We start from the raw sequence: 54976 nt of genomic DNA, 5'->3' as shown, positions 1-54976 counted from the left end.
GTCCTTGGCATGGTGCACTTCGACATTGTAGTCGCCGTGGCGCAGCGCGATCTTGACCAGACCGGCGTCGCCGGCATCGTCTTCAACCAGCAGTACGTCGAATTTTGACTTTTGAATACTCATCACCCGAACACTTCTACTGGCGTTTGGCAGATTATCGCTCAATCAGGCTGGTGCGACAAGGATATAGGCGAAGGTATTACTGCACTGATTCCAAAGAAGGTGTTTCGGCACCCTGGCAAGCCCCCGCATGCTTCGTTATGGTAGGGCATGCCGCGCCTCTATCCACCCGCTCCGCTTGCCGCCGCCATCGCCGCCGTCGTGCGCGACGGCCGCGTGCTGCTGGTCCAGCGCGCCCGCGAGCCCGAGCCGCGCCGGTGGGGCTTTCCCGGCGGCGCGGTGGAGCTGGGCGAGACCGTGACCGGCGCGGCCCTGCGCGAGCTGGCCGAGGAGACCGGGGTGGCGGCGGCGGCGCTGGGCGTGTTCGACGCCTTCGACGTCATCGAGCGGGACGCGGACGGCAGGGTGCGCACCCATTTCGTGGTCGCCGCGGTGGCCTGCCGCTGGCTGGCCGGCGACGGGATCGCCGCCAGCGACGCCTGCGCCCTGGGTTGGTTCGACCTGGACGGCATCGCCGCCCTGCACGTCCATCCCCACCTGCCGCGCCTGGCCGCCCGGGTGCTGGGCGCCACCTGATCCGGCGGCGGGAACGCCCGTCACCCATCGCTGTTTGCGGCCATGTCGGCAACCGGCGGGATGGCGGCCATGGGCTGGTGGGCGGAGTTGGGCGACCGGGCGGCGGGAGCCGCCGTGCTGGCCCGCATCGGTGCCGGCCTGGCCGCCTGCCGGCTGCGCCCCGGCCCCCGCTTCGCCGACCGCCTGGCGGCGCTGCCCACCACCGGGCTGCCGCTGTCGCGCCCGGTGCGGGTGTGGTGGGATGCCCATGCCATTCCCTTCATCGACGCCGAGACCGATTCGGACGCCGCCTTCGCCCTGGGGCTGGTCCACGCCCATCTGCGCCTGACCCAGATCGAGGTGTTCCGCCGCGTCGCCACCGGCCGCACCGCCGAGATGCTGGGTCCGGCGGCGGTGGAGCTGGACCACGGGCTGCGCCTGCTGGATTTCGGCCGCGCCGTGCCGGCGGTGCTGGAGCGCATGCCGGCCGCCACCCGCGCGTGGCTGGACTGCTTCGCCGCCGGCCTTGGCCATTACGCCGCCCACGGGCGGCCGCTGCCGCCGGACCTCGCCTGGCTGGGCATCAGACCGGAGCCGTGGAGCGCCGCCGACGTGCTGACGGTGGGCCGGCTGGCCGGCGCCGACGTCAACTGGATGGTGCTGTTCAACCTGGTCCGGCTGCGCCGGCGGCCCGACTGGCCGGCGCTGTGGCACGCCGTCACCGCCGAGGCCGGCGCCGTCTTCCCGCCCCTGGCCGGGACCGACCCGCTGTCCGTGGCGGCCACCCGGCTGACCCGCTCGGGCAGCAATGCCCTGGCGGTGGCGGCGCACCGTTCGGCCTCGGGCGCGGCGCTGATGGCGGCCGACCCGCATCTGTCGCTGATGCTGCCCGGCCTGTGGCTGGCCGGGGCGGTGCGCTCGCCCTCGTTCCACATGGCCGGGCTGATGCTGCCCGGCCTGCCCTTCGTCGCCATCGGCCGCAACCGCCGCATCGCCTGGAGCGGCACCGCGCTGCAGGCGGCCTCGTCCGAGCTGTTCGACGCCCACGCCTTGCCGGCAATCGCCCGCCGCCAGTCGGTGGCGGTGCGCGGCCGCAGGCGGCGCCGCGAGGTGGTGCTGCGCGACACCGCGCTGGGGCCGCTGATCTCGGATGCCGCGCCGCTGGCCGGATGCCCGCCGCTGGCGCTGGCCTGGGTCGGGCACCGCCCCGCCGACGAGCTGTCCGCCTGGCTGGATATCGCCCGGGCCGGGGACTGGACGGAATTCGCCGCCGCCGCCGCCGGCCTGGCAGTGCCCGGGCAGACCCTGGTCTACGCCGATGGCGACGGCCATGTGGGCAAGCTGGCGGCCGCCCATCTGCCGCGCCGCCCGCCCACCCCGCCGGCCGACGCGGTGCTGCCGCCCGAGGCGGCGGCGGCGTGGGACGACCTCGCCACCGCCGCCGAGCTGCCGCGCCTGTTCGACCCGCCCGGCGGCATCGTGGTGTCGGCCAACGAGCAGCCGCGCCGGAGCGCCGTGCGGGTGGGGCTGTTCTTCGCGGCCCATCACCGCCGCCTGCGCCTCGAGCGCCTGGCCCGCCGGCGCGGCCGGCTCGGCCTCGAGGATCTGGCCGGCTTCCAGCAGGATGTGGGCTCCGACGCCGCGCCGGGCCTGCGCGACTGGCTGCTGGCGCGGCTGCCGCCGGACGGCGCCGCCGCCGCCGCCCTGGCCGGCTGGGACGGGCAGTACGGCGAGGCCAGCCTGGGCGCCGCCGCCTTCGAGGCCATCCTGGCCCGGCTGCACCGCTTCGCCCACGGCGAATTCGGCGAGTCCGCCTACTGGGCCAGCTGGGACCCCGAGCGCCTGCTGCACCGTCGCCTCGCCGCCAGCGACGCCCGCGACCTCGCCGCCGCCATCGCCGAGGCCGGGCGCGAGGCCGGCAAGGCCCTGAAGCCGTGGGGCGAGCTGCACCGGCTGCGCCTGGCCCATTTCACCGCCGCGCTGCCCCTGTGCGGCCGGCTGGGGCGCTTCACCGACCTGCCCAGCGGCGGCGGCAACGAGACGGTGATGAAGACCGCCCACGGGCTTGCGGACGGCCGCCACGCCGTCCGCTTCGGCGCCAATGCCCGCTTCCTCGCCGATTTGTCCGACCCCGACCGCAATTCCGTGGTGCTGCTGGGCGGCCAGGACGGCTGGCCGGGGTCCGCCTGCTTCCTCGACCAGCTGCCGTTGTGGCGGGCCGGCGCCTCCGTCCCGCTGCCGCTGCGGCCCGAGACGGCGGCGGCGGCGGCCGTGCATCTCAGTCTCCTGAGGCCCTAGCATGGACATCACCCCGCTGCTCAGGGCCTACGCCAATATCCGCCTCGCCGCGCTGGCCCGCCTCGACCCGGCCGAGGTCCAGGCGCGCACCCTGCTGGCCCTGGTCCGCCGCGCCCGTCACACCCGCTTCGGCCGCGACCACGGCTTCGAGCGCATCCGCTCGGTGGCCGAGTATCAGGCCATGGTGCCGCTGCGCCGCCACGCCGAGTTCTGGCGCGACTACTGGCAGGCCCCCTTCCCCCGCCTGGAGGACGTCACCTGGCCCGGGACCATTCCCTTACTGGCGCAGACCTCGGGCACCGCCTCGGGCAGCTCGAAATCGGTGCCGGTCTCGGCCGCCATGCTGGCCGCCAACCGCCGCGCCGCACTGGACGTGCTGGTCCACCACCTGGCGCGGCGGCCGCGATCCCGGGTGCTGGCCGGACCGACCTTCATGCTGGGCGGCTCCACCGCACTGGAGACCCTGGCCCCCGGCATCCGTCGCGGCGACCTGTCGGCCATTGCCGCCTGCACGGTGCCGGCCTGGGCGCGGCCGTGGTCGTTCCCGCCGCCGGAGCTGGCGCTGGACACCGACTGGGAGCGCAAGATCGCCCGCCTCGCCAAGGCGGTGCCGGCCGGACGGGTGCGGGCGGTGGCAGGCACGCCGGGCTGGCTGCTGGCCTTCCTCGAGCGGCTGGGGGGCAGCTTCGCCGCCATGTTCCCGCGGCTGGAGATGGTGGTGCATGGCGGCGTCGGCTTCGCCCCCTACCGCGCCCGCTTCGGCGCCCTGATGGCGGGCGGCGGGGCCGAGACCGCCGAGGTCTATCCCGCCTCGGAAGGTTTCGTCGCCCTGGCCGATGGCGGCGACGGCGAGGGCTTGCGGATGCAGATCGACAACGGCCTGTTCTTCGAGCTGGTGCCGGCGGCGGAGGTCGGGTCCCCCGCCCCCACCCGCCACTGGCTCGCCACCGCCCAGCCCGGCATCGACTACGCCCTGGTGCTCACCACCTGCGCCGGCCTGTGGAGCTATGTGCTGGGCGACACGGTGCGGCTGACCGGCCTCAAGCCGCCGCGTCTGCTGGTCAGCGGGCGGCTGGGCATCATGCTCAACGCGGTCGGCGAGCATCTGTCGGGCCAACAGCTGGACGACGCCGTCGCCGCCGCCGGCGGCCAGGTCTCGGATTATGCGGTGGGGGTGCGCTTCGCCGAAACCGGGGTGCCCCGTCACGTCTTCGTGGTGGAATTCCCCGGCCCGATCCCCGTGGATTTCAGCACCCGCCTGGACGCGGCGCTGGCCGCCGGCAGCCTGGACTACCGCGAGCGCCGGGCCGGTTCGGTGGCGCTGGCGGCACCCGAGCTGGTGCCGGTGCCGCCCGGCTTCTTCGCCGCCTGGATGAAGCGGCGCGGCCGCCTGGGCGGCCAGAACAAGGTGCCTCGCATCGCCGATGGGGCGATGCTGGAGGAATTGCTGGCTACAGCCCCAACTCCGCCACCGCCGCCAGCAGGCGCCGGTTCGCCGCCTCGTTGACGCCGAGGTCGGGCTGGGGCGGCGGGCGCGGCTGGTCGAGGCGGGCGAGCAGCCGCTTGCCCCAGCCGTCGAAGCGCGGCGGCGCGTATTCGCCACAGACGTCGATGCCGACGATGGCGTGGCTGCCGGCCAGCACCCGCAGGCAGGCCAGGATGTGGTCCAGGCGCATCTCGCCCTGGTCCCAGTTGGTCACCGCCTCGTCGGCGTGCAGCACGTCCTTGTCGATGGTGACGTAGACCCGTTCCGTGGGCAGGCGGTCGGCGAGGGTGGCGACGAAGCCGTCCCAGCCGCCCTCGCCCAGATTGGCCCAGTCCACCGGCCCGCCGCCCAGCCGCCGCGACCGGCCCATGCGCCAGGGATGGAGTTCGTAGCGGCCTTGCCCGAGCAGGCCGAGATTGGCCCCCTTCAGCTGCGGCCAGCCGGCCGGGGCGCAGGGGCCGACCGTCACCACCTTGGCCACCGCGTCCAGTTCCAGCGCCCGGTTGACCCACGAGCCGCAATGATACGCCGGCGGCCAGCGGCCCCAATCGGGGTGGTTGTCGAAATGCAGCACCGACAGCGGCCGCCCGGCGTGGCGGGCGATGAGCGGCACCGACAGGTGGTGGTAGTCGCCCGAGCCCATGAAGGTGACGTCGGCGCCGCGCCCCGGCGGCGGGCCCTCCTCGGCCAGCCGGCGGGCCAGGGCGACCATGTCGGCGCGCCCGGTCCACAGCCGCAGCGCCTGGGCCTCGGGCTTCAGGTTGACCACCTGCGCCGCCCCCTCCTCGGCCAGCCGCGCCAGGGTGGGCTGCGCCATCAGCGAGCCGTCGAGATGCAGGATGCGAAGCTTCATGGACCCGTGTCCTAGCCGCCCCCGGCCGGCGGCGGCAAAGCCGAAAAGGGGTAGCCCGGCCTGGGTAGGCCGCCTGCGTGCCTGGCCGCTCCATTCGGACCTCACCCTGAGGAGCGCCCCGGCAGGGGTGCGTCTCGAAGGGCGAGGTCCGCCGCACGGTGTCCTTGGCCCGCCCCACCCTTCGAGACGCCTGCTGGCGCAGGCTCCTCAGGATGAGGCTACTGCGTGGTGCCGGCGGGCGGTTGGGGGTAGACTTGCGCCCCATGGACCCGCAAGCCGAGACCCTGGCCTTCCTCGGACGTGCCGCTACCCATGGCGGAGCACGGCCGCAGCGCGTCGATACCCACATCTCGGCGGTGTTCCTGGCCGGCGACCGGGCCTGGAAGCTGAAACGGGCGGTGCGGCTGCCGTTCCTCGACTTCTCGACGGTGGAGCAGCGCCACGCCGCCTGCGCGGCCGAGCTGGCGGTCAACGCCGCCGCCGCGCCGGACCTCTATCTCGGGGTGGTGCCGGTGACCCGGGGCGAGGATGGCCACCTTGCCATCGGCGGCGCCGGCACGGTGGTGGACTGGCTGGTCGAGATGCGCCGCTTCGACCAGCGCACCCTGTTCAGCCGGCTGGCGGCGGGGCAGGGCCTGGACCGCCACCGCATCCATGCCCTGACCGAGGCGGTGTGGCGCTTCCACCGCGCCGCGGCCGTGCGCCCCGACAAGGGCGGCGTCGCCGGGTTGACCTGGACCATCGACACCAACGCCGCCACCATGGCCGGCCTGCCCGACTTCATCCCGCCCGCCCGCGCCCGCGACCTGGCCGAGGCGTCGCGCACCGCCCTCGCCCGCCTGGCGCCGCTGCTCGAGGCCCGCCGCGCCGAGGGCCGGGTGCGGCGCTGCCACGGCGACCTGCACCTGGGGAACATCTGCCTGTTCCAGGGGCGGCCGACCCTGTTCGACGCCATCGAGTTCTCCGAGGACATCGGCTGCATCGACGTCTTCTACGACCTCGCCTTCCTGCTGATGGACCTGGACCGGCGCGGCCGGCGGGGGCTGGCCAGCACCGCCATGAACCACTACCTCGACCTGTCGGGCGATTACGGCGCGGTGGCGCTGCTGCCGCTGTTCCTGAGCTTGCGTGCCGCCATCCGCGCCCATGTCGCCGCCACCACCGCCGCCGCCGCGACCGCTGCCCCGCGCCGCGACGAGCTGGCGGCCGAGGCGACGCGCTATCTCGACTCCGCCTTCGCCTATCTGAGCCCGCCGCCGCCCCGGCTGCTGGCGGTGGGCGGCCTGTCGGGCAGCGGCAAGTCGCGCATGGGCCGCGAGCTGGCGCCCTTCCTGGCGGTGCCGGGAGCAATCGTGGTGCGCTCGGACGCCTTGCGCAAGCAGCTGATGGGGGCCGATCTGCTGGCGCCGCTGGGACCCGAGGGCTATACGCCCGAAATCACCGAGCGCACCTATCAGGCCCTTTACGACACCTGCCGGCAGGTGCTGGCGGCCGGACACGCGGCGGTGGCCGACGCCGTCTTCGCCCGCCCCGACCAGCGCGAGGCCATCGAGCGGGTGGCGCGCCAGTCCGGCCTGCCATTCGACGGGCTGTGGCTGGAAACCCCGCCCCACCTCGCCGCCCGGCGCATCAAGGGCCGCCGCGCCAACGCCTCGGACGCCACCGTGGCGGTGCTGAAGCGCCAATTGGACTACGACCTCGGACCCATCGCCTGGACCCGCATCAATACCGGCGGCTCGAAGGCCAAGGCGCTGGCCGACGGGCGGGCTGCCATCGGCGTTTGAGGGGGTGTTCCGCGCCGCACCAAGGGTGCATAATTCCCCGCAGGACCCAAGACGGGAGGCCGCGATGACCGCATTCAGGACCATCCTCGTCCCCTTCGCCGATCCGGGCTGTGCCGGCGCCCTGGAAGCCACCTTCCGCCTGTTTCCCGCCGCCCACGCCACCGCGCTGCACGTCCGGATCGACCCCACTGCGGCGGTGCCGCTGGTCGGCGAGGGCATGTCGGGCGCCATGGTCGAGGAGATGCTGAACGCCGCCGAACGCCAGGCGGCGGAGCGGGCCCAGGCGGCACGGGCCGCCTTCGACCAGGTCCGAGCCCGCTTCGGGGTGACGCTGCAGGCGGCGCCGCCGGCCGCCGGCCCCACCGCCGACTGGCTGGAGGTCGCGGGCCGCGAGGAGGAGGCGGTGGCGTGGCGCGGCCGCCTGCACGATCTGGTGGTGACCGGCTGCCCGCGCGAGGGCGCCGAAACGCCCTCGCTGCTGACCCTGAACGCGGCGCTGCTGGAGAGTGGCCGGCCGCTGCTGCTGGCCCCGACCACCCCGCCGGCCGGCCCGGCCAGCCGCATCGCCGTGGCCTGGAACGGCAGCGCCGAGGCCGGCCGCGCCATCGCCGCCGCCCTGCCGCTGCTGGCCACTGCTTCCGCCGTGACGGTGCTGACCATCACCGAGGACGACCGCACCCGCGGCGTACCCGCCGCCGAGCTGGAGACCTATCTGGCCTGGCACGGCGTGGCGGCGCAGTTCCGCACCGTCACCGCCGGGGCCCAGGCCGGCCAGGTGCTGCTGGACGAATGCCGAGGCGCCGACCTGCTGGTGATGGGGGCCTACACCCACTCGCGCCTGCGCCAGATGATCCTGGGCGGCGTCACCCGCCACGTGCTGCAGCACGCCGAACTGCCGGTGCTGATGAGCCACTGAAGAACACCTCCCCTCCCCTTTCATGGGAAGGGGTCGGGGGTGGGGTTGGCAGCCTCCTGGCCAGCCGGCGCCAGCCCCCCCACCCCAACCCTCCCCCGCAAGGGGGGGAGGGAGAATTCACGGATTACTCCACCGGCACGAACTCGCCCTTCACCACCTCGACCAGGTGGAAGGATTTGAGGCCCAGGCCCATGTGGTCGGTGGGCGACATGGTGACGGCGCCGGCGGTGCCGATGAAGCCGCTGGTGCGTTCGATCTCGTCGCGCACCCGGACCTTGTCGGTGGAGCCGGCGCGCTTGACCGCTTCCAGGTAGAGGTGCAGGGCGTCGTGGGCGTGTCCGGCCAGCATGCTGACGTCCTGACCGGTGCGGGCCTCGAAGGCGGCCTTGAAGGCCTGCACCACCGGGGCCTGCGGGTCGTCCTTGTGCAGGCGGTCGGCGATGACCAGGGCGCTGGCCGGCAGGCGGGTGCCGTCGGCGGCGGCGCCGACCAGGCGCAGGAACTCCTTCGAGGCGATGCCGTGGGACTGGTAGACCGGGAGCTGCAGACCGAGCTGGCGGATGTTGCGGGTGACCACCGCCGGCCCCATGCCGGTGCCGAACACGAACAGCGCCTGCGCCCCCTTGGCGGCGCGGATGCGGGTGAGCTGGGGGGTGACGTCGGGGTCCTTGGGGCCGTAGCTCTCGTCGGCGACGATCTCGATGCCGTAGGCCGGGGCCAGGGCCAGGCTCTGGTCGCGGCCCGACTTGCCGAAGCCGACATTCTCGGACAGCAGGGCCAGCCGGGTGAGGCCGCGCCGCTTGAGGTCGAGGAAGACCTTCTCGGCCGCCATGCGGTCGGTGGGCGGCACCTTGAAGCTCCACTTGCGCACCGGCTCGACGATGCCGACGCCGCCGCCCATGGAGATGTATGGCATGGACGCCTTCTCCATCAGGCCCAGCACCGCCAGGCTGGTGGGGGTGCCCGAGCCGCCCAGCACCACATCGACGCGGTCGTTCTCGATCAGCCGCTTGACGCTGGTCACCGCCTTTTCCGGGTCGGAGCCGTCGTCGTAGCTGACCAGGTCCAGCCGGCGCCCGAGCACGCCGCCGGCGGCATTGATGGCCTCGATCTCCATCTCGAGGGCCTTCTTCTCGGGATCGCCCATCAGCGACATCACGCCGGTGACCGACAGGAAGGCGCCGATGCGGATCGGCTCGGCGGCACCGGCCGACAGCGGCATCAGCACCACGGCCACGAGGGCGGACAGAAGGCGGCGGAACCCGGCAGGACACATGCTCTTGGCCTCGGCAAGGACGGACGGAGGCGCATTGTAGCCTCCGTCCGGCAGCTTTCGAAGCCGAACTTTGCCGCCGGCCGCGCCCCCCGTCAGACGATGAAGGCGCTGACGAACATCATCGGCACGCCGATGATGGACACGCCGAGCACGGCGGCGCAGCAGTCGAGGGCGAGGGACTTCAGGATCTGGATGGTGTTCATTCCGGCGTCCTTTCCGCTGTATGGATGACGCCTAAGGAATAGCGCAGGACGCCGCGGCGGCGGCGTGACAAGGATTGGCCGCAGAGTGGCGTCAATGTGTCAGCAGCGAGCGGACCCGGCCCAGCATCGACAGGGCGGCGCAGGCGCAGTCGGCGTGCCCGCCGCAGCCGCCGCGCTCGGCGCATTTCAGCATGGCGGACACGATGGCGTGACCGCACGCCCATTCGCCGCGGGTCAGGTGGTGGCGGACCTGTTCGATACGGGGAGTCAGGCACTGTGAGGTGACGGGGTGCGTACTCATCCGGGTCTGCCGTCGGGGTAAGGGTTGCGCCATCGCTGCCGCCTCCGCCGCTGTCGGCCCGTCGCCGGGCCTGACCCCATATTGGCACCCCTCGCGGCTTGTATGCCTGCGATTACTTAAAATTATTTGTGACGGGATTGCGCCCGGTTGTGACGGATTGTGACGGATCGGCCTCTCCGACGATCCGCACCAGCCCCGCCACCCCGACCATGATGGCCAGCGCCAGCCCCGGCAGGACAAGGGAAATATCGTTGAAAATCAGCCACATGAGCGTCAACGTGTAGGCCAGCACGGCGCCCAGGACGACCGCCTCGCGGGTCAGCAGCAGGGCCGCGACCAGCGCTACGCCGGCCAGGAGCAGCAAGATCACTTCGATGGTCATCGCCCGATCTCCGCTTTGCCGATGGCCTCCACGTAATAACCGTAAAGTCCATCTGCCTAATTATCCTCCCGCAGGGGACCTGGACGCAAGGCGGCGTACGGATAGGCGCCGGCGCCCTTTCTACCCCAAGGTATGCGAAGCTGTGCGCAACAGATGCCGCTGGCACCATCGCCCCCGGTTGTGCTTCATTACTTCGTCATATACGGCCGTGGGAAAGGGCTTGGGATGGTTCTCGAGGATATCGGCGGCGTCGCGTGCGGGAGCGCCCCGGCGCCGGAGCCGGTCCTGCCCAGTGTCGCCGGGACCGTCTTCTTCCTCGGCGACCCGATGGAGACGCTGGACCAGAAATGGGATTCCAGCCTGCATCTGATGCGCGCCCATGGCGAGCGTGGCGACGCCACCCGCTGGGCCACCATCGAGGACGTGATGATCCGCGGCCGCACCCTGGTTCTGGCCGGCGAGGCGGTGGGGCCGCACGATCTGGTCTGGCTGCGCCTCGATCCCTCCACCGACATCCGCTACTACGAAACCCTGCGGGCGCTGTGCCATGTGGACGCGCGCATCGTCAACCCGCCGGCGGCGGTGCTGACGGTGCACGACAAGCGCTCGGCCCTGGACCTGTGCCCGCGCCCGACCTGGAGCCTGTTCTCGGCCGGCCAGCTGGACGGCGCGGTGGCCGCCATGCGCGCCATGGGCGTCGGCACCGTGGTGCTGAAGCCGCCCTCGCTGTTCGCCAGCAAGGGCGTGCGCTTCCTGCCGGCGGAGGATTCCAGGGCGCTGCGCGCCGGCTTCGACGATCTGGTCGGGCTGTTCGGCTACGTCATCGCCGAACCCTATCTCGGCCCCGGCGACGGCCGCCCCCCGCTGGACACAAGGGTGCTGATGACCGACCGCCGGGTGATCGGCGTCATCGAGCGGCTGATCCCGCCCGGCGGCGGCCTGCACGACGTCACCGCGGCGCGCCCCTTCTCGCCCGCCCAGGCCCGCCTGGTCGAGGCCGCCAAGGGCTACATGCGCCGCCACGGCATCGTGCTGGCCGGGCTGGACTTCCTGGGCGACACCCTGACCGAGATCAACGTCTCGTGCCCGGGCGCCATCCCCGAGGTCAACCTGTTCTGCCACATCCGGGCGGAAGCGGAGATCGTCGCGGAGATACGGTAGCGTTACATCTCCTGAGAGGCCGTCCCGCCACCTTGCCCGCCCGCAACGGATGTGTTTGTATGCTTGCCGCCGCAATGGGGGAAAGCCGCGACATGCCACCGTTCCGAAAGCTTGCCCTGGTCGCCTGCACCACCGCCGCGCTGGCGGGATGCGTCGATGCCAATTCGATCGCCAAGCAGCTGGGGCAGCCGCCCAAGGCCGCCGTCGACATCCGCTCCATGCAGACCCGCCGGTTCGACTCCCTCGACGAGCGGGCGATGCTCACCGCCGCCACCGAGGTGCTGCAGGACCTCGGCTTCACCATCAGCGAATCCTCGGCCCCGGTGGGCGTGCTGACCGGCGCCAAGCAGCGCGACGCCGAGGAGGCGGGCCAGGTGGCGCTCCAGGTCGGATTGATGATCCTGGCGGCGCTGGCGGGCTCGTCGCACAATCCGATGTGGGACAAGGAACAGAGCATCCAGGTCACCCTGGTGGTGACGCCGGTGACCAACTCGAAGCAGCTGGAGGCGCGGGTGTCGTTCGACCGCAAGATCTGGAACAACACCGGCGCCCTGTGGCGCGCCGAACTGCTGCTGGAGCCGGAGATGTACCAGCAGTTCTTCGACAAGCTGTCGCAATCGGTGTTCCTGGAGGCCAACAAGATATGACCGCCCGCCGTCTCCAGCGCTTCGCCGCCGCCCTTCTGCTGGCCCTTTCGGTGGCCGCGTGCCAGGGCCACAACCCCAACCAGATCACGCTGAGCCAGAAGAGCGCGGTGGAACTGCGCGCGATGCAGAGCCGGGCGTTCGAGATGAACGACGAGAAGAGCGCCATGCGCACCGTGGTGGCGACGCTGCAGGACCTGGGCTACATCATCGACAAGGTCGAGCCGGCGGCCGGCACGGTGTCGGCCACCAAGCTGGCCTTCCTGCGCCTGTCGGCGACGGTCAACCGCCGCAGCCCGACCCGCACCGTGGTGCGGGCCAACGCCCTGGTCAAGCAGCCCGGCATGAACACGCAGGTGGACGACCCCGAGTTCTATCAGAAATACTTCTTCGAGCCGCTGTCGAAGGCGATGTTCCTCGAAGCCCTGCGCGTGGAGGATACCGACGACGTGCCGGCCGCCGCCATGCCGGTGGAGTCCGAAGCCCCGAAGAAGCCCGAACCCCCAGCTTCGAAGAAGCCCGAACCCGCGTCCGCCAAGCCCTGACCCCCATCCCGAAGGAACGACCATGCGCAAGCCCTTCCGTCCCCTCGCCGTCGCCCTGTTCGCCCTCGCCCTCGCCGGCTGCCAGTCGGCGGCCCAGCACATGGGCGACGTCCGCGCCGCCCAGGACAGCGGCGACAAGCTGACGGTGGGCAAGGTCCAGCGCGAGATCCGGGTCGGCATGACCAGCGCCGAGGTGGTCGAGGTGCTGGGCTCGCCCAACATGGTGACCACCGACGAGAAGCGGCGCGAGAACTGGGTCTACGACAAGATCTCCACCGAGACCGCCTATTCCACCAGCTCGGGCGGGGTCAACGCCCTGGTGCTGGGCGGCGCCCTGATCGGCAGCGGACTTGCCGGCGGCGGCGGCGGCGCCAACGTTTCCCGCGGTGCCGGCGCCCAGAGCACCAGCCAGCGCACGCTCACCATCATCATCAAGTACGACGAGGCCAGCCGGGTCCGCGATTTCTCGTACCGCTCCAGCAGCTTCTGACCCCAAAGGAGGGGGCGCCCCATGAAGCGGATCGCGGTGAGTCTGGCGGTCGCCGCCGCCTTGGCCGCCTGCCAGCAGCCTGATCTCAGAAATCAGCAGAAGGCGGCGCTGACCCTGTCGGCGGAAAGCCTGGCGCAACGCCAGATGCAGTCGCGCCGCTACGATACCAGGGACGAGACCATGATCCTGGCCGCCGCCGCCGGCGTGCTGCAGGATCTCGGCTTCAACATCGACGAATCCTCGCCGGCGACCGGATTGATCGTCGCCTCCAAGGACCGCGACGCCATCGAAGCCGGTCAGGCCACCGGCGCCGTCCTGCTGACCATGCTGATCGCCGCCTCGGGCGGCAAGGGCTCGGTCGCCTTCGACACCCAGCAGAAGATCCGCATCTCGGTGGTGACCAAGCAGGTTCCCGATGGCATCCTGGTGCGCACCACCTTCCAGCGGGTGGTGTGGAACAGCGCGGGACAGGTCAGCCGCACCGAATCCCTGGGCGACGCCGCCATGTACCAGCAATTCTACGACAAGCTGTCGCAATCGGTGTTCCTGGAGGGCCACGCCATATGAACCGCTCCGCCCTCCTCGCCGCCCTGTGCTGCCTGCTTCCCCTGGCCGCCTGCCAGACCGATTCGCGCCAGCAGGTGCTGGCCACCGACAAGAGCCAGGTGGCGCTCCGGGCGGTGCAGACCCGGGCTTTCGACACCACCGACCGCAACCTCACCATCCGCACGGTGATCGCCACCCTGCAGGATCTCGGCTTCGTGGTCGATAAGGCGGACGAGGTGCTGGGCACGGTCAGCGGCACCAAGATGTCGGGCTACACCATGCGCATGACGGTGACCGTTCGCGCCCGAGGCACGACTCAGATGGCGGTGCGGGCCAGCGCGCAGTACAACATCACCGCCGTATCCGACGCCGAACCCTACCAGCAGTTCTTCGCTGCGCTGGAGAAGGCGATGTTCCTTACCGCCAACGAGGTCGACTGAACCCGCCATGCACCGCCGTTCCCTGCTTGCCGGCCTGTCCGCCGCCGGCGCCATCGCCGCCCTGCCCGCCTCGGCCCAGTTCAGCCTGGACAGCCTGGTCAAGGGGGCGGTCGGCGTCGCCGGCACCTATCTGGCCGGCGAGGGCGACGAGATCAAGCTGGGCCAGACCTACTACCCGGATTACCTGAAGCAGTCGGGCGGCGCCGTCGCCGACCGCAACGCCCAGGAGGCCCTGCGCGCTTTCGCCGCGCCGCTGCTGGCGGCGGCCGAGCGCAAGTCGCTGCCGTGGGAGATCACCCTGGTCGACAGCCCGCAGGTCAACGCCTGGGCGCTGCCCGGCGGCAAGCTGGCGATCAATTCGGCGCTGGTGCGCCACGCCGCCAGCCCGGACGAGCTGGCCTCGGTGATCGCCCACGAGATCGGCCATGCCGATCGCGGCCACGGCCTGTCGCAGATTCGCAACCAGGCTCTGCTGACCACCATCGGCGGGCTGGGCAAGGAGGCGCTGGCGGCCTGGCTGGGCGGCGGCGGCGCGCTGGCCGGGGCGGCGCTGTCGGCGCTGGAGGGGCCGCTCTACACCCTGGTCCTGACCGGCTATTCGCGCGCCAACGAGTTCGAGGCGGACGCCCACATTCTGTCCCTGTTCGAGCGCACCGGCTACGATCCGGCCAAGGCCGACGATTTCTTCCGCACCCTGATGCGGCTGCACCCCGAAGGCTCGGCCACCACCTCGCTGTTCTCGACCCATCCGGGGACCAGCGAACGCATCGGCCGCATCGAGGAAGCGGCAGCCCGCCTGGCCCGCCCGTCCAGGGGTGCCCAGCCGCCCGGCTGGGCGGCGCTGAAGCAGGCCTTCCCCAATCCGGCGGGCTGAGGAGCCTATTCCCCCGCCGCGATGTCCTCGAGGCGGTCGCGATCGACGGTGAAGCTGTTGCCCGCCACCTCGGTGACCACGCCCATGCGCTTGAAATCGGCGACGGTGCGGCTGGCGGTCTCGGTGGTCACCGACAGGATGGCGCCCACGTCCTCGCGTCCCAGCAGGCGGCAGCGGCCGTCCCCGGACACCTGCAGCAGGTGCAGGAACAGCCGCGCCACCCTTTGGCGGGCGGTGCCGGTGTTGAGGTCGGTCAGCCATTCGTCGGCCAGGCGCAGGCTGTCGCTCCACTTGTTCATGAGCTGGCGGTGCAGCCTGGGCGTCTCGCGGTTGAGGCGTTCCACCACCTCGCGCGGCAGGCGGCAGACCAGCGCCTCCTGCAGCACCACGGCGGTATGCTCGTAGGGATGTCCGGCCAGCACCTCGAGGCCGGCCACCGAACCGGGCCGCAGCAGCCGCACGATGCGCTGGTTGCCGTCGGCCAGGTACTGCACCAGCTTGACCAGGCCCGAGCGGATGGTGAAGGCGGCGGTGCCGGCATCGCCTTCCTGGTACAGGGTGCCGCCGGTCTCGACCCGCAATTCCTCGATGGGCAGGTGGATGAGGTCGAAATCGGCCTCCTGAAGATCGGCGAACAGGACCAGATGGCGGATGCCGCAATCGCGGCATTCGGCCCGCCCCAACCATGCCGCCTCGATCTGTCCCTTGCGCATGATTTACCTTAGAGCCTTGACGCCGATGGTGACAAGCGCTTGGCCGCCTGGACCAGCCGCTCCAGCCCGTCGAGGAAGCGCGAGCGGTCCTCGCGGCGATATCCCGAGGGGCCGCCGGTGATCTCGCCGGTCTCGCGCAGGCCCTTCATCAGGTCGCGCATGGCCACCTGCATGCCGATATTGGCCTCGTCGAAGGGCCGGCCGCGCGGATCGATGGGCAGCGCCCCCTTGGCCAGGCAGCGCGCCGCCAGGGGGATGTCGGCGGTGACCACCACGTCGCCGGCTCCGGCGCGCTCGGCGATGACGTCGTCGGCGGCGTCCGCCCCCTGCCCCACCACCATCTGCTCGACCAGGTAATGGTCTATGCGGTGCCAGGTGTTGGACACGATCAGCACCGGCACCTGGTGCCGGGCCGCCACCTTCAGCGCCTCGTCCTTGACCGGGCAGGCGTCGCCGTCGATGAGGATGCGAATCATCAATCCTTGATGGCGCATTGCAGGCCGCCATGCAAGGGATACCGCGCTTCAGTGACAAATATCACTGATTCCGCGTGACACGTGGGCTACAAATTCGGCGGGACAGGAGGACCAGCCGCGCCATGACCGTCATCGACCCCGACCATATCCCCGAATTCCCCCATACCCAGGGCGAAGTTCCGTTCTACCGCGAGAAGGGCCAGGCCCATCCGCGCGCCGTGAAGGGACTGTTCCGCGACCTCAAATGGTGGGCGATGGCGCTCACCCTGGCATGGTGGCACCTGGCGCCGTTCCTGCGCTGGGATCGCGGCCCGGGCGCCCCGGACCAGGCCATCCTGGTGGACATGGCGGGACGGCGGGCCTATTTCTTCGACATCGAGATCTGGCCGCAGGAGGTCTACTACCTCACCGGCATCCTGGCCTTCGCCGCCATCACCCTGTTCCTGATGAGCGCCCTGGCCGGCCGCGTGTGGTGCGGCTTCCTGTGCTGGCAGACGGTCTACACCGACCTGTTCCAGAACGTCGAGCGCTGGGTCCTGGGCGACCGCACCAGCCGCCTCCGCCACGGCCGCGAGGCCATGAGCGCCGGCAAGGCGATCAAGCAGGGCGTGGTCTACGCCACCTGGTTCGTCATCTCGGCGGCCTGCGGCATCGGCTTCGTGCTGTGGTTCGGCGACGCCTTCGAGATGCTGCGCGACATCTTCACCGGCCAGGCCGGCGGCGCCACCTATCTCATCATCCTGGTGATCGGCGGCTTCTGCTTCCTGCTGGCCGGCTTCGCCCGCGAGCGGGTGTGCGTCTACATGTGCCCCTATTCCCGCTTCCAGGCGGCCATGTTCGACGAGCATTCGCTGATCGTCTCGTACGAAGGCTGGCGCGGCGAGCCGCGTGCCCCGGCACCGAAAAGCGGCGACTTCTCGGGGCGCGGCCATTGCGTCGATTGCAAGATGTGCATCGCCTCGTGCCCGACCGGCATCGACATCCGCTTCGGCAACCAGCTGGCCTGCATCGGCTGCGGCCTGTGCATCGACGCCTGCGACAAGGTGATGGAGCGCTTCGGCCTGCCCAAGGGCCTGATCAGCTACGATTCGGCCGCCAATCTGGAGGCCCGCACCAAGGGCGCCGCCGAGCCCGGCTTCCGCCTGCTGCGCGCCCGCACCCTGGTCTACGGCGCCGTCCTGGCGATCATCGGCGCGGTGATGCTGACCGCGCTGCTGAACCGCGCCACCACCGAGGTGAACGTGCTGCACGAGCGCGCGCCGCTGTTCGTCCAGCTCTCGGACGGCACCGTGCGCAACGGCTACACCTACAAGATCCTCAACATGGTGCGCGAGGACCGCAGCTACACCCTGACCCTCGAGGGCCTGCCGGGCGCCACCCTGGAGATGGTGGGCGGCCCCGCCGGGGTGACCGCCATCGACCTTCCGGTCGAGGGCGACCAGGTCGGCACCTTCCGCCTGTTCGTCAATTCGCCCGAATCGGCGCTCAAGAGCCGCAGCACCGACGTCACCTTCGTGCTGACCGAGAAGGGCGGCCACGGCAACCTGCTGCGCAACCACAGCCTGTTCGCCGGCCCGGGCAATTAAGGGGTATCGCATGCGCCGCTAACCCGGCGCTAACCCCGCCCTGGCGACCATGCCTCCCTCGGATCCCCGTGGGAGGCATCGGCTGTGCAGGTGGAGGTGACCGGCTTCGCCGTCCCGGAAGAAGCCGAAGTACGGGATTTTCTCGCTCGCTTCGCCGATGGCGGCTTCCGCCTCGATGATCTCGAGCGGGTGGCCAAGGCGGTGCTGCCCGGCTATTGCGGCCTGGTCACCCCGCGCGCCGTGGCCGGCCGCCGCCGGCTGGTGACGGTGCTGGAGCTGGAGGGCCTGCAGCCCTTCACCCTGGCCCACGAGCTGGCCCATGTCAGCGACATCGCGGTGCGCCAGGGCGAGACCCGCATGCACATCGCCGCCAGGCGCTCCAAGGCCTGGCACCTGGCCCACCGCATGACCAGCGAATACTACGCCAACCGCGTCGCCTGCCGCTTCTGCGCCGACGACGAGGCGGTGTTCCCCGCCTTCCAGAACGACCGCATCGGCCTGATCGCGGCGGCCCGCCAAAGCGACTGGGCGCATCTGCTGATCAACTACGCGCTGTTGCTCGGCATCTTCCACGGATTGGGGCGCGAGGACGTCGAGCCGTTGGACTTCCTGCCCGCCGGCACCTCGCTGCCGCCGCGAATCCTGTCCGCCATCCACGCCTTCCGCGCCGACGCCCCTGCCTTCTGGGCCGATTACGGCGGCCGCTGAAGCGGTTGCCGCAGGCGCGAAAAAGGCGGAAACTGGCCATCCGTCAAACCCCGGAAAAGAAGGAACGGACGATGGCCACCATCACCCTCAAGGGCAACCCCATCAACACCAACGGCAGCCTGCCGGCGATCGGCGCCAAGGCGCCCGACTTCAAGCTGACCGGCACCGACCTCGGCGACCGCGCCCTGGCCGATTTCGCCGGCAAGACCGTGGTGCTGTCCATCTTCCCCAGCGTCGATACCCCCACCTGCGCCGCCTCGGTGCGCCGCTTCAACGCCGAGCTGGACAAGCTGCCGGGAGTGGCGGTGCTGTGCGCCTCGGCCGACCTGCCCTTCGCCCTGGGGCGCTTCTGCGGTGCCGAGGGCCTGGCCGCCGTCACCCCGGTCAGCGACATGCGCGACAAGGGCTTCGGCGAGCGCTACGGCATCAAGATCGTCGATGGCCCGCTGGCCGGCCTGCTGGCCCGCGCCGTGGTGGTGATCGGCGCCGACGGCACGGTGCGCCACACCGAGCTGGTCAACGAGATCGCCGACGAGCCCGATTACGCCGCCGCCATCAAGGCGGCCAAGGGCTGATCATGCACCTGCCCGCCATCCGGGACTTCGCGGCCGAGGCGCACGACCCCGGCCGCTATGCCCGGCTGGCGGGAGAATGGTGGATCGCCGCCGCCGACGTGGTCGCCAGCACCCGCCTGGCCGAGGCGGGGCGCGACCGCGACGTCAATTTCGTCGCCGGCGCGGTGGTGGCGGCGCTGTCCGCCGCCGCCGCGCTGCCCGATCAGCCCGCCGCCTGCCAGTTCGGCGGTGACGGCGCCATCGCCGCGGTGCCGCCGCAACGCCTCGACCAGGTCAGGCAGGCCATGTCTGCCCTCGCCCACTGGTCGGACACCGAGATGCAGGTGCCGCTGCGGGTCGGGCTGGTGCCGGTGGCGGCGCTGGAAGCCGAGGGCCACCAGGTGCTGGTGGCGCTGCACGATTTCGGCAATTGCAACGTTTTCGGCCAGTTCCTGGGCAGCGGTGCGGGCGTGGCGGAAAGCTGGATCAAGGCGGGCGGGCGCTGGCACGTCGCCCCGGCGCCCGGCCCCATTCCCGGGCTGGAGGGGCTGTCCTGCCGCTGGCGGCCGGTGCCGGCCCGGCGCGGCGCGATCATGTGCCTCATCGTCGATCCCTTGCGCCCGGGCGCCGAGGGCATGGCGGTGCTGGCCCGGCTGCAGGGCGAGTTGAACCGCATCGTCGCCTTCGGCACGGCGGCGCCGCTGGGCGACGGCGGCGATCTCGCGCCGGTGGTGGTGCCCTCGGCCGGCGCCCTGGCGGCCGAGGCCCGCACCGCGTCCGGCGGGCATCGCGCCCTGAAGGTGCTGCGGGCGCTGGCGGGTTCGGCCATCCTGGGCCTGGTCCACCGCCTCGGCGGCAAGGTGGCGGGCGTCGATACCGACGCCTACCGGCGGGGCGTGGCGCAGCGTTCGGATTATTGCAAGCAGGCCGGCGGGCCGCGCTTCGTGCTCGACGTCACCGACGCCGAGGCCGCGGCCATCGTCACCCTGCTGGACGCGGCCGAACGGGCGGGCGACATCCGCTACGGCCTGTCCAGGGCCACGGCCACCACGCTGACCTGCATGGTGGGCGACTTCGCCGCCGACCGCCACGTCCACTTCGTCGATGGCGACGGGCTGGGCTTCTGGCGCGCCTCGGTGATGCTCAAGGCGAAGCGGAGCGATCCGCCGCCGGCAGGGTGAAGCGGAACACCGATCCGGCGCCCGACGGCGCGGTGTCCATCCAGATGCTGCCGCCGTGCATCTCGACCACCTTCTTGACCACCGCCAGGCCGATGCCGGTGCCGTCGATGCCGGGCTTCTGGCCGGCCCGCTGGAAGAAGTCGAAGATGCGCGCCCGGTATTCCATGGGCACGCCGATGCCGTTGTCCTCGACCGCGATGCACCAGCGCTCGCCGTCCCGTTCCGCCCACACCCGGACCAGCGGCGCACGCTCGGGCGAGCGATACTTGACGGCGTTGGCGATGAGGTTGTCGAACACCCGGGTGAGATCGCCCGCGCGCCCCATCACCGTGGGCATCGGCCCGACCTCCAGCGTGGCCCCGGCTTCCTCGATGGCCAGCGCCAGGTCGAGGCGGACCGAGGCGAGCACGTCGTCGAGGGCGACCGGCTCGGGCGGCGCCGGATCGCGGCCGACCCGCGAATAGGCCAGCAGGTCGCGGATCATCGCCGCCATGCGCCGCCCGCCCTCGACGGCGAAGCCGAGGAATTCCTTGCCCTCGTCGTCCAGGGTCCCGGCCAGCTTCTCCTCGAGCAGGCCGAGATACGACACCACCGCCCGGTTGGGGGCCTGCAGATCGTGGGAGATGACCGAGGCGAAGCGATCCAGCTCGCCATTGGATTTCTCGAGCCGGGCGGTCTGCTCCTCCAGCTCGGCCGTGCGTATTGCCAGCTCGCTGGCCATGCGGCGGGCCACCAGCCGCATGCCGCCCCACAACAGGAGCTCGACCAGCAGGAACCCGAACACGCCGAGGCCGAGATTGACCCATTGCGAGCGGCGGAAGGCGTTCACCGCCTCGGTGTCGTCGGTCCACAGCACCACCGACCCCACCGGCGGCGTGCCGGGGTGGGCTTCGGCGGTGTAGTCGAACAGCGGGAACCGGGTCACGGCATAGACCCGCTCGCCCAGAGAGACCGCGTCGGTGGCCGCCTTGCCCCGGATGGAGCCGAAGACCGGGTCGCGCAGGATGGCGTAGATGTCGTCGCGCGAGGTCGCCTCGACGAAGCAGTCGCAGGCGCCGGGCTCGCCCGGGAAGTACTTGTCGACGTATTCCTGCCACATGTTGCTGTCCACGTGCTCGTGGCGCAGCAACACGGCGATGCCGGCGCCGAGCTGGCGGTCCAGCGCCGAGACGATGGGCTGGAACGAGCTTCCCACCTCGACCGCGCCGAAATGGCCGCCGCCGTCCTCGGGCAGCGCCACCACCGGCACCACGCCGCGCAGGCCGGTATAGATGCGTCCGGTCTCCAGCCCGGTGCGGGCCTTCCCGTCATTGTTGGTGTCGACGATGATGTGGCGGACATCGTCCATGCGGTCGCCGAACTTTCCGGCGGCGTGGACGCGCAGGAAGCTGAGCGACCCGGGGGCGAGGTGGAAGTGCAGCTGGCGCACCCCGAACTCGGCCTGCATCTGCTCCCAGCGTTCGCGCACCAGTTCGAGCAGGGCCTGTCGGGCCACCGCCGCGCCCTCGCCGCCCGGCCCGCCTCCCTCGGCCTCCACCGCCCGCTTGCCTTCGTGGAAGGTGCGCTGTACCCGCGGATCGGTGCTGACGAAACGGGCCAGTTGCAGCATGTTGGCGTAGGTCATGGTCATCGCCACGGCGAAGCCGGAGCGCAGCTTCTCGCCCTCCTGCTGCATGGCGCGAGCCAGCGCGTCGCGGCCGGCCACGTAATTGGTCGCCAGGAAGGCGAGGTCGCTCAGCAGAACCACCAGGGTCAGCCCGATGAACAACCGGAAAAAAGTGGGAGAGCGCATGCGGGCTGCCATATAGAACCAATGACCTAATACTTTAGCATGTTACGGGTTGATGTCGATCCCCGTTCAACCGCCCATGCCGGGCCGGCCGATTGACACCCCGGCGGGGGCGTGACAGGGTGCGCGGGACCAGTCTCGACGGGAGAAACGCCATGTCCGCCATGCTTCAGGGGGTCCTGCTGTTCATCGGCGCCAGCGTCGTCATCTACGGCTGCATCATGGCGCTGGGGTCGGGCAAGACCGGTGACGAGGGCGCGCATGGCGGCCACGGCGGCCACGGCCATCACTGATCGTTTTCCCTGCGGCGCGGCAGGGTGAACAGGAAGGTGCTGCCCTGCCCCGGATCGGAGCGCACCCAGATGCGCCCGCCGTGGTGATGGACGATCTTGCGGCACAAGGCCAACCCGATGCCGGTGCCGTCATAGCGGTCGCGGGCGTGCAGGCGCTGGAAGATCATGAAGATGCGTTCACCGTATTGAGCCTCGATGCCGATGCCGTTGTCGGCCACGGCGAACAGCCAGTCGTCGCCCTCGGCCTCGACGGTGACGGCGATCTCGGGCGTGCGCTGGTCGTGACGGTACTTCAGGGCGTTGGCGATCAGGTTCTGGAACAGCCGCACCAGTTCGTTGCGTGAGCCCCACACCTCGGGCAGCCGCTCGGGAAGGGTGATGGTGGCGGCGCATTCACGCACGCTGACCGCCAGATTCTCCAGCGCTTCGGCCACCACCTCGTGCAGCCGCACCACCGCCGCCGGATCGCCCATGCGTCCGACCCGGGACAGCTGCAGCAGGTCCAGGATCATGCCGTCCATGCGCTGGGCGCCGTCACGGGCGAAGGCGATGAACTCGCGGGCGTCGGCGTCCAGCTTGTCGCCGTAGCGGCGGTCCAGCAGGTCCACATAGGCACTGACCATGCGCAGCGGCTCGCGCAGGTCGTGGCTGGCGACGTAGGCGTACTGCTCGAGCTCGCGGTTCGAGGAATCCAGGTCGCCCACCAGGCGGGTCAGGCGGTCGCGCGTCGCCACCCACTCGGTGATGTCGCGCCCCACCGCCTGGAATTCGGCGATGCCGCCGGCGGGATCGTGGACGGCGCAGCCTTCCCAGGCGAACCAGCGCACGCCGCCCGGCACGGCGACGCGGTTCTCCACATGGGCGCGGTACTCGGGTGGTTGCGCGGCGCCGGCGAAGGCGGCGGCGGTAGCCTCGGAATCCTCGGGCAGGATGTAGTCCATCCACGGCACGCCGACCAGGTCCGCCGCCGGCACCCCCAGGGTCCGTCCGACCACCTCGTTGACGAAGGTGGCCCGACCCTCCAGGTCGTAGCGCACCACCATGTCGGTCTGGGATTCGACCACGCCGCGATAGCGCGCCTCGCTGGCGTGCAGGGCGTCGGCGGCGCGGCGCTCCTCGGTGACGTCGCGGCCCAGCAGCAGCAGGAACGGCTCGCCGCCCGAGACGAAGCGCGAGAAGGTGATCTCGGCGCAGACCGGCTTGCCGAAAATGGAGGGGCCGTCCACCGGCACCACCTGCCGCCCGCCGCCCGCCAGCGCGCGCTCGGCCGCCACCAGCATGCCGAGCCGGGCCCAGGATTCCAGCTCGCGGAAGTTCTGCCGGTGCAGCGCGGGCAACTCGCCGCCGACCAGATCGGCCAGGGCCTGGTTGGCGAGCACGCAGGCGCCGTCGGACCGGTACACCCCCAGCGGCGACGGCATCACCGCGACGACGGCGGCGCTGATGGCGGTACAGTCGATTGCAGCGCCCCGCGGCTGCTGATCCATTGCCTGTCCCCCGGACGGCCCACCCCCAATACCGGAGATAGAATAACCGGTTCGGGCGCGCGATACCAGTCGCCCGGAACGTGCAAATAACAGACAGATATGGAGGCGCGCTACACGTCCAGGTCGCGGACGAACCGGGCGTGTTTCTGGATATAGTGGAAGCGCAGTTCCGCCTTGCGCCCCATCAGGGTCTCGACCAGGTTGGCGGCGTCGCGGGCCTCCTCGTGGTCCTCCTCGGTGCGGCCCGAGGGCAGGGTGACCCGGATCAGCGTGCGCCGGGCCGGGTCCATGGTGGTTTCCTTGAGCTGGGCCGGCGGCATTTCGCCCAGGCCCTTGAAGCGGCTGATCTCGACGTTCTTCTTGCCGGCGAACAGGGTGCTCATCAGCTCGGCCTTGTGGGCGTCGTCGCGGGCGTAGATCACCGTCTGGCCGTGGGCCAGGCGGTAGAGCGGCGGCATCGCCAGGAACAGGTGGCCGTCGCGGATGAGGTCGGGCATCTCCTGATAGAAGAAGGTCATCAGCAGGCTGGCGATGTGGGCGCCGTCCACGTCGGCGTCGGTCATGATGATGATGCGCTCGTAGCGCAGCTTCTCGCGCTCGTAGCCGTCGCGCACGCCGCAGCCCAGCGCCTCCATCAGATCCTTCAGTTCCTGGTTCTGGCGCATCTTATCGACGCTGGCCGAGGCGACGTTGAGGATCTTGCCGCGAAGCGGCAGGATGGCCTGGGTCTCGCGGTTGCGCCCCGACTTGGCCGAGCCGCCGGCCGAATCGCCCTCCACCAGGAACAGCTCGGTGCCGACATTGACCTGGCGGGTGCAGTCGGCCAGCTTGCCGGGCAGGCGCAGCCGCTTGGTCGGGCTCTTGCGGCTGGTCTCCTTGGCCAGTTTCTTGCGCTGGCGTTCCTCGGCGCGCTCGATCAGGCGGGCCAGCAGCGCCTTGCCCGATTCGGGATCGGCCGACAGCCAGTGGTCGAAATGGTCCTTGATGGCGTTGTCCACCAGCCGGGTGGCCTCGACGCTGACCAGCTTGTCCTTGGTCTGACCCTGGAACTGCGGATCGCGCAGGAACAGGCTGACCAGCACGCAGGCGCCGCCCATGACGTCCTCGGCGCTGACCTGCCCGGCCTTCTTGTTGCCCAGCAATTCGCCATAGGCGCGGAAGGAGCGGGTCAGGGCGGTGCGCAGCCCGGCCTCGTGGGTGCCGCCGTCGGGGGTGGGAACGGTGTTGCAGTAGGTGTTGACGAAGCCGTCCCCATCCCCGCCTTCGGCTTCGTCGTCGGGCCACGCCACCGCCCATTCCACCTGGCCCATGTCGTCGGCCAGCGGCGCGGTGCCGGCGAAGAAGCCGCGGGTGACCAGCGGGCGGCCCTTCAGCACCGCCGACAGGAAGTCGGACAGGCCGTTGGGGAAATGCAGGGTATCCTCGGCCGGGACCTCGTCGCCCTCGTCGATCAGCAGCGGATCGCACTTCCAGCGGATCTGCACGCCGCGGAACAGATAGGCCTTGGAGCGGGCCATGCGGTAGAGGGTGCGGGCCTTCAGCCGCGCCCGCTCGCCGAAGATCTCGGGATCGGGATGGAAGGTGACGGCGGTGCCGCGGCGGTTCTGCACCGCGCCGACCTCGACCAGCGGCCCCAGCGGCGTGCCGCGGGAGAAGTCCTGGCGGTAGAGCTTGCGCTCGCGCGCCACCTCGACGGTCAGGCGGTCGGACAGGGCGTTGACCACCGACACGCCGACGCCGTGCAGGCCGCCCGACACCTTGTAGGCGTCGCCGCCGAACTTGCCGCCGGAATGCAGCGTGGTGAGGATGACCTCCAGCGCGCTCTTGTCGGGGAACTTCGGGTGAGGATCGACCGGAATGCCGCGGCCGTTGTCGCGCACGGTGGCGTTGCCGGCGGCGTCCAGCTCCAGCTCGATCCAGCTGGCATGGCCGGCCACCGCCTCGTCCATGGAATTGTCCAGCACCTCGGCGACCAGATGGTGCAGGGCGCGGTCATCGACGCCGCCGATATACATGCCCGGCCGCCGGCGCACCGGCTCCAGCCCTTCCAGGACCTCGATGTCCTTGGCGGAATAGTCGGTGCCCTTGGGGGCGAGCTGCTGGAACAGATCGGACATGGCCGGCATTATAGGAGGCCCAAGCCCGGGCGCAAGCGGATGATGTGGCGGGCGGGGGCGTGACCACAAGATATAGTGCCGGCCGGAAGATGCTGCGTTTTATCCACGGTTTTGGCTGGAAAACCGCCGAATCGCGTCATAAATTGCATGGCATTCGCATCCGGGAGGGCGCACGCCCATGCTGATCCGCTTCGGCGTCTCCAACCACCTGTCCATCCGTGACACCCAGGAACTGTCGCTGGTGGCGTCGTCGTTGAAGGATGCCGAGGACGGGTTGATCCAGGCGCCCCGGGCCACCCTTCTGCCGGCGGCGGTGGTCTACGGCGCTAATGCATCGGGGAAGAGCAATATTCTCAAGGCAATGCAGTATTTCCAGGCGTTAGTATGCGGGTCATATTCTTCAAGCAAACCAGGCGGCGGAATTCCAAGAACCCCTTTCCGTCTTTGCGGAAGCCATAGTGAAGTCCCAACCTCATTTGACGTAGATTTCTTCGCAAACTCGGTGAGGTATCATTACGGAGTTCAGGCGACGAATTCGCAGGTTGTGTCGGAGTGGCTGTACGCATTTCCGTCCGGAATGCGAAGAATGCTGTTTGAACGGCAGCATAACAAATACCAGTTTGGCCGACATCTAAAAGGGAAAAACCGATTTATCTCTGAAATTACCAGAGATAATACATTGTTCTTGTCCGCCGCAGCACAAAATGACCACGCGGAACTTTTAGATGTATGGTCCGCAATCTCTAGATGGTCTTTTCACACAAAGACATTTATTAGCCAGCACGATGTTCACTACATTAGCTGGACGGGAGGCCTCGACACTAGGGTTATTGACGCCCTATCAAAATTGGGGACGGGCATTTCTGGTGCAACAGAAAAGCTTGAGCCATTTGAGTTAAACAGGTATTTAAATTCAAGTGACTATAGTTTCGATATAAAATGGAAACACGGGTCTGAGGTTTCGTTTCCATCCGAGATAACGAAAATTTACCTAGTACACAAAGGTCTAGATGGAACTCCGTTTTCGTTTGAGCCAGAGGTGGAGAGCGACGGAACAAGGCGATTGTTAGTTATTTTACAGGCTGCATTTAATGCCCTCGACACCGGCGGCCTTCTGATCGTCGACGAACTCAGCTCCAGCCTGCACACCAAGGCGGCCGAGGCGATTCTGGCGTTGTTCTGCGACCGCGCCACCAATCCCAAGGGGGCGCAGATCATCGCCACCACCCACGACACCAACCTGCTGCGCTCGGAGTGGCTGCGGCGCGACCAGGTGTGGTTCACCGAGAAGGACGAGGGCGGCGCCACCCATCTGTATCCGCTGTCGGATTTCCGTACCCGCCCGGGCGACAATTTCGAGAAGGGCTACCTGCAGGGCCGCTACGGCGCCATCCCGTTCGCCGGCGACGTCCGCTCGCTGTTGCAGCGGAACGGCTGACCATGGCGCGCCGGCTGCCCGAGCCCAAACGTCGGCTGCCGAGCCGCGACCCCAAGGTGCGCTTCATCCTCTATTGCGAGGGCAAGAATACCGAACCCGCCTACTTCGCCGCAGTGAAGCGGCTGCACGCCGGGGCACTGGTCGAGGTGATCACCGAACCGGCCGCCGGCGTTCCGCTCACCATCGCGCAAAAAGCCGCCGACCACGCCAAGGCACTCCAACGCAGCAAAAAGGATTCGTTTGAGAAAGGCGACCGCATTTGGGCGGTATTCGATGTGGATGCCCATCCGAACTTCGCCCAGGCCGTTGCGCTCTGCCAAGCGGCCAATGTAAAAGTCGCCCGCTCCAACCCCTGCTTCGAGGTGTGGCTCATCCTGCATCACCAGGACTTCCACAAGCCCGATCATCGCCACGACGTGCAGCGCCATTTCGCCACCCTGGCGCCGGGTTACGATCCGGAGCGCGGCAAGCTGCCCGACTGCAAGGCGATGATGAAGGACATCGACGACGCCGAGCGGCGGGCGGAAAAGCAGTTGCAGGCCCGCGCCGACCAAGGCGATCCCTTCGGCCCGCCCTCCACCACCGTCCAGGAGCTGACCCGGGCCATCCGGGAAGCCGCCGATTCCAGCAGGCGCAAGCCATGACCATCGAGAAATCGGGCTCCCCCACCGGCCGCCTGTCCATCCGCACCGTCGCCATGCCGGCCGACACCAATCCGCATGGGGCGATTTTCGGGGGCTGGCTGATGGCTCAGATGGACCTGGCGGGGGGGACGCACGCCTTTCACCGGGCCAGGGGGCCGGTGGTGACGGTGGCGGTGGACGCCATGACCTTCCACGAGCCGGTCTTCGTCGGCGACGAATTGTCGTGCTACACCGATGTCGCCAAGGTCGGCCGCACCTCGCTGACGGTGCGGGTCGAGGCCTGGGTGCGGCGGCGCTGGGGCGACGAGACCCAGATCAAGGTCACCACCGGCACCTATACCTTCGTCGCCGTCGACGAGGCCCAGAACAAGCGCCAAGTGCCACCGGAATAAAGCGGCCATCCGCCTTCGCCTTGCTTCGGCCACATTCATCCTTTTCGATTAGTGACATTCGATTCGTTCATTGAGTCGAGCCACCGAGGAGGACGATCCGATGCGGATGGCATTTCGCTTCATTCTGCCGCTGCTGCTGGTGCTGGGCGGCACCGCCTGGGTGGCGGCGCCGCTGGTCGGCGACCTCATCGAGCGGTGGTTCCGCGCCGACGTGGAAATGCGCTCGCAGCTGGTGTTCCACTCGGTCCAGGACACCGTCGCCGGTTTGGCCGCCGACACCGCCGACCGCAAGGCCGGGCGCCGCATCGCCGAGCTGTTCCAGCGCATCGCCCTGGACGAGCGGGTGCTGGCCATCGGCCTGTGCGGGGCGGACGGCCAGCTGCGCCAGCGCTCGCCGGCCTGGCCCAAGGCCATGGCCTGCCCGCCCTTCCCCACCGCGGGGCAATCCTTCACCGTCGAGCGCCTGGACGGCGGCCCGGTGCTGTCGGCCACCTTCCCGGTGGCGGCCGACCGCCCCCAGCTGGGCAGCCTGGTCATCCTGCACGACCTGCGCTTCATCGAGCGCCGCAGCTCCAGCGCCGAGATCTACCTGGCGGCGGCGCTGGCGGTGCTGGCCCTGGCGGCGGCGGTTGTCACCGTGCTGGTCGCCCGCTTCACCCTGCGCGGCTGGGTCAAGGCGGTCCGTCGGGGTCTGGCGTCGCAGCCCGGGGACGGCGCCGTCTCGCCCGAGGTGGCGCCGCTGGTGCGCGAGATGCGCAAGATGATCCGCGAGCTCGAGGCGCCCAGGGCGCTGACCGAGGCGATCCGCATCGACTGGAGCCCGGACAGCCTGAAAAGCCTGCTGCGCGACGAATTGCCGGGGGCCGAGGTGCTGGTGGTGTCCAACCGCGAGCCCTACATCCACAACCACGACGGCGACACCGTCACCGTGCAGCGGCCGGCCAGCGGCCTGGTGACGGCGCTGGAGCCGGTGATGCGGGCCTGCGGCGGCACCTGGATCGCCCATGGCAGCGGCTCGGCCGACCAGCTGACGGTGGATGCCAACGACCGCCTGATGGTGCCGCCCGACCGCCCGGCCTACACCCTGCGCCGGGTGTGGCTGAGCGAGGAGGACCAGGACGGCTATTACTACGGCTTCGCCAATGAGGGGATGTGGCCGCTGTGCCACATCGCCTTCATCCGCCCCACCTTCCGCGCCTCGGACTGGGACCGCTACGTCGCCGTCAACCGCACCTTCGCCGAGGCGGTGGTGGCCGAGGCGCGCACCCCCGATCCGGTGATCCTGGTGCAGGACTACCACTTCGCCCTGCTGCCGCGCATGATCCGCGAGCGCCTGCCCGAGGCCACCGTCATCACCTTCTGGCACATCCCCTGGCCCAATCCCGAGGTGTTCAGCATCTGCCCGTGGAAGGAGGAAATCCTGGACGGCCTGCTCGGCAGTTCGATCCTGGGGTTCCACACCCAGTTCCACTGCCTCAACTTCCTGGAATCGGTGGACCGCTTCCTGGAATGCCACATCGACCGCGAGCATTCGGTGGTGCGGGCCAGCGCCGGCACCACCCTGGTCCGCCCTTATCCCATCTCCATCGAATGGCCGCCGGCGGCGCTGGCCGGCCAGCCGCCGGTGGAGGAGTGCCGGGCCCGGGTGCGCGAACGCTTCGGCCTCGCCCCCGACCTGCACCTGGCGGTGGGGGTGGAGCGCTTCGACTACACCAAGGGCATCGCCGACCGCTTCCGCGCCGTCGCCAGCCTGCTGGAAAGCCATCCCGAATGGATCGGCCGCATGGCGCTGCTGCAGGTCGCCGCGCCCACCCGCGGCCGCCTGGCCGCCTATCGCGACACCCAGGCCGAGGCCCAGGCGGTGGCCGACGAGGTCAACGCCCGCTTCGGCCGCGACGGCTGGGCGCCGATCATCCTGGTGCCGCGCCACCACGAGCCCGACGAGGTCTTCACCCTGTTCCGCGCCGCCGATCTCTGCCTGGTCTCCAGCCTGCACGACGGCATGAACCTGGTGGCCAAGGAATTCGTCGCCGCCCGCGACGATGGCGACGGCGTGCTGGTGCTGTCCACCTTCGCCGGCGCCTCGCGCGAGCTGCTGGAAGCCCTGATCGTCAACCCCTACGACATCCGCGGCATGGGCGAGGCCATCCAGGCCGGGCTGTCCATGCCCGCCGAGCAGCGGCGCGAGCGCATGAAGCTGATGCGCGAGATGGTGGGTGAGCACAACATCCACTACTGGGCCGGGCGCATGCTGCTGGACGCCGCCCGCATGCGCAAGCGCCGCCAGATCGAGCGCGAGATCGTCGCGGTGGCGGCGGCGCCGGCGCGGCCGGCGGAGGATCGGACCACCAAGGGGAAGCGGGGCAAGACATGAGCACACTCAATCTCGGCGCCATCGGCAATTGCAACATCGCCGCCCTGGTGGATTGCAGCGGCACCATCGTCTGGGGCTGCTTTCCCCGCATGGACGGCGACGCGGTGTTCCAGTCCCTGCTGGACGACAGCGCCGGCCGGACCAAGGGCGACGGCGCCTTCTCGCTGGAACTGGTCGATCAGCTCCATTGCGATCAGGCCTATCTGCCCAATTCGGCGATCCTGCGCACCATGCTGTACGACCACCACGGCGGCGTCGTCGAGATCACCGATTTCGCCCCGCGCTTCGCCCTGTACGAGCGCATCTACCGCCCGCCCATGATCGTGCGCCGCATCCGCCCGGTGCAGGGCCGCCCCAGGCTGCTGGTGCGCCTGCGTCCGCGCTTCGAATACGGCCGGCTGGTGCCCGAGCTCACCCGCGGCAGCAACCACCTGCGCTATGTCTCGCCGGCCCAGACCCTGCGCCTGACCACCAACGCGCCGATCTCGTACATCATCGAGGAGCGGCCCTTCGTGCTGGAGCGGCCGGTGGACATGCTGCTGGGCAGCGACGAAAGCCTGCAGGCCGGCATCGAATCCACCGCCCGCGACCTGTTCGAGCGCACCCTCGACCATTGGCGCAGCTGGGTGCGGTCGCTGTCGATCCCGTTCGAATGGCAGGAGGAGGTGATCCGCGCCGCCATCACCCTGAAGCTGTGCAATTTCGAGGAGACCGGCGCCATCGTCGCGGCGCTGACCACCTCGGTGCCCGAGGCGCCCGAGACCGAGCGCAACTGGGACTACCGCTTCTGCTGGCTGCGCGACGCCTATTTCGTCATCCACGCGCTGAACCGCCTGGGCGTCTCGCGCACCATGGAGGACTACCTGCGCTTCATCAACGACATCGTCGAGGACGCCACCGAGGGCGAGCTGCGGCCGGTCTACGGCATCACCCGCGACACCTCAATCGACGAATGCGTGCTGCCCCACCTGGCCGGCTATCGCGGCTTCGGCCCGGTGCGCGTCGGCAATCAGGCGCACCTGCAGGTCCAGAACGACGTCTACGGCAGCGTGGTGCTGGCCTCGACCCACGCCTTCTTCGACCGCCGCCTGACCCATCCCGGCGACACCACCCTGTTCGAGCAGCTCGAGCGCCTGGGCAACCGCGCCGTCGCCGTGTTCGACCGCCCCGATGCCGGCCCGTGGGAGCTGCGCACCTTCGCCTCGGTGCACACCTTCTCGGCGGTGATGTGCTGGGCCGCCTGCGACCGCCTGGCCAAGATCGCCCGCAGGCTCGGCCTCACCGACCGGGGCGCCTACTGGCGGCGCGAGGCCGACCGCATCCACGCCATCATCTCGGAGCGGGCGTGGAATGCCGAACTGGGCTCGTTCGTCTCGACCTTCGGCGGCGCCGAGATGGACGCCACCCTGCTGCTGCTGCACGAGGTCGACTTCCTGGCCGCCGACGATCCGCGGTTCGCCGCCACCGTGGACGCGGTGGCGCGCACCCTCAAGGTGGGCGACTTCCTGTTCCGCTACGTCGCCGAGGACGATTTCGGCACCCCCCGCACCGCTTTCGTCATCTGCGTGTTCTGGTACATCGACGCGCTGGCGGCGCTGGGCCGGCGCGACGAGGCCCGCGTGCTGTTCGAGACCGTGCTGGCCAAGCGCAACACGCTGGGGCTGCTGTCCGAGGACATCGACCACCGCAGCGGCGAATTGTGGGGCAACTTCCCCCAGACCTATTCCATGGTCGGCCTGATCAACTGCGCCATGCGCCTGTCGCGCCACTGGGAAGAGGCGTTCTAGAGCCGGATGCTATCAGGTTGAATCGCGAGGCGATCCAACCTGATAGCTGAATCCGCCTCTAAATCAATAAATTAGAGCGCGGCGCCCGCGGACGCACGGCGTCCCGCTCTCGCGCATTAGCGCTGATTAAGGTCATTCCCTATCCGTAGCCTCATCCTGAGGAGAGCGCGCCGCGCTCGTCTCGAAGGATGAGGCGGGCCATGGGCGCCGGTGCGACGGGCCTCGTCCTTCGAGACGCCGCCTGCGGCGGCTCCTCAGGATGAGGCCCGAATGAGGGCGCAAATCAGCGCCACTGGGAAGAGGCGTTCTAGGGTNGGCGCAGGCCACACCCTAATTGAGTGCGGACCCTAGGGGCGCTCAACCCCGCGCCAAATCCCGCAGCGCCGCCAGGAAGGCCTCGACGCCCTCGCTGACGCTGCCGTCGTTGACCACCACCCGGACATCGGCTCCCTCGGGCGGCGGCACCGCGGCGCGCTGCAGCCGCAGCAGCACGTCGTCGGCGCTTTCCCGGCCGCGGGCGGCCAGGCGTTCGGCCAGCACCGTGGGCGGGGCGGTGACCACCACCACCCCCACCGGCCGCAGCCGGGCGCGGGCCTCGTCGACCACGGCGCGGGAGACGTTGGCCACCACCGCCTGGCCCAACCGGCGCAGCTCCTGCACCGAGGCCGGAATGCCGTAGGCGAGGCCGTGGGCGCGCCACGAGAGGACGAAACCGCCGGCCGCCTCGGCGCGGTCGAACTGGTCGGGGCTCAGGCAATCGTGATCCTCGGCCTCGGGCCGCGCCTCGCGGGTCACCACCCGGCGGGCGAAGGCGATGCGGGGTTCGTCGGCGAGGCGGCGGCGCGCCTCGTCCATCAGGGTGTCCTTGCCGGCCCCCGAAGGGCCGACCACCAGGATCAACGGCGCCGCCGCCATGCCTTGCCTCAGATGAACAGCTTGCGCAGCTGGGCCGAAGCCACGTCCAGCAGCGACACGGTGGCGATGATGATGATCATCACCGCGCAGGTCTCGGCGAAGTAGAAGCCGCGGATGATTTCCCACAGCACCACGCCGATGCCGCCGGCCCCGACCATGCCGACCACCGTAGCCGATCGCACGTTGGATTCGAAGCGGTAGAGCGAATAGCTGATCCACAGCGGCATCACCTGCGGGATGATGCCGTAGACGATCTCCTCCAGCACGCCCGCCCCGGTGGCGCGGATACCCTCCACCGGCCGCGGGTCGATGGCCTCGACCGCCTCCGAGAACAGCTTGGCGAGGATGCCGGTGGTGTGGATGAACAGCGCCAGCACGCCGGCGAAGGGACCCAGGCCCACCGCCACCACGAACAGCATGGCGAAGACCATCTCGTTGATGGCCCGCAGCGCGTCCATCACCCGGCGCACCGGCTGGCGCACCCAGACCGGGGCCACGTTCTCGGCCGACAGCAGGCCGAAGGGAATGGCGAACACCACCGCCAGCACCGTGCCCCAGACGGCGATCTGGATGGTGATCAGGGTTTCCTCGACGTAGTACCGCCAGTCGCGAAAATTGGGCGGGAAGAAGTCCGAGGCGAAGGTGGCCATGTTGCCGGCATCGGCGATCAGCGCCAGCGGCCGGATCTCGGCGCCCTGCCACGACCAGGCCAGGACGGCGAAGGCCAGGCCGTAGACCAGCAGCTTGAGCAGCGAGGTCCGGGGCGGATGCAGAGAGGGGGCGGAAGCTGGAGACGTGGTCATGACCGGCCTGACGGGAAAAGGAAGGGGCGGGCGGCGCACCGGCCGGCGCGCCGCCCAAGACGAAGGTTTACTTCTTGGCGGCCTGCATCATCGCCATCTTCTTCTCGAGGGCGGCCAGCTTGCCGTTGATCTCGGCCAGCTTGGCCGCCTTCTCGGCCGCCGGCAGGGTGGCGTCGGCTTCGAGCTTGCTCTTGGACTTGAACAGTTCGAGCTGGCGGATGGGCAGCAGCTGGTCGTCGTTGGAGGGAAGGAACGGCCCCCACTTCAGGCCGCCCAGCACCTGGACCTCCTGCTTCACCTGCTCCTGGCTCTTGCCCGGAGCCGGCACGCCGTAGGTCATGAAGAAGGTGTAGACCTTCTCGCTGATGTCCTTGGGCAGGTCCTTGCGCCAGACGATGGGATCGGACGGAATCAGCGGCGAGGTCCAGATGATCTTGATCTGGTTGAACTTGTCCGGCTGGCGGTCCTTGATGCGATCCAGGTTCTCGTTGTTGTTGGTGGCGGCGTCCACCTGCTTGTTGGCCACCGCCAGGGCGTTGGTCTCGTGGTTGGCGGAGACCACCCGCTTGAACACCTTCTTGGGATCGGTGATGCCGTTCTGGGCGAACACGTAGTAGCCCGGCACCAGATAGCCCGAGGTCGAGTTGGGATCGCCGTTGCCGAACGACAGCTCGGGAGCCTTCTTCAGCAGCTCGGCCACCGAGCTGATGGGCGAGTCCTTGTGGACGAGGACGTGCGACCAATAGCCGGTGCCGCCCTGGGGATCGGTGCTCTGGGCGAAGATGGCGCCGCCCGAGCGGTCCACCGCTTCCATCGCCGACTTGTTGCCGAACCAGGCCACCTGGACCTTGTTGAAGCGCATGCCCTCGATGACGCCGGCATAGTCGGGCGCGAAGAACGGCCGCACCTTGAGGCCGGTCTGCTTCTCCATCGCCTCGATGAAGGGCACCCATTCCTGCTTCAGGTTGGTGGTCGACTCGGTCGAGATGATGCCAAAATTGAGGGTCTCCATGGCGCTGGCCGAGGTGGCGGCAAAGGTCCCGACGGCGGCCGCCGCGGCAAGGGCGATGTGGGTGATCTTCATGGACAGGTGCTCCCGGTGGTGGAGGTTGAAAGGGGTCAGCCGGCCAGGGCGGCGGCGTGGCTGGTATGGATCCCGGTGACGAAGGAGGCCGAGCCCTGGACGCCCTCGATGCCGTCCAGTTCGTCGACCTCGGAGCCGTAGAGGTCGCGCAGCAGCTGCGGCGTCAGCGCCGCAGAGGGACCGTCATAGACCACCCGCCCGGCCTTCAGCGCGACGGTGCGGGGGCAGAAGCGGATGGCGAAGTCGACCTGATGCAGCGACACCACCACGGTCACCTTGTCCTCGGCATTGATGCGGGCCAGGGATTCCATCACCCGGCGCGAGGATTCGGGGTCGAGCGAGGCGATGGGCTCGTCGGCCAGGATGATCTCGGCCTTCTGCACCAGGGTGCGGGCGATGGCGGCGCGCTGCTGCTGGCCGCCCGACAGCGCCGAAGCCCGTTCCCAGGCCTTGTCGGCGATGCCGACGCGGTCGAGGGCATCGAGCGCCAGCCGGCGGTCGGCCTCGGGGAAAGCGCCGGTCAGCGAGCGCCACAGCGGCATGCGGCCCAGCGTGCCGGTCAGCACGTTGGTCATCACCGGCAGGCGGCCGACCAGGTTGAATTGCTGGAAGACGAAGCCGACCCGCGCGCGGATGGCGCGGATGTGCCGCGACGGGCGGCCGCAGCTCTGCACCGGCTTGCCCAGCACCTCGATGCTGCCGAGGTCGCGGTCGCCCAGCGTCAGGCCGGTGACGTGGCGCAGCAGCGTCGATTTGCCCGAGCCCGAGGCGCCGATCAGCGCCACCATCTCGCCCGGCCGGATCTCCAGGCTGACCTCGTCCAACGCCTTGCAGCAGATGAATGATTTGCTGAGCCGCGTCACCTTGATCGCGGGTTCGACCACCGACACGGCGGCATCCATGCTCCACCTCGAACACCTTCACTGGCGGCGCATTCTATTGGCGGTCGATGACGGAAATATTTGGAATGGATGACGCTTGGATGACAATTGCCGTCAGCAAAGTAACGGAACTTCCGTTTCCCTCGTCCACCAAATTAATGTGGACGAATTTATCATTGGTATGGTCGCGATGCTATACCGTCGACAGCGCGTTCTGCATCACCCAGGTCAGCGCGTTGATGGACTTGAAGGCCCCCTTCAGGCGGGCGCGGTCGGCCTTGCCCAGGCGCTTGGGATCGATCCGGTTGGACAGCGGCAGGCCGGCGGCGAGGTCGGCCAGCTGCTGGCGCACCAGGGTGCGCACCATCAGTTCATGGTTGTCGCGGAACGACTGCGCCTCGTCGGCGTTCATGTGGCCGCCGGCGGTCAGCCGGGCCAGGCGCTCGCCGGTCCCGGTGGCCTCGATGCGGTGCTTCAGCGCCAGCATGCGCACCGCCGCGGTCAGCGGCAGCAGGCCCGAGGTCTTGAGGTCGAGGCGCCCGTCCTTGGTGACGAACTGGCCGAACAGCCCCAGCGGGGCGCGGATCTGGCCCGCCGCCTGGGCCATGGCGTGCAGGAAGTGGGGCGAACGGGCGGCCTGGTCGCGCAACGATTCGCGCACCGCCCGGGCCAGGGCGCGGTCGCCATAGGCGGGCCGGAAATCCACGAAGATGTGGACGTTGAGCAGTTCCGACCCCTGCGGCTCGCGGATCCAGCGGGCGATGCGCTCGCTCCAGCCGGCGACGGTGTTGCGCCATTCCGGGTTGCGGGCCATGACGCCGCCGTGGCAGTTGGGGATGCCGGCTTCGTGCAGCATGTCGCACATGCGCGCCCCCAGCTCGGCGTACCAGGGGTCGTCGGCGGCGCTGCCGGCATGGACGATGGCGTTGTCCTGGTCGGCCCCGAACAGGCTCTCCCGCCGCCCGCCCGACCCCAGCAGCAGCACGCAATAGGGCGCCGGTGCCGTCCCCCAGCCGTCCTCGGCCATGGCGGCCTGGGCCAGCTCGGCCGCCCGCGCGGTGAGATCGCGCAGCACCGAGCTGGTCACCGCCGCGATGCCCAGGCCCTCGACCCCATCGGCGATCAGCTCGGACGCCAGCTCGGGCAGCTTGGCCCGGGCCGCCGCCAGATCCTCGGGGCCGGTGGCGACGTTGACCTCGTCGCCGATCATCAGGGCGGTGGCGGCACGCTGGCGCAGCAGGCCGCGGGCGGTGACCATGCCGATTCCGGCCCCGGCCTCATCGACGGCGACCAGATGGCGCACCTTCAGGCGGTCCATGCGGCCCATGGCGAGATAGACGAAGGCGTCGTCGCGCACCGTCGCCACCGGGCTCGACATCACCATGCCCAGCGGCACGTCGGCGGCGGAATTGCCGTGGGCGGCCACCGCCTTCAGCACGTCGCGCTCGGTGACGATGCCGACCGGACGCCCGGCCTCGTCGGCCACCACCAGCGAGCTGATGCCGCTGCCCGACATGCGCCGGGCCGCCTCGGCGATGGTGGTGCCGGGCCGCGCGACGGCCAGCGGCGCGCCCATCACCGCGCTGACGCGGTGGCGGTAGGGGAAGCTTTCGATGCGGGCCAGCGACGTATCGGCGTGGGTGTCGGTCATGGGCTGTCCTGATGGAGGGCGGCGACGATGGCGGCCTTGTCGGCGCGCTTGGAAAGCTCGTCGAAGAAGGTGACGTGGCCGAACCGCATCAGGTTCTGCACCACCTCGAAATCCTCGCGCCGGAGCGAGGGGTGGACAGGAAGGGAATCGAAGATGCGGCGGGCCGTGTCGAAGCCCACATTGGCCGGCGGGATCGGCTCGGCCATGCGTGAACGCGCCAGCCGGGCGCGCATCTCCGCCTTCTCCGCGCTCCAGCCCTCGGGGCCGCGGCCGGGATGGGGCTGGGCGTCGAGCATCCCGTCATAAACGGCGAGGACCCAGGCCGCCAGCGCCTCCTCCCCGGCCCCTGCGGCGGCGGGACGCAGGAAGCCCTCGGCGACCAGGCAGATGTCGGCGGCGACCAGGCCGTAGGCCGACCAGCGGCACTCGTCCAGCGCCGCCAGGAAGCCGGCCTCCTTGAACAGCAGGTCGTGGTTGGCGCCGGCCTTGGTGCGGCAATAGCCGGTGGTGGCCTTCTGGGCTACCCGTGCGGATTCGGTGGCGATGAAGCCGGCCAGGTCCTCGGGCGTCCGGATCGGCGGCGGGGCCAACCACGCCGCCAGGTTTTTCAGCATCTTGCACTCCTCGCCCGGGCCAAGAACAGGCTTGCCGCCCTTATGCCATCCATCCCACCCCATTGTATAGGGGCGTCGTGATCATTTCATTTTCAAGCAACTCACGAGCCGTCTTGTTATCACGTTCTTCCGATGCTATCAAAGGCGACATGGTGTCAATGCCTTGTCATCATGCTGCGACTGCGAAACGGCAAGGCCACAAGAATAATAACGGCACTTCCATTTGGCTCAGGCGGCCGGGACCACCGGCCCCAGCGGGGACAACAACGGAGGAGACGTAGATGTCCAACCAACCTTTGACGCCGGAACGCGCCCAGGAATACTGGAAGCGCACCTCCGGCCTGATGTGGCTCATGCTCGGCATCTGGTTCGTGACGAGCTTCGTGATCCACTTCTTCGCACCGACGCTGAACACCATCAGCTTCATCGGCTTCCCGCTCGGCTTCTACATGGCCGCGCAGGGTTCCCTCATCATCTTCGTCGTCGCCATCTTCTGGTTCGCTTCCAAGCAGAACCAGATCGACGAAGAGTTCGGCGTCGCCGACGAATGACCGGGCGCAAGGAGTGACCGAAATGAGCGGCAAAAGCACGAGCTTCATCGACAATCTGGGCAAGGTCTACGCCTATTACACGGGTGGCTTCGTCACCTTCACCATCGTCCTCGCCATCCTCGAGCAGATGGGCGTACCCAACAAGATCATCGGCTACGCCTTCATCTTCCTGACCATCGGCGTGTACGCGCTGATCGGGGTGCTGTCGCGCACCGCCGAGGTGTCGGAATACTATGTCGCCGGACGCGTGGTGCCGGCCTTCTACAACGGCATGGCCACGGGCGCCGACTGGATGAGCGCGGCGTCGTTCATCGGCATGGCCGGCACCCTCTACATGCTGGGCTATGACGGCCTCGCCTTCGTGCTCGGCTGGACCGGCGGCTACGTCCTGGTGGCCATCCTGCTGGCCCCGTACCTGCGCAAGTTCGGCCAGTTCACCGTGCCCGACTTCCTGGGTGCCCGCTACGGCGGCAACGTCGCCCGCACCATGGGCGTCATCGTCCTGATCACCGCCTCCTTCGCCTATGTGGTGGCGCAGATCTTCGGCGTCGGCATCATCGCCTCGCGCTTCCTCGGCATCTCGTTCGAGCTGGCGGTGTTCGTCGGCCTCGCCGGCATCCTGGTGTGCTCGATGCTGGGCGGCATGCGCGCCGTCACCTGGACCCAGGTGGCGCAGTACATCATCCTGATCACCGCCTACCTGATCCCGGTGGTGTGGATGTCGGTCAAGCTGACCGGCATTCCGATCCCGCAGCTGATGTACGGCCAGGCCCTGGCCAAGATCACCGCGCTGGAGCCGGCCCTGGGCATCGCCAAGGGCCACGTCGCGGCCTTCTCCAACGCCAAGGGCCAGTTCGACATGCTGGCGGCGGTCAACTTCTTCCTGCTGATCGGCTGCCTGATGATCGGCACCGCGTCGCTGCCCCACATCCTGATGCGCTACTTCACCACTCCCTCGGTGAAGCAGGCCCGTCAGTCGGTGGGCTGGTCGCTGTTCTTCATCTTCCTGCTGTACTTCACCGCCCCCTCCTACGCGGCCTTCGCCAAGCTGGAGGTCTACCAGAACGTGGTCGGCCTGGGCATCGACCAGCTGCCGCAATGGGTCAAGGCCTGGGGCCAGGTCGGTCTGGTCGGCGCCTGCGACGCCGCCAACGCCGCCGAGAGCTTCGCCATGTGCAAGGGTGTCGTCGGCAATGCCGACGGCGTGCTGCAGCTGGCCGAGTTCAAGATCCATCCGGACGCCATCGTGCTGGCGACCCCGGAAATCGCCGGTCTGCCCTATGTGGTCGCCGGCCTGGTGGCGGCGGGCGGTCTCGCCGCCGCGCTGTCCACCGCCGACGGCCTGCTGCTGGCCATCGCCAACGCCCTGTCGCACGACGTCTACTACCGCATGATCGACCCCAAGGCCGACACCAAGAAGCGCCTGATCGCCAGCCGCGTGCTGCTGATCTGCGTGGCCATCGTCGCCGCCTACGTGGCGTCGCTGAAGCCGTCGACCATCCTGTCGATGGTGGCCTGGGCCTTCTCCATCGCCGCGTCGGGCCTGTTCCCGGCCCTGGTGATGGGCGTGTGGTGGAAGCGCACCACCAATGTCGGCGCCGTCGCCGGCATGATCGTGGGCTTCGGCGTGTGCCTGTACTACCTGATCACGACCCAGTTCTACGGCGCGCCGCTCTGGTTCGGGATCAAGAACATCTCGTGCGGTGCCTTCGGCATCCCGGCGGCCTTCCTGGTGACCTACGTGGTCAGCCTGATGACCCCGGCGCCGTCGCAGGAGATGCAGGACTTCATCGACTCGATCCGCGTGCCGAAGGGCGACGTGGTCCTGGCCGATGCGTCGCAGGGCATCGACAAGTAATACCCTCCACGGGTAACCTTCCGGGGCGGGGTCCGCAGGGACCCCGCCCCAATCTTTTCCGGGACCCCCCATGACCGCCTCGCCCGATTTCGTCTTCGGCTACATCCCGTTCTGGATCGTCGCCTACGGCACCGCCGTCGTCGCCTGGAGCTGCGTCGGCCGTTTCATGCTGGAACTGTTCCTGCCGCCCAATTCGTCCAACTACATCCTGCGCTGGTTCCATCTGCTGACCCAGTGGGCGGTGGTGGGGGTGCGGGTCTTCACCCCGGCGCTGTTCCACACCCGTTACCTGCTGCTGATCACCGCCTATTGGGCGTTCGTGGTGCGCTTCGTGCTGACCACCATCCTGCTCAATTACGGCCTGGTGCCCCTGGTCTCGAAGGGAGCCGCGCCATGAACCCCAAGACCCTGTTCGTGGCGGTGCTGGCCATGACCGCCCTGGCCGGCTTCACCTCGCCGGCCCTGCTGTGGGTGTTCCAGCTGGCCGGCTTCTGGCTGCCCGACTTCATGGCCACCCCGGCCTTCGCCCTGTACGGCACCTCGCTGATCGTGTCGGTGTCGGTGCTGCTGATCTCGGGCCTGCCGGTGGCGGTGTTCGAGCGCGTCACCGGCCGCACCGAGAGTGACGCCACCTCCATGCTGATCTGGCTGGGCGGCGCCGGATTGCTGACCCTGCCCGGGATGACCGGCTGAGCGCCGCTTCGGTTATCAGCCGTTCACAATCGGTTGGCGGGCACTTTACGCACAGGCACAACTTCCGTAACACGATGGGCATATGATCGACACCATACAGGCTCAGCCGCCCCGCCGGGGCGGCCGCCTGTAATGGGGAGGTTGCCATGAAGCATGAAGCCGGCTTCACCGACGCCGCCGGCTTTCGCCGGGTCGTCGCTAGCACCGTGTCCTCCGGAGTGGCGGCCAGCTTCGGCCGCATGCACCTGGTGTCCATCCGCCCGGCCGATGCCGGCGAGAACTGGGAGCGCCTGCTGCCCAAGGCCGCCGCCATCGCCGAGAACATCCTGCGCCACCGCCTGGCCTCGGACGATTCCTGCCTGACCCTGGGGCCGGGCCGCTACCTGCTGCTGTTCCCCGGCCTGGACGAGGCCGAGGGCGCGGTCAAGGCCGCCGCCGTCGCCCAGGAGATCCGCAACCGGCTGGTCGGCGACGCCCACCAGGCGGTGGACATCCAGACCTCGATCCTGCCGCTGTCCTCGCTGGACACCGCCGCGCCCGGCGAGGACCCCATCGAGGGCATGCAGAAGGCGCTGGCCTCGGCACCGCCGCCGGCCGGTGCCATCGCGCTGTCGGTGGAATACCAGCCGGTGTGGGAAGCCCATGCCGGCGGCGTGGTCGCCAACCGCGCCCGCATCCGCCGCGACTTCGCCGGCCAGACCATGTACGAGGCGGCGGTGATGCTGGGTGGCGAGAACGATCCGCTGGCGGTGGCGGTGAACGATGCCATGGCCGCCGCCGCCGCCGCCTGGCCCGACGGCTTCGGCCCGCTGTTCCTGCCGCTGCAGATCAACGTCCACAGCCTTGCCCTGCCGGGCGGGCTGGACGCGCTGGCGCGGCGCCTGGCGGGCAGCCGCGGAATTCGCGGCCGCGTCGTGGTCGAGCTGTCGGGGACGGTGGCCGACATCGGCCGGCCGCAGCTGCGCGCCGTCACCGACGCGATCCACGCCATCGGCGCCGAGATCGCGGTGCGGGTGGTGCCCGAGCGGGCCACCGCCGCCTTCCTGCGCGACTGCGGCGTGCGCTATCTGTGCCTGAACCACGCCAAGGCCAAGCTGGCCGGCTTCACCGATTCGGCGGTCTACGCGCTGTTCACCGTGGTCGCCCGCGAGATCGAGGATCTGGGCTTCGAACTGTGCATCTGGAACACCGCCACGCCGCAGGACGTCAAGCGTGGCGCGGCGCTGGGCTACGGCCGCTTTTCGGGGGCGCCGATCGGCCCCACCGCGCCGCTGCCGACCCGGCCGCGCCCGCTGGCCGCCGACCGGGTCTTCGCGTGACGGATTGACACGCTGTCGGTGCCCCCCTTCCGTCGTTCCCGCGAAGGCGGGAACCCAGGAGTCGCGGACACGCTGTCGCAGCACCCCTGGGTCCCCGCCTGCGCGGGGACGACGTTTCCCATGGCCGAGCAGACCTGCCGGCCGGGGTGAACCGGGCTCAGTACCCGCCCTTGCGCTTGGTCTCGGGCAGGCCCGCGACCTTGCCGGCCTGCTTGGACGGCTGCATGGGGAACAGGTCGTAGAGGTCCTTGGTGGCGACCGATTCGCCCCACTTCTCGGACATGGCCTTGACCATGGCGCGCTCGTTGGGCTGGTGGCCGTTGTTGTCGAAGAATTCGTCGCGCAGGAAGGCGATGATGTCCCAGTGGCGCTGGGTCAGCTCCAGGCTCTCGGCCTTGGCGATCTCCCTGGCGATGTCCTCGTTCCAGTCCTCGGTGTTCAGCAGGTAGCCCTTGTCGTCCTTCTCAAGGTCCGCGTAGCCCATTGGCGCCCTCCCTGGCGTCGGTTGAACATTGTGTGGAGCTAATATAATTCGAACCCGGGCGCTTGCCCATAGGGTCCTGCCGCCGAAAGCGTCATCTCCGTTTCGGCAGGCAGAAGCGGACGGTGCAGCCGGGACCGTCGTTGCCCTCGAGCCAGATACGGCCGCCATGGTTCTCGACGATCTTGCGGCAGACCGCGAGGCCGATGCCGGTGCCTTCGTACCGCTCGTGGCCGTGCAGCCGCTGGAAGATGCCGAAGGCGCGCTCGCGCTGGTCGGGGGCGATGCCGATGCCGTTGTCGCGGATCGCGATTTCCCACGCCGGGCCGGCATCGCGCCAACTCACGGCCACCACCGGGCTGGTGCCGGGGGCGCGGTACTTCAGCGCGTTGCCGATCAGGTTGAGGAACAGCCGCGCCAGCTCGCTGCGCACCCCGGATACCACCGGCAGGCCCTCGGGCACGGTTACTTCGCCCTGGGAGTCCGCCACCGCCGCCTGGAGATCGTGCAGGGCTTCCTCGGCCACTTCGCCCAGGGGCACCGGCTCGGGGGCGGCATCGGAGCGTCCGATGCGGGAATAGGCCAGCAGGTCGGTGATGAGTCTGTCCATGCGCTGGGCGCCGTCGCGGGCGAAATGGATGAACTGGCGCCCTTCTTCGTCCAGCAAGGCTTCGATGCGGCGTTCCAGCAGCGAGACGTAGCTGCTGACCATGCGCAGCGGCTGGCGCAGATCGTGCGACGCCACATAGGAGAACTGCTCGAGCTCGGCGTTGGAGCGGGCCAGTTCCTCGGCCTGGCGGGCAAGCCGGCTGTTGGCCTCCACCAGCTCGTCGGCGGCCTTCTTGCGGAAGGTGATGTCCTCCTTGATGCCGACCAGATGGACCACGTGGCCGAACTCGTCGACGATGGGGGCGATATAGGCGGTTTCCCAATAGAACTCGCCGTCGCGCTTGCGGTTCTTCAGTTCCCCCCGCCAGGGCCTGCCGGTATTCACCGTGTCCCACAGATCCTGGTAGACCTCGACCGGCGTTTCGCCCGAGGCGATGATGCGCGGGTTCTGCCCGATCACCTCGTCCTTGGCGAATCCGGTCACCTCGGTGAAGCGCTGGTTGACGTATTCGATGGTTCCGTCCGGCGTGGTCACCACCACCGAGACCGGGCTTTGCTCCACCACCTGGGACAGCAGCCGCAGCCGCACGTTCATTTCCGCCTGGTCGGTGATGTCGGTGCCGCTGCCGCGATAGCCCAGGAAGATTCCGTCCTCGCCGAAGCGGGGCATGCCGCTGACACTGATCCAGCGGTTGCGGTCGGCTCCCGCCCTGATCCAGTAGCGGAAATCGCGGAAGCGGCGGTGCGCCCCGAGATCGTCGATGTGCGCCCTCCACTGGGCGGCATCGATCTCGTTCTGATCGGAGGCCACGTCCCAGCGGCGGCGGCCCAGCAGGGGGGCCGAGGGGATGCCGACGACATGCTCGAACGACGGCGAGAACCAGACGAAGCGGTGATCGGGATCGGTCTCCCAATACCAGTCGGTGGCGGCTTCGGAGAATTCGCGCAAGCTCGCCTCGCGGTCCGACAGCTCGCGCACCACCGCCTGCAGCCGCCGCCGCCCGGCCTCGGCGCGCAGGCGGGCGATCACCAGCGCATGGGTCAGCGCCGCCATCAGCAGCGCGGCGAATAACGCCACCGCCTGCAGCCAGGCCAGCCGGACGGGATCGCCCTGCCAGCCGGCCTCGGGCAACGCCGCCATCTGCCAGGTGCCGCCGGGAACGCTGAGGGTCAGGAGCACCGCCTTGGCCTCGAACAGCTCGGGCGAGCCGAAGAAGACCGCCCCCCTCTCGCCCAGGCCGTCCCGCCCACGCAATGCGAAGCGGATGCCGCCGACCGTCGGGGCCATGCCGATCTCGGCGAACAGGCGGTCGGGATCGAGGACCAGGCTGAGCATGCCCCAATAGGTATCGCCGAGATAGACCGGGGTGCGGCTGATCAGCCCGCGGCCGCCCTGGACCAGGTCCACCGGCCCGGCCAGCACGGTGGCGCGCTCGTCCATGGCACGCTTGACCGCCGGCCACTGCCTGGGCAGATCGGGATAGTAAAGCCCGATGGCGCTCTCGTTGCCGGTGCGAGGATGAATCCAGGTCAGACGGTTGCCGGGCGCCAGGCCGACATTGCGCAGGTGCCGCCCGTGGGAGAACACCGAAGCCAGCGCCACCTCGACCCCGGCGGTGCCCTCGGGATTGGCGCTGACATAGGCGATCAGTCCGTTGGCCAGGTACAGGTTGGATTTCAGCTCGCCTTCGAGGCGCGAGAACATCAGGGCCGCTTCGCGGGTGACGTTGCCGCGCAGTTCCTCGACCTGACGCTGCCGTTCCAGGCTCAGCCCGACCGACAGCAGCGCGAAGAACAATGCGAAGACCGCCAGCGCGGGCAAGAATCGGCCCCAGCCCACCGCCGCGTCCCCGATCGGCCGCACGACACCAACCCCTGCCTGATCCGTCACCCGGCGCTCCGCTTTCGTATTACGAAAGGAAACACTATACCCCGGGGCCTGTGCATACCACGGCGTTTCCCCGCCCCCAGCCCCGAGGCCGCCGCATTGCTGAAATATTTTCGTATTGTGCGGCGCACCAATTGGGATATGCTCAGGGCAAACCTTAGTCCAGTCCGCCCATTCGGCGGCGCCGACATGTCGGCGGAACGTCTCGTCGTAAGACCCCTATGCGAGGCGGCGGGGATGTGCGATATCAATATTAGAGAACGATAATATAAACACAAAAAAATTATGGGTATTCTGGCACAGGCGTTGCTTTCCCCTCGTTTCGGGATGTCGGAACCAACGTTTCGTGTCGCGATGTCTTCAAGAGCCTGGAGGGGCTGAATGATGACCGTCCGTATGACCCGCCGCCGCACCATCGCGGTCCTTGCCGCCGCCGCCGGGCTGCCGCTGGCGCTGAATGCGGGCGGCGCCCGCGCCGGAATGGTGCGCTGGGACGGCACCGCCCTGGGCGCCGTCGCCAGCATCCAGCTGCACCACCAGGACGAGGCCAGGGCCCGCGCCGCCGTTGACGCCGCCCTATCCGAACTGGCCCGGCTGGAGGCCATCTTCAGCGTCCACCGCGCCGATTCCGCCATTTCCGCCCTGAACCGCGACGGCCGCCTCGATGCCGCCCCGGCCGAGTTCGTCGAACTGCTGCAGCGCAGCCTGTCGCTCGCCGCCGCCAGCGAGGGTGTCTACGACCCGACAATCCAGCCGGTGTGGATGTTGTATTTCCGACACTTCACCCAGCGCAGCCCCAATCCCGCCGGCCCCGCCGCCGCCGACCTGGCCCGCGCGGTCGCGCTGGTGGACTGGCGCGGCGTGCACATCGACGGCGACCGGGTGTCCTTCGCCCATCCCGGCATGGGCCTGACCCTCAACGGCAGCGCCCAGGGCTACATCACCGACCGCGTCGCCGAGGTGCTGCGCGGCCACGGCTTCGACCGCGTGCTGGTCGACATGGGCGAGCCCCGCGCCCTGGCGGCCAAGCCCGACGGCTCGGCCTGGCGCATCGGCATCGCCGATCCCTCCGATCCCACCCGTGCCCTCACCGAGGTGTCGGTGGTCGATGCCTGCGTCGCCACCTCGGGCGGCTACGGCACCATGTTCGACGCCGCCGGCCGCTTCACCCACCTGATCGACCCGCGTAGCGGCCGCACCGCCCCGGCGCTGGAGGGAGTGTCGGTGATCGCCGCCACCGCCACCGCCGCCGACGGCCTGTCCACCGCCCTGCTGCTGGCCCCGCCCGAGAGCCGCCGCCGCCTGCTGCAGGCCGGCGGCGGGCAGCGCGCCATCTACGTCACCCCGGCCGGGGTGACGGCGACGGTGGACGCCTGACGCCCATGCAGGCTTCATCCTCCTTTCCCGCCTATGAGGGCGGCGACCTGATCGAGGGCTTCGCCCGCGTCGTCGCGCTGGACGGCGCCAATGCCTGGCTGGAGCCCGAGCAGAAGACCAGCTGCGGCAATTGCCATGCCTCGGCCGCCTGCGGCACCACCGCCGCCAGCCCGGGCTGGCTGAAGGCGCGGCGCTTCCGCATCGCCAACGATGCCGATCTGGCGGTGGGCGAGCGGGTGGTGGTCGGCATTTCGGCGGCCTCGCTGCTGAAGGGCTCGCTCACCGCCTATCTGCTGCCGCTGATCACCATGCTGGCGGCCGGGGTGGCCGCCGACCGCCATTACGGCGACGATCTGTCGGCCGCCATGGGCGCCCTGCTCGGGCTGGCCGGCGGCCTGCTGCTGGCCGGCCGCCTGGCCGGCCGGCTGTCGGTGAGCGGCGACCTGGCGCCGCGTTTCCTCCGCCGCGTCCCCGGCATGGCGCCAGGGACCGAATGCCAAACCGGGCAGGGAGCCTGACATGCGCGACGCCCTCCTGCTGTTCGTCAGCGCCGCCCTGGTCAACAACGTGCTGCTGGCCCGTTTCCTCGGCCTGTGCTCGTTCATGGGTGTCACTACCAAGCTCAGCACGGCGGTCGGCATGGGCGCCGCCGCCAGCTTCGTCATCACCGTCTCGGCCATGGGCGACTGGGCGATCGAGCATTTCCTGCTCAAGCCCTTCGACCTCGGCTATCTGCGCACGGTGACCTTCATCCTGGTGGTGGCCTCGGCGGTGCAGTTCACCGAGGCGGTGATCCGCAAGGTGTCGCCGGTGCTGTTCCAGATGCTGGGCATCTACCTGCCCCTGATCACCACCAACTGCGCCGTGCTCGGTGTCTGCCTGCTGCTGGTCGACGCCAATTACGGCTTCATCGACAGCGTCATCTTCGCCTTCGCCTCGGCGGTGGGCTTCAGCCTGGTGATGGTGATGTTCGCCGGCCTGCGCGAGCGGCTGGCCCTGGCCGAGGTGCCGGCGGTGTTCGCCGGCATGCCCATCGGCCTGATCACCGCCGGCCTGCTGGCGCTGGCGTTCATGGGTTTCTCCGGCATGGGTGCCAATTAGGAGGGGTTGCGGCATGTTGATCGACGTCGGCAGTCTCGCGGTGATGGGTGTGGCCCTGGGTGGCCTGCTCGGCTATGCCGCCAAGAAGCTCGCGGTCGAGGAAGACCCGCTCGAGCAGGAGCTCCAGGCCATGCTGCCCGGCTCGCAATGCGGCCAGTGCGGCTTCGTCGGCTGTTCCCAGTTCGCCGCCGCCCTGGCCAAGGGCGAGGCGCCGGTGACCGGCTGCGTTCCCGGCGGCAAGGCGCTGGCCGAATCGCTGGCCGGCAAGCTCGGCATCGATGCCGACCTGACCGGGCACGAGGACCCGGTGCCGCAATACGCCGAGATCCGCGAGGATCTGTGCATCGGCTGCCTGCGCTGCATCGCCGAATGCTCCACCGACGCCATCGTCGGCGCCCCCAAGCACATGCACACCGTGGTGCTGGACGCCTGCCACGGCTGCGGCAAGTGCTTCGCCATCTGCCCGACCGAGGCCATCAAGATGTGCACGGTGCCGGTGACCCTGGGCACCTGGCATTGGGACAAGCCCAACACCGGCGCCACCGCCTCCGCCAACGCCAACGCCAACGCCAACGCCACTGGCGTGCATTGAGGAGCCCGCGGCGATGAAGCTGTTTCCCGTCCGGGGCGGCATCCACCCCAGCTACCGCAAGGAGCGCACGGCCGAGGCGGCCATCGTGGCGCTGCCGCTGCCGGCCAGCCTCTACATCCCGCTGCAGCAGCACATCGGCGCCCCCGCCGAGCCGCTGGTGCAGGAGGGCGACCTGGTGGGCAAGGGTCAGCTGATCGCGCGCAGCGCCGGGACGGTCTCGGCGCACCTGCATGCCCCCACCTCGGGCCGCATCAAGGCCATCGCCGAAGCGCCGGCCCCGCACCCCTCGGGCCTGCCGCAGCGGACCATCGTGCTGGAGCCGGACGGCAAGGACGCATGGGCCGACACCCTGCCGGCACCGGTCCGCGATCCCTTCGCCGTCGATCCCGAGGTGATCCGCGACCGGGTCGCCGCCGCCGGCATCGTCGGCCTGGGCGGCGCCGCCTTCCCCTCGGCGATCAAGCTCAACCTGGGCACCCAGTCGCGCATCCACACCCTGCTGATCAACGGCGCCGAGTGCGAGCCCTACCTCACCTGCGACGACCGGGTGATGCGCGAGCACGCCGACGAGGTCATCGACGGCGCCCGCATCATGGCCTATGCCCTGGGCGCCGACCGCATCGTGGTCGGCATCGAGAAGAACAAGCCGCAGGCGCTGGCGTCCATGCGCGACGCCTGCGCCGCCTTCCCCAACGTCGACGTGGCGGCGGTGCCGGTGCAGTACCCGATGGGGTCCGAGCGCCATCTGACCCAGGCCATCACCGGGCTCGAGACCCCCGCCCGCCGCCTCACCGCCGAATTGGGCGTGGTGGTCCACAACGTCGGCACCGCGCGGGCCGTGCACCATGCCGTCCGCTTCGGCCGGCCGCTGACCGACCGGGTGGTGACGGTGAGCGGCGGCGCCGTCGCCGACGCCAAGAACATCCTGGTGCCGCTGGGCACCCTGGTGTCCGAGCTGATCGCCTTCTGCGGCGGCCTGACCGTGCCGCCCCGGCGTATCGTCAATGGCGGCCCGATGATGGGCCTGCCGCTGCCCAGCCTGGACGTGCCGGTGATCAAGGGCACCTGCGGCATCCTGGCGCTGACCGCCGACGAGACCAACGAGCGGCCGGCGCAGCCGTGCATCCGCTGCGGCAGTTGCGTCACCGTCTGCCCGTGCGGCCTGGTGCCGGTGGAGATGTCGGCCTACATCCGCAACGACCGCCTCGACGACGCGGTGCAGGCGGGCCTGATGGACTGCGTCTCGTGCGGCAGCTGCTCGTATGTCTGCCCGTCCTACATTCCGCTGGTCCACTACTTCAACTACGCCAAGGGCAGCGTCGCCGCCAAGGAGCGCGAGATGCGCAAGCTCGCCTCGGTGAAGACCCTGGCCGAGGCCAAGGCGATGCGCCTGGAGCGGGCCGCCCAGGCCAAGCGCGAGGCGGCCGCCCGCAAGGCGGCGGAAAAGGCGGCGGCCGAGAAGGCCGCGGCCGAGGCGGCGGCAGCGGAGACCGCGCCATGAGCAGCATCCTGATCGACAAGAGCGCCCCGTTCACCCATGCGCCCACCTCGGTGTCCCGGACCATGGTCACCGTGCTGGCGGCGCTGGTCCCGGCCACCGCCTTCGACCTGTGGCTGTTCGGCTGGCCGGCGCTGTTCCTGTTCCTGGTCACCATCGCCGCCTGCGTGGCGTTCGAGGCCGCCAGCCTGGCGCTGGGCGGCCGCACGCTGCGCCCGGCCCTGACCGACGGCTCGGCGGTGCTGACCGGCTGGCTGCTGGCCATGACCCTGCCGCCCTGGGCGCCGTGGTGGATCGGCGTGCTGGGCGCGCTGTTCGCCATCCCCCTGGCCAAGCACGCCTTCGGCGGACTGGGCCAGAACGTGTTCAACCCGGCCATGGTCGGCCGCGTGGCGCTGCTGGTGTCGTTCCCGGTGCAGATGACGCTGTTCGTGGCGCCGCAGCCGCTGTTCAGCGCCGGCGCCCCCGGGTTCGTCGATGCGCTCGGCATCACCTTCGGCAGCGGCGCGCTGGACACCATGAGCGCCGCCTCGGCCCTGGGCCACCTCAAGACCGAGCTGTCGCGCGGCATTCCGGTCAACGAGACGCTGCAGCACATGCCCGGCCTGATGGATACCGTGCTGGGCATCCGGGTCGGCAGCATGGGCGAGACCTCGGCCGTGCTGGTGCTGGCGGGCGGTCTGTTCCTGCTCGCCCGCGGCGTCATCTCGTGGCACATCCCGGTGACCGTGCTGGGCACCATCTTCGCCCTGGGCACGGTGTTCAACCTGGTCGATCCCGGCCGCTTCGCCCCCGGCAGCTTCCACCTGCTGTCGGGCGCCACCATGCTGGGCGCCTTCTTCATCGCCACCGACTACGTCACCTCGCCGGTGTCGCGGCAGGGCCAGTTGGTCTACGGCTTCGGCATCGGCCTGATGACCTGGGTCATCCGCACTTTCGCCGGCTATCCCGAGGGCATGGCCTTCGCCGTCCTGCTGCTGAACGCCATGACCCCGATCATCGACAGCCATTTCCGCCCGCGCACCTTCGGTCGCACCCGCAAGGGCGATCCCCTGCCGCTGAAGAGGGAGCCATGAGCCGCCACATCGCCATCCACGGCGTCATCCTGGGCGGCGTCTGCCTCGCCTTCGGGGCGCTGATGACCGGCGTCCACATGGTCACCGCCGAGCCCATCGCGCTGCGCGCCATCGAGGCCAAGCAGGCGTCGCTGGCCCAGGTGATTCCGGCCGCCCTGCACGACAACGATCCGTCGACCGACCACCTCACCCTGGCCCGCGCCGACGGCAAGGCCGTCACCGTCTACCGCGCCACCAAGGCCGGCAGCGTCACCGGGCTGGCCTACGAGGTCTCGGGCAGCGGCTATGCCGGCGAGATCAGGCTGATGATGGGGGTGGATGCCGAGGGCCGGCTGCTCGGCGTCAGCACCCTGTCGCACAAGGAAACGCCGGGCCTGGGCGACAAGATCGAGGCCAAGAAGAACCCCTGGATCACCCGCTTCGCCGGCCTGTCGCTGGGCGAGCCGCCGGTCGAGAAGTGGAAGGTGAAGAAGGACGGCGGCCAGTTCGACCAGTTCTCGGGGGCCACCATCACCCCGCGCGCGGTGGTGGGCGCCATTCGCGGCGGCCTGGAATTCTTCGCCGACAACAAGTCCAAGCTGCTGGAGGCGCGCTGACATGATCTACAATTACAGGCGCATCGCCCGCGACGGCATCTGGGACAACAACGGCGTGTTCGTCATGATGCTGGGCCTGTGCCCGGCCATGGCCATGAGCAACAGCGCCACCAACGGCTTCGGCATGGGGCTGGCGACGGCGCTGGTGATGACCGGTGCCAACGCCCTGGTCTCGGCGCTGCGCCATGTGGTCAGCCACGAGGTGCGGGTGCCCGCCTACATCACCATCGTCGCCGCCACGGTGACCTCGGTGGACCTGGCCATGAAGGCCTACATGCCGGCGCTCTACAACGTGCTGGGCCTGTTCATTCCGCTGATCGTCGCCAATTGCGTCCCCTTCGCCCGCATCGAGGCGTTCGCGTCCAAGTCGCCGATCCTGCCGGCCGCCGCCGATGGCCTGTTCATGGGACTGGGCTTCACCCTGGCGCTCACCGTGCTGGGCGCCTTCCGCGAGGTGCTGGGCTCGGGCACCCTGTTCGCCGACGCCTCGCTGCTGCTGGGGCCGGCCTTCAAGGCGATCGAGATGCGCCTGTTCCCCGCCGAGGCGGGCGTGCTGCTGATGATCCTGCCGCCGGGCGCGTTCATCGGCACCGGCATCCTGCTGGTCGGCAAGCGCCTGATCGATGCCCGCATGAACCGCGGCATCCAGGCCGGCACCGCCCATTGCACCGTGGAGGGCTGACGCCATGAAGGTCGGAGTGGTCTATGCCAAGCCGGGCCGCCAGGCCTGGCTGAATGTGGAAATCCCCGAGGGCGCCACCGTCCGGGACGCCATCGAGAAGTCGGGCATCCTGCGCCAGTTCCCCGAGATCGACCTGGAGACCCAGAAGGTCGGCATCTTCGGCAAGGTCTGCGAGCTGACGGCACCGCTGGAAGACGGGGCACGGGTCGAGATCTACCGCCCCATCACCTGCGACCCCAAGACGGTGCCGCGCCGGGCCAAGCCGGGAGCCGAGGCGCCGGCGGCCGAGGGGTAAGCCCCCACCCTTTGTATGACATTCGGCAAGCGTTAATACGGAGGCATTTACCTCTCCGAAGGGGTGGTGGATCGGCGCCGGCCGTGCCACCCTGACGCAATGCAGCATGACGTTTGCGACATTTCTCCGCAGGTACGTTTCCAGGGCTGGCTGACCATGGTGGTGCTGACCGCCGCCATCCTCGCCACCTTCGCCCTGCTGGCGTGGCGCGACATCGAGAACCGCTATGCCGCCGCCCGCCAGGGGCTGGACACCACCTGGTTCATCGGCCGCAACGTCGCCGAGCGCTTCCACCACATCGATCGCGAGCTTGACGCCCTGGCCCAGGCGCTGGGCGAAAGCGGCGCCGAATCCCTCGGCCGCCACGAAACCTGGGAGCGCATGGCCCACATCGTGCGCAGCACGCCGCACGTGCGCTCCATGGGACTGAGCGACGCCCTGGGACGCATCGTCCAGAGCAGCGAGAAGGAGGGCGGCTATCCCGGCATCAGCGTCGCCGACCGCGAGTACCAACGCCGGCTGCTGGCCGATCCCGGCCAGGGCGTGGTGATCATCCCGCCGTTCAAGAGCCGGATCCACGGCGAGCTGGTGGTGGGCCTGGCGCGGGCGATCCGGGGCCGCGGCGGCCGCGTCCTCGGCACCGCGGTGATCACCGTCGCTCCCAGCGCCTTCGACCTGTTCGCCAGCCTGCCCAACCTGCCCAGGGACAGCGCCATCGCCATCCACCGCCGCGACGGCATCAACCTGTTCCGCGCGCCGGTCCTGGCCGAGCAACTGGGCCAGGACCTTTCCGGCACCACCCTGTTCGCCAAGGCGCTGCCCGAATCGCCCAGCGGCTACCTGTTCACGCCGCCCAAGGGCAGCGTGGTGGACGGCACCGCCCGCCTGCTCGCCTACCGCGCACTGGACGAGTGGCCCCTGGTGGTGGTGGTGGGCATCCGCAAGGACGAGATCACCGCCGGCTGGCTGCACGACTGGGGGCGCAACGGGGTGCTGGTCGGCATGGCGCTGATCGGCTTCTCGTGGCTGGCGCTGGCGGTGCAGCGCCAGGCGACCGGCCGGCTGGAGGCCGAATTGCGGTTCAGTCGCCAGGAACTGGTCACCCGCGCCAAGGTGGAGAGCGAGTTGCGCCACTGGGCCAGCACCGACCCGCTGACCGGCATCGCCAACCGCCGCTTCTTCATCGAGTCGCTGGACCGCGAATTCGAGCGGGCGCAGCGCTACGGCCGCCCCCTGGGGGTGTTGGTGCTCGACGTCGACCTGTTCAAATCCGTCAACGACCGCTTCGGCCATGCCGCCGGCGACGAGGCGCTGAAGATCATCACCCGGGTGTCGGTGGACTGCCTGCGCGAGTCCGATCTGCTCGGCCGCCTGGGCGGCGAGGAATTCGGGGTGCTGCTGCCCGAGACCGGGCTGGCCGGCACCAGCGAGACCGCAGAACGGCTGCGCGCCGCCGTGGCGGCGGCGACCTTCATTGTCGACGGCGAGGCACGGCCGCTGTCGGTCAGCATCGGCTGCGCCGTCCTGGACGGCGATGCCGACCTCGACCGGCTGCTGGCACGCGCCGACAAGGCGCTCTATCGGGCAAAGGCAGGCGGGCGCAATCAGGTGACGGTTGAGCCGCCCGATCCCCACCCGCCGCACTGATGCCCACCCGTACTGATGTATGTCAAAGCCATGCCTGGACGATGCTGCTAAGGTGGTCGCCATAAAGACCTAACGCGGGGGAAGTATCCATGGTCCTCGACACCGACGCCATCATCGCTCTCGGTTTCATGGTCAGCATTCTGGTGGTCACCGGCGCGCTGGCCTATTTCGTCGTCACCCGCCTGAAGCGCTAAGGCTTCCCGGCGCACCAGCGCCGGTCCAAGCGAGCGAGCGACCGTCGGCGAACGTGCTTCCGGGCAACCGGAATGGCGTTACCGGGGGTTGTTTGCGCTTTAGAATATCTAGCCTGAAATCTGCAACACCCTCCGTCGTCATGGCCGGGCTTGACCCA

The 54976-nt window shown here is 69.5% G+C and carries 55 protein-coding genes (1 of these 55 cut by a window edge); 37 read left to right on the top strand and 18 right to left on the bottom strand.

The window, feature by feature from the left end:
- A protein-coding gene (locus tag MTBUT4_RS13915) for a response regulator (RefSeq protein WP_173980294.1) crosses the window boundary here: on the bottom strand, positions 1-123 show its beginning. It extends 318 nt beyond the left edge of the window; the window shows 123 of its 441 coding nt (coding positions 1-123); its start codon is at positions 121-123; its stop codon lies off the left edge, out of view.
- Between the two features lie 147 nt (positions 124-270).
- On the opposite strand from MTBUT4_RS13915, the gene MTBUT4_RS13910 reads away from it, so the two are divergent.
- Genes MTBUT4_RS13910 through MTBUT4_RS13900 form a run of 3 tightly spaced genes read left to right on the top strand, consistent with a single transcriptional unit; the run spans position 271 to position 4480 of the window.
- A complete protein-coding gene (locus MTBUT4_RS13910) occupies positions 271-696 on the top strand; it encodes an NUDIX hydrolase (RefSeq protein WP_173980293.1) in 426 nt (141 codons plus the stop codon).
- A 42-nt stretch (positions 697-738) separates the two neighbouring features.
- Positions 739-2973, top strand: a complete 2235-nt coding sequence (locus tag MTBUT4_RS13905; RefSeq protein ID WP_173980292.1) for a penicillin acylase family protein — start codon at positions 739-741, stop codon at positions 2971-2973.
- Position 2974: 1 nt separating this feature from the next.
- The gene (locus MTBUT4_RS13900) at positions 2975-4480 is read left to right on the top strand and encodes a GH3 auxin-responsive promoter family protein (RefSeq protein ID WP_173980291.1); all 1506 of its coding nucleotides are present in this window, start codon (positions 2975-2977) and stop codon (positions 4478-4480) included.
- Here MTBUT4_RS13900 and MTBUT4_RS13895 read toward each other — a convergent pair.
- Positions 4425-5312, bottom strand: a complete 888-nt coding sequence (locus MTBUT4_RS13895; protein WP_173980290.1) for an arginase family protein — start codon at positions 5310-5312, stop codon at positions 4425-4427. The genes MTBUT4_RS13900 and MTBUT4_RS13895 overlap by 56 nt on opposite strands.
- Before the next feature lie 263 nt (positions 5313-5575).
- On the opposite strand from MTBUT4_RS13895, the gene MTBUT4_RS13890 reads away from it, so the two are divergent.
- Positions 5576-7096: an AAA family ATPase gene (locus tag MTBUT4_RS13890; RefSeq protein WP_173980289.1), complete on the top strand. Its 1521-nt coding sequence runs from the start codon at positions 5576-5578 to the stop codon at positions 7094-7096.
- Positions 7097-7160: 64 nt separating this feature from the next.
- On the top strand, positions 7161-8012 hold the full coding sequence (locus tag MTBUT4_RS13885) for a universal stress protein (RefSeq protein ID WP_173980288.1): 852 nt from the start codon (positions 7161-7163) through the stop codon (positions 8010-8012).
- 124 nt (positions 8013-8136) lie between these two features.
- On the opposite strand, the gene MTBUT4_RS13880 is transcribed toward MTBUT4_RS13885, so the two are convergent.
- From MTBUT4_RS13880 to MTBUT4_RS13870, 3 genes are all read right to left on the bottom strand, one after another.
- Positions 8137-9288 carry an ABC transporter substrate-binding protein gene (locus MTBUT4_RS13880; protein ID WP_173980287.1) on the bottom strand — a complete coding sequence of 384 codons (1152 nt, stop codon included), beginning with the start codon at positions 9286-9288 and terminating at the stop codon, positions 8137-8139.
- Between the two features lie 294 nt (positions 9289-9582).
- Positions 9583-9792: a hypothetical protein gene (locus MTBUT4_RS13875; protein WP_173980286.1), complete on the bottom strand. Its 210-nt coding sequence runs from the start codon at positions 9790-9792 to the stop codon at positions 9583-9585.
- 112 nt (positions 9793-9904) lie between these two features.
- The gene (locus tag MTBUT4_RS13870) at positions 9905-10174 is read right to left on the bottom strand and encodes a hypothetical protein (RefSeq protein WP_173980285.1); all 270 of its coding nucleotides are present in this window, start codon (positions 10172-10174) and stop codon (positions 9905-9907) included.
- A 225-nt stretch (positions 10175-10399) separates the two neighbouring features.
- On the opposite strand from MTBUT4_RS13870, the gene MTBUT4_RS13865 reads away from it, so the two are divergent.
- The 7 genes from MTBUT4_RS13865 (at position 10400) to MTBUT4_RS13835 (ending at position 14874) form a co-directional block, all read left to right on the top strand.
- The gene (locus tag MTBUT4_RS13865) at positions 10400-11335 is read left to right on the top strand and encodes a RimK family alpha-L-glutamate ligase (RefSeq protein WP_173980284.1); all 936 of its coding nucleotides are present in this window, start codon (positions 10400-10402) and stop codon (positions 11333-11335) included.
- A gap of 92 nt (positions 11336-11427) precedes the next feature.
- The gene (locus MTBUT4_RS13860) at positions 11428-11982 is read left to right on the top strand and encodes a hypothetical protein (protein WP_173980283.1); all 555 of its coding nucleotides are present in this window, start codon (positions 11428-11430) and stop codon (positions 11980-11982) included.
- Positions 11979-12524, top strand: coding sequence for a hypothetical protein (locus MTBUT4_RS13855; protein ID WP_173980282.1), 546 nt, complete (start codon positions 11979-11981; stop codon positions 12522-12524). The genes MTBUT4_RS13860 and MTBUT4_RS13855 overlap by 4 nt, the downstream gene beginning before the upstream one ends.
- Positions 12525-12546: 22 nt before the next feature.
- On the top strand, positions 12547-13014 hold the full coding sequence (locus MTBUT4_RS13850) for a hypothetical protein (RefSeq protein WP_173980281.1): 468 nt from the start codon (positions 12547-12549) through the stop codon (positions 13012-13014).
- 21 nt (positions 13015-13035) lie between these two features.
- Positions 13036-13581 (top strand): hypothetical protein, encoded by a 546-nt coding sequence (locus MTBUT4_RS13845; RefSeq protein WP_173980280.1) that lies wholly within the window; start codon positions 13036-13038, stop codon positions 13579-13581.
- Positions 13578-14000 (top strand): hypothetical protein, encoded by a 423-nt coding sequence (locus tag MTBUT4_RS13840; protein WP_173980279.1) that lies wholly within the window; start codon positions 13578-13580, stop codon positions 13998-14000. Before MTBUT4_RS13845 ends, MTBUT4_RS13840 begins: the two co-directional genes overlap by 4 nt.
- Before the next feature lie 7 nt (positions 14001-14007).
- Positions 14008-14874 (top strand): M48 family metallopeptidase, encoded by an 867-nt coding sequence (locus MTBUT4_RS13835; RefSeq protein WP_173980278.1) that lies wholly within the window; start codon positions 14008-14010, stop codon positions 14872-14874.
- Between the two features lie 5 nt (positions 14875-14879).
- Here MTBUT4_RS13835 and MTBUT4_RS13830 read toward each other — a convergent pair whose 3' ends face one another.
- The gene (locus MTBUT4_RS13830) at positions 14880-15587 is read right to left on the bottom strand and encodes a Crp/Fnr family transcriptional regulator (protein WP_173980277.1); all 708 of its coding nucleotides are present in this window, start codon (positions 15585-15587) and stop codon (positions 14880-14882) included.
- Between the two features lie 8 nt (positions 15588-15595).
- Positions 15596-16063: a YaiI/YqxD family protein gene (locus MTBUT4_RS13825; RefSeq protein ID WP_173980276.1), complete on the bottom strand. Its 468-nt coding sequence runs from the start codon at positions 16061-16063 to the stop codon at positions 15596-15598.
- Positions 16064-16185: 122 nt separating this feature from the next.
- Here MTBUT4_RS13825 and ccoG point away from each other — a divergent pair, with 122 nt between their 5' ends.
- The 4 genes from ccoG to MTBUT4_RS13805 all read left to right on the top strand — a co-directional run bounded on the left by ccoG (position 16186) and on the right by MTBUT4_RS13805 (position 20092).
- A complete protein-coding gene (gene ccoG, locus MTBUT4_RS13820) occupies positions 16186-17649 on the top strand; it encodes a cytochrome c oxidase accessory protein CcoG (protein WP_173980275.1) in 1464 nt (487 codons plus the stop codon).
- 84 nt (positions 17650-17733) lie between these two features.
- Positions 17734-18357, top strand: coding sequence for a hypothetical protein (locus MTBUT4_RS13815; protein WP_173980274.1), 624 nt, complete (start codon positions 17734-17736; stop codon positions 18355-18357).
- Between the two features lie 71 nt (positions 18358-18428).
- The gene (gene tpx, locus MTBUT4_RS13810; protein WP_173980273.1) at positions 18429-18932 is read left to right on the top strand and encodes a thiol peroxidase; all 504 of its coding nucleotides are present in this window, start codon (positions 18429-18431) and stop codon (positions 18930-18932) included.
- A 2-nt stretch (positions 18933-18934) separates the two neighbouring features.
- On the top strand, positions 18935-20092 hold the full coding sequence (locus MTBUT4_RS13805) for a DUF3095 family protein (protein ID WP_173980272.1): 1158 nt from the start codon (positions 18935-18937) through the stop codon (positions 20090-20092).
- Here the strand turns inward: MTBUT4_RS13805 and MTBUT4_RS13800 are convergent.
- On the bottom strand, positions 20055-21884 hold the full coding sequence (locus MTBUT4_RS13800) for an ATP-binding protein (protein ID WP_173980271.1): 1830 nt from the start codon (positions 21882-21884) through the stop codon (positions 20055-20057). The genes MTBUT4_RS13805 and MTBUT4_RS13800 overlap by 38 nt on opposite strands.
- A gap of 152 nt (positions 21885-22036) precedes the next feature.
- Between MTBUT4_RS13800 and MTBUT4_RS13795 the strand changes: the two genes are divergently transcribed.
- Entirely contained in the window at positions 22037-22174 is a 138-nt protein-coding gene (locus MTBUT4_RS13795; protein ID WP_173980270.1) for a hypothetical protein, read from the top strand.
- Here the strand turns inward: MTBUT4_RS13795 and MTBUT4_RS13790 are convergent.
- Entirely contained in the window at positions 22168-23661 is a 1494-nt protein-coding gene (locus MTBUT4_RS13790) for an ATP-binding protein (protein WP_173980269.1), read from the bottom strand. The genes MTBUT4_RS13795 and MTBUT4_RS13790 overlap by 7 nt on opposite strands.
- A gap of 110 nt (positions 23662-23771) precedes the next feature.
- Entirely contained in the window at positions 23772-25778 is a 2007-nt protein-coding gene (gene parE / locus MTBUT4_RS13785) for a DNA topoisomerase IV subunit B (RefSeq protein ID WP_173980268.1), read from the bottom strand.
- Positions 25779-25956: 178 nt separating this feature from the next.
- Between parE and MTBUT4_RS13780 the strand changes: the two genes are divergently transcribed.
- From MTBUT4_RS13780 to MTBUT4_RS13760, 5 genes are all read left to right on the top strand, one after another.
- Entirely contained in the window at positions 25957-27216 is a 1260-nt protein-coding gene (locus MTBUT4_RS13780) for an ATP/GTP-binding protein (protein ID WP_173980267.1), read from the top strand.
- Between the two features lie 2 nt (positions 27217-27218).
- Positions 27219-27860: an RloB family protein gene (locus MTBUT4_RS13775; RefSeq protein WP_173980266.1), complete on the top strand. Its 642-nt coding sequence runs from the start codon at positions 27219-27221 to the stop codon at positions 27858-27860.
- Positions 27857-28252: an acyl-CoA thioesterase gene (locus tag MTBUT4_RS13770; RefSeq protein ID WP_173980265.1), complete on the top strand. Its 396-nt coding sequence runs from the start codon at positions 27857-27859 to the stop codon at positions 28250-28252. The genes MTBUT4_RS13775 and MTBUT4_RS13770 overlap by 4 nt, the downstream gene beginning before the upstream one ends.
- A gap of 100 nt (positions 28253-28352) precedes the next feature.
- Positions 28353-30626: a trehalose-6-phosphate synthase gene (locus tag MTBUT4_RS13765; protein ID WP_173980264.1), complete on the top strand. Its 2274-nt coding sequence runs from the start codon at positions 28353-28355 to the stop codon at positions 30624-30626.
- Positions 30623-32413: a glycoside hydrolase family 15 protein gene (locus MTBUT4_RS13760; RefSeq protein WP_173980263.1), complete on the top strand. Its 1791-nt coding sequence runs from the start codon at positions 30623-30625 to the stop codon at positions 32411-32413. Before MTBUT4_RS13765 ends, MTBUT4_RS13760 begins: the two co-directional genes overlap by 4 nt.
- Positions 32414-32770: 357 nt before the next feature.
- On the opposite strand, the gene phnN is transcribed toward MTBUT4_RS13760, so the two are convergent.
- The 6 genes from phnN to MTBUT4_RS13730 form a co-directional block, all read right to left on the bottom strand.
- Complete coding sequence (gene phnN, locus MTBUT4_RS13755) at positions 32771-33328, bottom strand: phosphonate metabolism protein/1,5-bisphosphokinase (PRPP-forming) PhnN (RefSeq protein ID WP_173980262.1); 558 nt, start codon at positions 33326-33328, stop codon at positions 32771-32773.
- Between the two features lie 8 nt (positions 33329-33336).
- Complete coding sequence (gene phnE, locus MTBUT4_RS13750; protein ID WP_173980261.1) at positions 33337-34131, bottom strand: phosphonate ABC transporter, permease protein PhnE; 795 nt, start codon at positions 34129-34131, stop codon at positions 33337-33339.
- 67 nt (positions 34132-34198) lie between these two features.
- Complete coding sequence (gene phnD / locus MTBUT4_RS13745; protein WP_173980260.1) at positions 34199-35215, bottom strand: phosphonate ABC transporter substrate-binding protein; 1017 nt, start codon at positions 35213-35215, stop codon at positions 34199-34201.
- A 35-nt stretch (positions 35216-35250) separates the two neighbouring features.
- Positions 35251-36117 carry a phosphonate ABC transporter ATP-binding protein gene (phnC, locus tag MTBUT4_RS13740; RefSeq protein ID WP_173980259.1) on the bottom strand — a complete coding sequence of 289 codons (867 nt, stop codon included), beginning with the start codon at positions 36115-36117 and terminating at the stop codon, positions 35251-35253.
- Positions 36118-36289: 172 nt separating this feature from the next.
- Positions 36290-37747, bottom strand: coding sequence for a DUF294 nucleotidyltransferase-like domain-containing protein (locus MTBUT4_RS13735; protein ID WP_173980258.1), 1458 nt, complete (start codon positions 37745-37747; stop codon positions 36290-36292).
- Positions 37744-38361: a hypothetical protein gene (locus MTBUT4_RS13730; RefSeq protein ID WP_173980257.1), complete on the bottom strand. Its 618-nt coding sequence runs from the start codon at positions 38359-38361 to the stop codon at positions 37744-37746. The genes MTBUT4_RS13735 and MTBUT4_RS13730 overlap by 4 nt, the downstream gene beginning before the upstream one ends.
- 281 nt (positions 38362-38642) lie before the next feature.
- Here MTBUT4_RS13730 and MTBUT4_RS13725 point away from each other — a divergent pair, with 281 nt between their 5' ends.
- The 5 genes from MTBUT4_RS13725 (at position 38643) to MTBUT4_RS13705 (ending at position 42782) form a co-directional block, all read left to right on the top strand.
- A complete protein-coding gene (locus tag MTBUT4_RS13725) occupies positions 38643-38912 on the top strand; it encodes a DUF4212 domain-containing protein (RefSeq protein ID WP_173980256.1) in 270 nt (89 codons plus the stop codon).
- Positions 38913-38934: 22 nt separating this feature from the next.
- Positions 38935-40770 carry a sodium:solute symporter family protein gene (locus MTBUT4_RS13720; RefSeq protein WP_173980255.1) on the top strand — a complete coding sequence of 612 codons (1836 nt, stop codon included), beginning with the start codon at positions 38935-38937 and terminating at the stop codon, positions 40768-40770.
- 70 nt (positions 40771-40840) lie between these two features.
- The gene (locus tag MTBUT4_RS13715; protein WP_173980254.1) at positions 40841-41167 is read left to right on the top strand and encodes a hypothetical protein; all 327 of its coding nucleotides are present in this window, start codon (positions 40841-40843) and stop codon (positions 41165-41167) included.
- The gene (locus MTBUT4_RS13710) at positions 41164-41463 is read left to right on the top strand and encodes a hypothetical protein (RefSeq protein ID WP_173980253.1); all 300 of its coding nucleotides are present in this window, start codon (positions 41164-41166) and stop codon (positions 41461-41463) included. Before MTBUT4_RS13715 ends, MTBUT4_RS13710 begins: the two co-directional genes overlap by 4 nt.
- A 146-nt stretch (positions 41464-41609) precedes the next feature.
- Positions 41610-42782, top strand: coding sequence for a hypothetical protein (locus tag MTBUT4_RS13705; RefSeq protein ID WP_173980252.1), 1173 nt, complete (start codon positions 41610-41612; stop codon positions 42780-42782).
- Positions 42783-42939: 157 nt separating this feature from the next.
- Here MTBUT4_RS13705 and MTBUT4_RS13700 read toward each other — a convergent pair whose 3' ends face one another.
- Both MTBUT4_RS13700 and MTBUT4_RS19830 read right to left on the bottom strand, forming a co-directional pair.
- Positions 42940-43266, bottom strand: coding sequence for a TusE/DsrC/DsvC family sulfur relay protein (locus tag MTBUT4_RS13700; protein ID WP_173980251.1), 327 nt, complete (start codon positions 43264-43266; stop codon positions 42940-42942).
- Between the two features lie 91 nt (positions 43267-43357).
- Positions 43358-45736, bottom strand: coding sequence for a PAS domain S-box protein (locus MTBUT4_RS19830; RefSeq protein WP_173980250.1), 2379 nt, complete (start codon positions 45734-45736; stop codon positions 43358-43360).
- Between the two features lie 405 nt (positions 45737-46141).
- Between MTBUT4_RS19830 and MTBUT4_RS13690 the strand changes: the two genes are divergently transcribed.
- The 10 genes from MTBUT4_RS13690 to MTBUT4_RS13645 all read left to right on the top strand — a co-directional run bounded on the left by MTBUT4_RS13690 (position 46142) and on the right by MTBUT4_RS13645 (position 54624).
- The gene (locus MTBUT4_RS13690; RefSeq protein WP_254434863.1) at positions 46142-47137 is read left to right on the top strand and encodes an FAD:protein FMN transferase; all 996 of its coding nucleotides are present in this window, start codon (positions 46142-46144) and stop codon (positions 47135-47137) included.
- Positions 47138-47142: 5 nt separating this feature from the next.
- Positions 47143-47655, top strand: coding sequence for a SoxR reducing system RseC family protein (locus tag MTBUT4_RS13685; RefSeq protein WP_173980249.1), 513 nt, complete (start codon positions 47143-47145; stop codon positions 47653-47655).
- Position 47656: 1 nt separating this feature from the next.
- Positions 47657-48238, top strand: a complete 582-nt coding sequence (gene rsxA / locus MTBUT4_RS13680; RefSeq protein WP_173980248.1) for an electron transport complex subunit RsxA — start codon at positions 47657-47659, stop codon at positions 48236-48238.
- Between the two features lie 13 nt (positions 48239-48251).
- A complete protein-coding gene (locus MTBUT4_RS13675; RefSeq protein ID WP_173980247.1) occupies positions 48252-48830 on the top strand; it encodes an RnfABCDGE type electron transport complex subunit B in 579 nt (192 codons plus the stop codon).
- A 13-nt stretch (positions 48831-48843) separates the two neighbouring features.
- Complete coding sequence (gene rsxC, locus MTBUT4_RS13670) at positions 48844-50331, top strand: electron transport complex subunit RsxC (protein WP_173980246.1); 1488 nt, start codon at positions 48844-48846, stop codon at positions 50329-50331.
- Positions 50328-51404, top strand: a complete 1077-nt coding sequence (locus MTBUT4_RS13665; RefSeq protein ID WP_173980245.1) for an RnfABCDGE type electron transport complex subunit D — start codon at positions 50328-50330, stop codon at positions 51402-51404. The genes rsxC and MTBUT4_RS13665 overlap by 4 nt, the downstream gene beginning before the upstream one ends.
- The gene (gene rsxG, locus MTBUT4_RS13660; RefSeq protein WP_173980244.1) at positions 51401-52000 is read left to right on the top strand and encodes an electron transport complex subunit RsxG; all 600 of its coding nucleotides are present in this window, start codon (positions 51401-51403) and stop codon (positions 51998-52000) included. Before MTBUT4_RS13665 ends, rsxG begins: the two co-directional genes overlap by 4 nt.
- A 1-nt stretch (position 52001) precedes the next feature.
- Entirely contained in the window at positions 52002-52682 is a 681-nt protein-coding gene (locus MTBUT4_RS13655) for an electron transport complex subunit E (protein WP_173980243.1), read from the top strand.
- A gap of 4 nt (positions 52683-52686) precedes the next feature.
- Positions 52687-52977 (top strand): RnfH family protein, encoded by a 291-nt coding sequence (locus tag MTBUT4_RS13650; RefSeq protein ID WP_173980242.1) that lies wholly within the window; start codon positions 52687-52689, stop codon positions 52975-52977.
- A 99-nt stretch (positions 52978-53076) separates the two neighbouring features.
- On the top strand, positions 53077-54624 hold the full coding sequence (locus tag MTBUT4_RS13645) for a sensor domain-containing diguanylate cyclase (RefSeq protein ID WP_173980241.1): 1548 nt from the start codon (positions 53077-53079) through the stop codon (positions 54622-54624).
- Positions 54625-54976: the final 352 nt, after the last annotated feature.

Origin of the sequence: Magnetospirillum sp. UT-4 (genome assembly GCF_902729435.1) — a bacterium.
Taxonomy (GTDB): domain Bacteria; phylum Pseudomonadota; class Alphaproteobacteria; order Rhodospirillales; family Magnetospirillaceae; genus Magnetospirillum.
Note: the sequence above shows the minus strand (reverse complement) of the source record. Positions and strands in the feature narration are given on the sequence as shown.

Coding starts and splice junctions, on each gene's coding strand:
- MTBUT4_RS13780 (WP_173980267.1), top strand. CDS start 25,957: ATGCTGATCCGCTTCGGCGTCTCCAACCACCTGTCCATCCGTGACACC.
- MTBUT4_RS13840 (WP_173980279.1), top strand. CDS start 13,578: ATGAACCGCTCCGCCCTCCTCGCCGCCCTGTGCTGCCTGCTTCCCCTG.
- MTBUT4_RS13885 (WP_173980288.1), top strand. CDS start 7,161: ATGACCGCATTCAGGACCATCCTCGTCCCCTTCGCCGATCCGGGCTGT.
- MTBUT4_RS13720 (WP_173980255.1), top strand. CDS start 38,935: ATGAGCGGCAAAAGCACGAGCTTCATCGACAATCTGGGCAAGGTCTAC.
- MTBUT4_RS13735 (WP_173980258.1), bottom strand. CDS start 37,747: ATGACCGACACCCACGCCGATACGTCGCTGGCCCGCATCGAAAGCTTC.
- MTBUT4_RS13845 (WP_173980280.1), top strand. CDS start 13,036: ATGAAGCGGATCGCGGTGAGTCTGGCGGTCGCCGCCGCCTTGGCCGCC.
- phnD (WP_173980260.1), bottom strand. CDS start 35,215: ATGAAGATCACCCACATCGCCCTTGCCGCGGCGGCCGCCGTCGGGACC.
- MTBUT4_RS13905 (WP_173980292.1), top strand. CDS start 739: ATGTCGGCAACCGGCGGGATGGCGGCCATGGGCTGGTGGGCGGAGTTG.
- MTBUT4_RS13835 (WP_173980278.1), top strand. CDS start 14,008: ATGCACCGCCGTTCCCTGCTTGCCGGCCTGTCCGCCGCCGGCGCCATC.
- phnN (WP_173980262.1), bottom strand. CDS start 33,328: ATGGCGGCGGCGCCGTTGATCCTGGTGGTCGGCCCTTCGGGGGCCGGC.
- tpx (WP_173980273.1), top strand. CDS start 18,429: ATGGCCACCATCACCCTCAAGGGCAACCCCATCAACACCAACGGCAGC.
- MTBUT4_RS13650 (WP_173980242.1), top strand. CDS start 52,687: ATGAAGGTCGGAGTGGTCTATGCCAAGCCGGGCCGCCAGGCCTGGCTG.
- MTBUT4_RS13725 (WP_173980256.1), top strand. CDS start 38,643: ATGTCCAACCAACCTTTGACGCCGGAACGCGCCCAGGAATACTGGAAG.
- MTBUT4_RS13770 (WP_173980265.1), top strand. CDS start 27,857: ATGACCATCGAGAAATCGGGCTCCCCCACCGGCCGCCTGTCCATCCGC.
- MTBUT4_RS13795 (WP_173980270.1), top strand. CDS start 22,037: ATGTCCGCCATGCTTCAGGGGGTCCTGCTGTTCATCGGCGCCAGCGTC.
- MTBUT4_RS13690 (WP_254434863.1), top strand. CDS start 46,142: ATGATGACCGTCCGTATGACCCGCCGCCGCACCATCGCGGTCCTTGCC.
- MTBUT4_RS13830 (WP_173980277.1), bottom strand. CDS start 15,587: ATGCGCAAGGGACAGATCGAGGCGGCATGGTTGGGGCGGGCCGAATGC.
- MTBUT4_RS13805 (WP_173980272.1), top strand. CDS start 18,935: ATGCACCTGCCCGCCATCCGGGACTTCGCGGCCGAGGCGCACGACCCC.
- rsxG (WP_173980244.1), top strand. CDS start 51,401: ATGAGCCGCCACATCGCCATCCACGGCGTCATCCTGGGCGGCGTCTGC.
- MTBUT4_RS13790 (WP_173980269.1), bottom strand. CDS start 23,661: ATGGATCAGCAGCCGCGGGGCGCTGCAATCGACTGTACCGCCATCAGC.
- MTBUT4_RS13900 (WP_173980291.1), top strand. CDS start 2,975: ATGGACATCACCCCGCTGCTCAGGGCCTACGCCAATATCCGCCTCGCC.
- MTBUT4_RS13860 (WP_173980283.1), top strand. CDS start 11,428: ATGCCACCGTTCCGAAAGCTTGCCCTGGTCGCCTGCACCACCGCCGCG.
- MTBUT4_RS13765 (WP_173980264.1), top strand. CDS start 28,353: ATGCGGATGGCATTTCGCTTCATTCTGCCGCTGCTGCTGGTGCTGGGC.
- MTBUT4_RS13855 (WP_173980282.1), top strand. CDS start 11,979: ATGACCGCCCGCCGTCTCCAGCGCTTCGCCGCCGCCCTTCTGCTGGCC.
- phnC (WP_173980259.1), bottom strand. CDS start 36,117: ATGGATGCCGCCGTGTCGGTGGTCGAACCCGCGATCAAGGTGACGCGG.
- MTBUT4_RS13705 (WP_173980252.1), top strand. CDS start 41,610: ATGAAGCATGAAGCCGGCTTCACCGACGCCGCCGGCTTTCGCCGGGTC.
- rsxC (WP_173980246.1), top strand. CDS start 48,844: ATGAAGCTGTTTCCCGTCCGGGGCGGCATCCACCCCAGCTACCGCAAG.
- ccoG (WP_173980275.1), top strand. CDS start 16,186: ATGACCGTCATCGACCCCGACCATATCCCCGAATTCCCCCATACCCAG.
- MTBUT4_RS13715 (WP_173980254.1), top strand. CDS start 40,841: ATGACCGCCTCGCCCGATTTCGTCTTCGGCTACATCCCGTTCTGGATC.
- MTBUT4_RS13880 (WP_173980287.1), bottom strand. CDS start 9,288: ATGTGTCCTGCCGGGTTCCGCCGCCTTCTGTCCGCCCTCGTGGCCGTG.
- MTBUT4_RS13645 (WP_173980241.1), top strand. CDS start 53,077: ATGCAGCATGACGTTTGCGACATTTCTCCGCAGGTACGTTTCCAGGGC.
- MTBUT4_RS13685 (WP_173980249.1), top strand. CDS start 47,143: ATGCAGGCTTCATCCTCCTTTCCCGCCTATGAGGGCGGCGACCTGATC.
- rsxA (WP_173980248.1), top strand. CDS start 47,657: ATGCGCGACGCCCTCCTGCTGTTCGTCAGCGCCGCCCTGGTCAACAAC.
- MTBUT4_RS13910 (WP_173980293.1), top strand. CDS start 271: ATGCCGCGCCTCTATCCACCCGCTCCGCTTGCCGCCGCCATCGCCGCC.
- MTBUT4_RS13895 (WP_173980290.1), bottom strand. CDS start 5,312: ATGAAGCTTCGCATCCTGCATCTCGACGGCTCGCTGATGGCGCAGCCC.
- MTBUT4_RS13775 (WP_173980266.1), top strand. CDS start 27,219: ATGGCGCGCCGGCTGCCCGAGCCCAAACGTCGGCTGCCGAGCCGCGAC.
- phnE (WP_173980261.1), bottom strand. CDS start 34,131: ATGACCACGTCTCCAGCTTCCGCCCCCTCTCTGCATCCGCCCCGGACC.
- MTBUT4_RS13710 (WP_173980253.1), top strand. CDS start 41,164: ATGAACCCCAAGACCCTGTTCGTGGCGGTGCTGGCCATGACCGCCCTG.
- MTBUT4_RS13760 (WP_173980263.1), top strand. CDS start 30,623: ATGAGCACACTCAATCTCGGCGCCATCGGCAATTGCAACATCGCCGCC.
- MTBUT4_RS13800 (WP_173980271.1), bottom strand. CDS start 21,884: ATGCGCTCTCCCACTTTTTTCCGGTTGTTCATCGGGCTGACCCTGGTG.
- MTBUT4_RS13865 (WP_173980284.1), top strand. CDS start 10,400: ATGGTTCTCGAGGATATCGGCGGCGTCGCGTGCGGGAGCGCCCCGGCG.
- MTBUT4_RS13700 (WP_173980251.1), bottom strand. CDS start 43,266: ATGGGCTACGCGGACCTTGAGAAGGACGACAAGGGCTACCTGCTGAAC.
- MTBUT4_RS13890 (WP_173980289.1), top strand. CDS start 5,576: ATGGACCCGCAAGCCGAGACCCTGGCCTTCCTCGGACGTGCCGCTACC.
- MTBUT4_RS13825 (WP_173980276.1), bottom strand. CDS start 16,063: ATGATTCGCATCCTCATCGACGGCGACGCCTGCCCGGTCAAGGACGAG.
- MTBUT4_RS13875 (WP_173980286.1), bottom strand. CDS start 9,792: ATGAGTACGCACCCCGTCACCTCACAGTGCCTGACTCCCCGTATCGAA.
- parE (WP_173980268.1), bottom strand. CDS start 25,778: ATGTCCGATCTGTTCCAGCAGCTCGCCCCCAAGGGCACCGACTATTCC.
- MTBUT4_RS13730 (WP_173980257.1), bottom strand. CDS start 38,361: ATGCTGAAAAACCTGGCGGCGTGGTTGGCCCCGCCGCCGATCCGGACG.
- MTBUT4_RS13870 (WP_173980285.1), bottom strand. CDS start 10,174: ATGACCATCGAAGTGATCTTGCTGCTCCTGGCCGGCGTAGCGCTGGTC.
- MTBUT4_RS13675 (WP_173980247.1), top strand. CDS start 48,252: ATGTTGATCGACGTCGGCAGTCTCGCGGTGATGGGTGTGGCCCTGGGT.
- MTBUT4_RS13665 (WP_173980245.1), top strand. CDS start 50,328: ATGAGCAGCATCCTGATCGACAAGAGCGCCCCGTTCACCCATGCGCCC.
- MTBUT4_RS13655 (WP_173980243.1), top strand. CDS start 52,002: ATGATCTACAATTACAGGCGCATCGCCCGCGACGGCATCTGGGACAAC.
- MTBUT4_RS13850 (WP_173980281.1), top strand. CDS start 12,547: ATGCGCAAGCCCTTCCGTCCCCTCGCCGTCGCCCTGTTCGCCCTCGCC.